Annotated in this window: 55 protein-coding genes and 2 pseudogenes (2 of these 57 running past the window's edge); 28 read left to right on the top strand and 29 right to left on the bottom strand. The window is 64.4% G+C overall.

What is annotated here, in order from left to right; genetic code table 11:
• The 3 genes in view from ACKVEX_RS13710 to ACKVEX_RS13700 are tightly spaced (at most 24 nt apart) and all read right to left on the bottom strand, a layout consistent with a single transcriptional unit that may run on beyond the window.
• A protein-coding gene (locus ACKVEX_RS13710; RefSeq protein WP_473216295.1) for a pilus assembly PilX family protein crosses the window boundary here: on the bottom strand, positions 1 to 453 show its start. It extends 690 nt beyond the left edge of the window; the window shows 453 of its 1,143 coding nt (coding positions 1-453); its start codon is at positions 451 to 453; the stop codon falls past the left edge of the window.
• A gap of 24 nt (positions 454 to 477) precedes the next feature.
• Complete coding sequence (locus ACKVEX_RS13705) at positions 478 to 1,236, bottom strand: PilW family protein (RefSeq protein ID WP_473216294.1); 759 nt, start codon at positions 1,234 to 1,236, stop codon at positions 478 to 480.
• A 23-nt stretch (positions 1,237 to 1,259) separates the two neighbouring features.
• A complete protein-coding gene (locus tag ACKVEX_RS13700; protein ID WP_473216293.1) occupies positions 1,260 to 1,769 on the bottom strand; it encodes a GspH/FimT family pseudopilin in 510 nt (169 codons plus the stop codon).
• 297 nt (positions 1,770 to 2,066) lie between these two features.
• Between ACKVEX_RS13700 and ACKVEX_RS13695 the strand changes: the two genes are divergently transcribed.
• The 3 genes from ACKVEX_RS13695 to ACKVEX_RS13685 all read left to right on the top strand — a co-directional run bounded on the left by ACKVEX_RS13695 (position 2,067) and on the right by ACKVEX_RS13685 (position 4,360).
• Entirely contained in the window at positions 2,067 to 3,077 is a 1,011-nt protein-coding gene (locus ACKVEX_RS13695) for a sensor histidine kinase (RefSeq protein WP_473216292.1), read from the top strand.
• Positions 3,078 to 3,246: 169 nt separating this feature from the next.
• The gene (locus ACKVEX_RS13690) at positions 3,247 to 3,681 is read left to right on the top strand and encodes a type IV pilin protein (protein ID WP_473216302.1); all 435 of its coding nucleotides are present in this window, start codon (positions 3,247 to 3,249) and stop codon (positions 3,679 to 3,681) included.
• Between the two features lie 73 nt (positions 3,682 to 3,754).
• On the top strand, positions 3,755 to 4,360 hold the full coding sequence (locus ACKVEX_RS13685; protein ID WP_473216291.1) for a retropepsin-like aspartic protease family protein: 606 nt from the start codon (positions 3,755 to 3,757) through the stop codon (positions 4,358 to 4,360).
• 265 nt (positions 4,361 to 4,625) lie between these two features.
• Here ACKVEX_RS13685 and ACKVEX_RS13680 read toward each other — a convergent pair whose 3' ends face one another.
• From ACKVEX_RS13680 to ACKVEX_RS13660, 5 genes are all read right to left on the bottom strand, one after another.
• Positions 4,626 to 5,036, bottom strand: coding sequence for a putative toxin-antitoxin system toxin component, PIN family (locus ACKVEX_RS13680; protein WP_473216290.1), 411 nt, complete (start codon positions 5,034 to 5,036; stop codon positions 4,626 to 4,628).
• A complete protein-coding gene (locus ACKVEX_RS13675) occupies positions 5,029 to 5,277 on the bottom strand; it encodes a type II toxin-antitoxin system Phd/YefM family antitoxin (protein WP_473216289.1) in 249 nt (82 codons plus the stop codon). Before ACKVEX_RS13675 ends, ACKVEX_RS13680 begins: the two co-directional genes overlap by 8 nt.
• A gap of 143 nt (positions 5,278 to 5,420) precedes the next feature.
• Positions 5,421 to 5,828 (bottom strand): type II toxin-antitoxin system tRNA(fMet)-specific endonuclease VapC, encoded by a 408-nt coding sequence (vapC, locus tag ACKVEX_RS13670; protein WP_473216288.1) that lies wholly within the window; start codon positions 5,826 to 5,828, stop codon positions 5,421 to 5,423.
• Positions 5,828 to 6,058 carry an antitoxin gene (locus ACKVEX_RS13665; protein WP_473216287.1) on the bottom strand — a complete coding sequence of 77 codons (231 nt, stop codon included), beginning with the start codon at positions 6,056 to 6,058 and terminating at the stop codon, positions 5,828 to 5,830. Before ACKVEX_RS13665 ends, vapC begins: the two co-directional genes overlap by 1 nt.
• A gap of 176 nt (positions 6,059 to 6,234) precedes the next feature.
• A complete protein-coding gene (locus ACKVEX_RS13660) occupies positions 6,235 to 6,816 on the bottom strand; it encodes a Uma2 family endonuclease (protein WP_473216286.1) in 582 nt (193 codons plus the stop codon).
• A gap of 191 nt (positions 6,817 to 7,007) precedes the next feature.
• Here ACKVEX_RS13660 and ACKVEX_RS13655 point away from each other — a divergent pair.
• Positions 7,008 to 7,181 (top strand): annotated as a pseudogene (locus ACKVEX_RS13655) (Uma2 family endonuclease); the annotation flags it as partial.
• Positions 7,182 to 7,286: 105 nt separating this feature from the next.
• Here ACKVEX_RS13655 and ACKVEX_RS13650 read toward each other — a convergent pair.
• A pseudogene (locus ACKVEX_RS13650) lies at positions 7,287 to 7,646 on the bottom strand (CHASE domain-containing protein); the annotation flags it as partial.
• A gap of 202 nt (positions 7,647 to 7,848) precedes the next feature.
• Here ACKVEX_RS13650 and ACKVEX_RS13645 point away from each other — a divergent pair.
• Positions 7,849 to 8,217 (top strand): hypothetical protein, encoded by a 369-nt coding sequence (locus ACKVEX_RS13645; protein WP_473216285.1) that lies wholly within the window; start codon positions 7,849 to 7,851, stop codon positions 8,215 to 8,217.
• Positions 8,218 to 8,235: 18 nt separating this feature from the next.
• Here the strand turns inward: ACKVEX_RS13645 and ACKVEX_RS13640 are convergent, their stop codons facing one another.
• Positions 8,236 to 10,449 carry a TonB-dependent receptor family protein gene (locus tag ACKVEX_RS13640; protein WP_473216284.1) on the bottom strand — a complete coding sequence of 738 codons (2,214 nt, stop codon included), beginning with the start codon at positions 10,447 to 10,449 and terminating at the stop codon, positions 8,236 to 8,238.
• Between the two features lie 387 nt (positions 10,450 to 10,836).
• Between ACKVEX_RS13640 and ACKVEX_RS13635 the strand changes: the two genes are divergently transcribed.
• From ACKVEX_RS13635 to ACKVEX_RS13605, 7 genes are all read left to right on the top strand, one after another.
• Positions 10,837 to 11,313, top strand: coding sequence for a 4Fe-4S dicluster domain-containing protein (locus ACKVEX_RS13635; RefSeq protein ID WP_473216283.1), 477 nt, complete (start codon positions 10,837 to 10,839; stop codon positions 11,311 to 11,313).
• Between the two features lie 12 nt (positions 11,314 to 11,325).
• Entirely contained in the window at positions 11,326 to 13,173 is a 1,848-nt protein-coding gene (locus ACKVEX_RS13630) for an aldehyde ferredoxin oxidoreductase family protein (protein WP_473216282.1), read from the top strand.
• A gap of 251 nt (positions 13,174 to 13,424) precedes the next feature.
• Positions 13,425 to 14,699: an NAD(P)/FAD-dependent oxidoreductase gene (locus ACKVEX_RS13625; protein WP_473216281.1), complete on the top strand. Its 1,275-nt coding sequence runs from the start codon at positions 13,425 to 13,427 to the stop codon at positions 14,697 to 14,699.
• 87 nt (positions 14,700 to 14,786) lie between these two features.
• Entirely contained in the window at positions 14,787 to 15,038 is a 252-nt protein-coding gene (locus ACKVEX_RS13620; RefSeq protein WP_473216280.1) for a MoaD/ThiS family protein, read from the top strand.
• Between the two features lie 2 nt (positions 15,039 to 15,040).
• Positions 15,041 to 15,352, top strand: a complete 312-nt coding sequence (locus tag ACKVEX_RS13615; RefSeq protein ID WP_473216279.1) for a hypothetical protein — start codon at positions 15,041 to 15,043, stop codon at positions 15,350 to 15,352.
• Positions 15,353 to 15,422: 70 nt separating this feature from the next.
• Entirely contained in the window at positions 15,423 to 16,127 is a 705-nt protein-coding gene (locus ACKVEX_RS13610; protein ID WP_473216278.1) for an ABC transporter permease, read from the top strand.
• Between the two features lie 11 nt (positions 16,128 to 16,138).
• On the top strand, positions 16,139 to 16,852 hold the full coding sequence (locus ACKVEX_RS13605) for an ABC transporter ATP-binding protein (protein WP_473216277.1): 714 nt from the start codon (positions 16,139 to 16,141) through the stop codon (positions 16,850 to 16,852).
• Here the strand turns inward: ACKVEX_RS13605 and moaC are convergent.
• Positions 16,849 to 17,340 carry a cyclic pyranopterin monophosphate synthase MoaC gene (gene moaC, locus ACKVEX_RS13600; protein ID WP_473216276.1) on the bottom strand — a complete coding sequence of 164 codons (492 nt, stop codon included), beginning with the start codon at positions 17,338 to 17,340 and terminating at the stop codon, positions 16,849 to 16,851. The genes ACKVEX_RS13605 and moaC overlap by 4 nt on opposite strands.
• A 78-nt stretch (positions 17,341 to 17,418) precedes the next feature.
• On the opposite strand from moaC, the gene ACKVEX_RS13595 reads away from it, so the two are divergent.
• On the top strand, positions 17,419 to 18,849 hold the full coding sequence (locus ACKVEX_RS13595; protein WP_473216275.1) for a beta-barrel assembly-enhancing protease: 1,431 nt from the start codon (positions 17,419 to 17,421) through the stop codon (positions 18,847 to 18,849).
• 66 nt (positions 18,850 to 18,915) lie between these two features.
• Positions 18,916 to 19,146, top strand: a complete 231-nt coding sequence (locus tag ACKVEX_RS13590) for a sulfurtransferase TusA family protein (protein WP_473216274.1) — start codon at positions 18,916 to 18,918, stop codon at positions 19,144 to 19,146.
• A gap of 101 nt (positions 19,147 to 19,247) precedes the next feature.
• On the opposite strand, the gene ACKVEX_RS13585 is transcribed toward ACKVEX_RS13590, so the two are convergent.
• Entirely contained in the window at positions 19,248 to 22,100 is a 2,853-nt protein-coding gene (locus tag ACKVEX_RS13585) for a valine--tRNA ligase (protein ID WP_473216273.1), read from the bottom strand.
• Between the two features lie 119 nt (positions 22,101 to 22,219).
• Between ACKVEX_RS13585 and ACKVEX_RS13580 the strand changes: the two genes are divergently transcribed.
• Positions 22,220 to 22,855, top strand: coding sequence for a lipopolysaccharide kinase InaA family protein (locus tag ACKVEX_RS13580; protein WP_473216272.1), 636 nt, complete (start codon positions 22,220 to 22,222; stop codon positions 22,853 to 22,855).
• A 40-nt stretch (positions 22,856 to 22,895) separates the two neighbouring features.
• Here the strand turns inward: ACKVEX_RS13580 and ACKVEX_RS13575 are convergent, their stop codons facing one another.
• The 3 genes from ACKVEX_RS13575 to ACKVEX_RS13565 are packed head-to-tail and all read right to left on the bottom strand — an operon-like array spanning position 22,896 to position 25,314.
• Positions 22,896 to 23,378: a hypothetical protein gene (locus ACKVEX_RS13575; RefSeq protein ID WP_473216271.1), complete on the bottom strand. Its 483-nt coding sequence runs from the start codon at positions 23,376 to 23,378 to the stop codon at positions 22,896 to 22,898.
• A complete protein-coding gene (locus tag ACKVEX_RS13570) occupies positions 23,375 to 23,812 on the bottom strand; it encodes a DNA polymerase III subunit chi (RefSeq protein WP_473216270.1) in 438 nt (145 codons plus the stop codon). The genes ACKVEX_RS13575 and ACKVEX_RS13570 overlap by 4 nt, the downstream gene beginning before the upstream one ends.
• Before the next feature lie 5 nt (positions 23,813 to 23,817).
• Positions 23,818 to 25,314 (bottom strand): leucyl aminopeptidase, encoded by a 1,497-nt coding sequence (locus ACKVEX_RS13565; RefSeq protein WP_473216269.1) that lies wholly within the window; start codon positions 25,312 to 25,314, stop codon positions 23,818 to 23,820.
• A gap of 113 nt (positions 25,315 to 25,427) precedes the next feature.
• Between ACKVEX_RS13565 and lptF the strand changes: the two genes are divergently transcribed.
• Both lptF and lptG read left to right on the top strand, forming a co-directional pair.
• A complete protein-coding gene (gene lptF, locus ACKVEX_RS13560) occupies positions 25,428 to 26,507 on the top strand; it encodes an LPS export ABC transporter permease LptF (RefSeq protein WP_473216268.1) in 1,080 nt (359 codons plus the stop codon).
• On the top strand, positions 26,504 to 27,583 hold the full coding sequence (gene lptG / locus ACKVEX_RS13555; RefSeq protein WP_473216267.1) for an LPS export ABC transporter permease LptG: 1,080 nt from the start codon (positions 26,504 to 26,506) through the stop codon (positions 27,581 to 27,583). Before lptF ends, lptG begins: the two co-directional genes overlap by 4 nt.
• A gap of 123 nt (positions 27,584 to 27,706) precedes the next feature.
• Here the strand turns inward: lptG and rplS are convergent, their stop codons facing one another.
• From rplS to rpsP, 4 genes are all read right to left on the bottom strand, one after another.
• Positions 27,707 to 28,093 carry a 50S ribosomal protein L19 gene (rplS, locus tag ACKVEX_RS13550; protein WP_473216266.1) on the bottom strand — a complete coding sequence of 129 codons (387 nt, stop codon included), beginning with the start codon at positions 28,091 to 28,093 and terminating at the stop codon, positions 27,707 to 27,709.
• 101 nt (positions 28,094 to 28,194) lie between these two features.
• On the bottom strand, positions 28,195 to 29,016 hold the full coding sequence (trmD, locus tag ACKVEX_RS13545; protein ID WP_473216265.1) for a tRNA (guanosine(37)-N1)-methyltransferase TrmD: 822 nt from the start codon (positions 29,014 to 29,016) through the stop codon (positions 28,195 to 28,197).
• Positions 29,013 to 29,519 carry a ribosome maturation factor RimM gene (gene rimM / locus ACKVEX_RS13540; RefSeq protein ID WP_473216264.1) on the bottom strand — a complete coding sequence of 169 codons (507 nt, stop codon included), beginning with the start codon at positions 29,517 to 29,519 and terminating at the stop codon, positions 29,013 to 29,015. Before rimM ends, trmD begins: the two co-directional genes overlap by 4 nt.
• A 43-nt stretch (positions 29,520 to 29,562) precedes the next feature.
• Complete coding sequence (gene rpsP / locus ACKVEX_RS13535) at positions 29,563 to 29,826, bottom strand: 30S ribosomal protein S16 (RefSeq protein WP_473216263.1); 264 nt, start codon at positions 29,824 to 29,826, stop codon at positions 29,563 to 29,565.
• 315 nt (positions 29,827 to 30,141) lie between these two features.
• Here rpsP and ACKVEX_RS13530 point away from each other — a divergent pair, with 315 nt between their 5' ends.
• Entirely contained in the window at positions 30,142 to 31,641 is a 1,500-nt protein-coding gene (locus ACKVEX_RS13530) for a hypothetical protein (protein WP_473216262.1), read from the top strand.
• Here the strand turns inward: ACKVEX_RS13530 and ACKVEX_RS13525 are convergent.
• A complete protein-coding gene (locus tag ACKVEX_RS13525) occupies positions 31,629 to 32,930 on the bottom strand; it encodes a YihY family inner membrane protein (protein WP_473216261.1) in 1,302 nt (433 codons plus the stop codon). The two genes, ACKVEX_RS13530 and ACKVEX_RS13525, sit on opposite strands and share 13 nt — an antisense overlap.
• Positions 32,931 to 33,301: 371 nt before the next feature.
• Between ACKVEX_RS13525 and wrbA the strand changes: the two genes are divergently transcribed.
• Both wrbA and ACKVEX_RS13515 read left to right on the top strand, forming a co-directional pair.
• Positions 33,302 to 33,901, top strand: coding sequence for an NAD(P)H:quinone oxidoreductase (wrbA, locus tag ACKVEX_RS13520; protein ID WP_473216260.1), 600 nt, complete (start codon positions 33,302 to 33,304; stop codon positions 33,899 to 33,901).
• A complete protein-coding gene (locus ACKVEX_RS13515; RefSeq protein ID WP_473216259.1) occupies positions 33,898 to 34,248 on the top strand; it encodes a DUF2069 domain-containing protein in 351 nt (116 codons plus the stop codon). The genes wrbA and ACKVEX_RS13515 overlap by 4 nt, the downstream gene beginning before the upstream one ends.
• Before the next feature lie 84 nt (positions 34,249 to 34,332).
• On the opposite strand, the gene ACKVEX_RS13510 is transcribed toward ACKVEX_RS13515, so the two are convergent.
• Positions 34,333 to 35,868 carry a 2-isopropylmalate synthase gene (locus tag ACKVEX_RS13510; RefSeq protein ID WP_473216258.1) on the bottom strand — a complete coding sequence of 512 codons (1,536 nt, stop codon included), beginning with the start codon at positions 35,866 to 35,868 and terminating at the stop codon, positions 34,333 to 34,335.
• A 427-nt stretch (positions 35,869 to 36,295) separates the two neighbouring features.
• Here ACKVEX_RS13510 and ACKVEX_RS13505 point away from each other — a divergent pair, with 427 nt between their 5' ends.
• Positions 36,296 to 38,350: an LTA synthase family protein gene (locus ACKVEX_RS13505; RefSeq protein WP_473216257.1), complete on the top strand. Its 2,055-nt coding sequence runs from the start codon at positions 36,296 to 36,298 to the stop codon at positions 38,348 to 38,350.
• Positions 38,351 to 38,551: 201 nt separating this feature from the next.
• Here the strand turns inward: ACKVEX_RS13505 and ACKVEX_RS13500 are convergent, their stop codons facing one another.
• The 7 genes from ACKVEX_RS13500 to ACKVEX_RS13470 form a co-directional block, all read right to left on the bottom strand.
• Positions 38,552 to 39,238 (bottom strand): class I SAM-dependent methyltransferase, encoded by a 687-nt coding sequence (locus tag ACKVEX_RS13500; protein WP_473216256.1) that lies wholly within the window; start codon positions 39,236 to 39,238, stop codon positions 38,552 to 38,554.
• Between the two features lie 58 nt (positions 39,239 to 39,296).
• Positions 39,297 to 40,628: a sensor histidine kinase gene (locus ACKVEX_RS13495; RefSeq protein WP_473216255.1), complete on the bottom strand. Its 1,332-nt coding sequence runs from the start codon at positions 40,626 to 40,628 to the stop codon at positions 39,297 to 39,299.
• 98 nt (positions 40,629 to 40,726) lie between these two features.
• Positions 40,727 to 41,458 (bottom strand): response regulator transcription factor, encoded by a 732-nt coding sequence (locus ACKVEX_RS13490; protein WP_473216254.1) that lies wholly within the window; start codon positions 41,456 to 41,458, stop codon positions 40,727 to 40,729.
• A gap of 20 nt (positions 41,459 to 41,478) precedes the next feature.
• A complete protein-coding gene (gene pssA, locus ACKVEX_RS13485) occupies positions 41,479 to 42,249 on the bottom strand; it encodes a CDP-diacylglycerol--serine O-phosphatidyltransferase (RefSeq protein ID WP_473216253.1) in 771 nt (256 codons plus the stop codon).
• A gap of 259 nt (positions 42,250 to 42,508) precedes the next feature.
• Entirely contained in the window at positions 42,509 to 43,525 is a 1,017-nt protein-coding gene (gene ilvC, locus ACKVEX_RS13480; RefSeq protein ID WP_473216252.1) for a ketol-acid reductoisomerase, read from the bottom strand.
• A 63-nt stretch (positions 43,526 to 43,588) separates the two neighbouring features.
• Entirely contained in the window at positions 43,589 to 44,080 is a 492-nt protein-coding gene (ilvN, locus tag ACKVEX_RS13475) for an acetolactate synthase small subunit (RefSeq protein ID WP_473216251.1), read from the bottom strand.
• Positions 44,081 to 44,225: 145 nt separating this feature from the next.
• Complete coding sequence (locus tag ACKVEX_RS13470) at positions 44,226 to 45,935, bottom strand: acetolactate synthase 3 catalytic subunit (RefSeq protein WP_473216250.1); 1,710 nt, start codon at positions 45,933 to 45,935, stop codon at positions 44,226 to 44,228.
• Positions 45,936 to 46,111: 176 nt separating this feature from the next.
• Between ACKVEX_RS13470 and ACKVEX_RS13465 the strand changes: the two genes are divergently transcribed.
• From ACKVEX_RS13465 to pepN, 7 genes are all read left to right on the top strand, one after another.
• On the top strand, positions 46,112 to 46,609 hold the full coding sequence (locus ACKVEX_RS13465; RefSeq protein ID WP_473216249.1) for an RNA polymerase sigma factor: 498 nt from the start codon (positions 46,112 to 46,114) through the stop codon (positions 46,607 to 46,609).
• The gene (locus ACKVEX_RS13460; RefSeq protein ID WP_473216248.1) at positions 46,606 to 46,986 is read left to right on the top strand and encodes a DUF3619 family protein; all 381 of its coding nucleotides are present in this window, start codon (positions 46,606 to 46,608) and stop codon (positions 46,984 to 46,986) included. Before ACKVEX_RS13465 ends, ACKVEX_RS13460 begins: the two co-directional genes overlap by 4 nt.
• Positions 46,959 to 47,357, top strand: a complete 399-nt coding sequence (locus ACKVEX_RS13455) for a DUF3106 domain-containing protein (RefSeq protein ID WP_473216247.1) — start codon at positions 46,959 to 46,961, stop codon at positions 47,355 to 47,357. The genes ACKVEX_RS13460 and ACKVEX_RS13455 overlap by 28 nt, the downstream gene beginning before the upstream one ends.
• Positions 47,358 to 47,441: 84 nt before the next feature.
• Positions 47,442 to 47,909, top strand: a complete 468-nt coding sequence (locus ACKVEX_RS13450) for an RDD family protein (protein ID WP_473216246.1) — start codon at positions 47,442 to 47,444, stop codon at positions 47,907 to 47,909.
• Between the two features lie 142 nt (positions 47,910 to 48,051).
• On the top strand, positions 48,052 to 50,889 hold the full coding sequence (locus ACKVEX_RS13445; protein WP_473216245.1) for a cation-transporting P-type ATPase: 2,838 nt from the start codon (positions 48,052 to 48,054) through the stop codon (positions 50,887 to 50,889).
• 72 nt (positions 50,890 to 50,961) lie between these two features.
• On the top strand, positions 50,962 to 51,861 hold the full coding sequence (locus tag ACKVEX_RS13440) for a universal stress protein (RefSeq protein WP_473216244.1): 900 nt from the start codon (positions 50,962 to 50,964) through the stop codon (positions 51,859 to 51,861).
• A 16-nt stretch (positions 51,862 to 51,877) separates the two neighbouring features.
• Complete coding sequence (pepN, locus tag ACKVEX_RS13435) at positions 51,878 to 54,568, top strand: aminopeptidase N (RefSeq protein ID WP_473216301.1); 2,691 nt, start codon at positions 51,878 to 51,880, stop codon at positions 54,566 to 54,568.
• 115 nt (positions 54,569 to 54,683) lie between these two features.
• Here pepN and ACKVEX_RS13430 read toward each other — a convergent pair whose 3' ends face one another.
• Positions 54,684 to 55,092: the 3' portion of a CBS domain-containing protein gene (locus tag ACKVEX_RS13430; RefSeq protein ID WP_473216243.1), read on the bottom strand. Its footprint extends 47 nt past the window's final position; the window shows 409 of its 456 coding nt (coding positions 48-456); the start codon falls outside the window, past its right edge; its stop codon occupies positions 54,684 to 54,686.

Here is a 55,092-nt window from a genome sequence, read left to right as displayed (position 1 = left end):
GGGTGCGTTGGCGAATGCGTTGGCTCTGCCGACTTTTTGAACCATAGGCCGGCGTGCTGACTCGTCTTCACTCCAGCCGCAAGCGAAGATGACTGTGTCTGCGATTGAGGGTGGCTTCGTATAAAGCGGGTTGGCTGGGTCGTCGATTAGACCAGGGGTCGACGGACATGCGGTCGGGAGTGCATCCCCAGCGGGTATGAGTATGTAACTGTAAGGGCGTTTTGAATCAGTGGATTCGTATTGCCGCGGGTCTAGGCCGCTGGAGATGAGCTGATTCAGCGCCCTATCGAGTGCGGCGTTGGCATTCGCGAACGCTTCGCGCATGCGCACTTCATTGGCGGAAAGCCTGATGTCTGTGACGACCGACCGGGAGGTCCACAGCACCGTCAGCGTAACCGCTACCAGCAGAATCATCGTAACGATGAGCGTCGCCGAACCAGTTTGCTTATTCATAAGTTTCACCGTGCGTCGCGAGTTCTATTTTTGGACAAAGAGACGGTTGTTGCGTACGTTGAGCTGTTCCGACAAGGATGTCCGCTGGGTTGGGTCAGCGACATGATGGGCATCGATGCGGACTGAAACCTGCCGTATGTCTATGAGTTTGTCGTTGATGCTGACCTCGCCTTTGTCGATCGGGGTCTGACAAGCAGCAGACAAGGCATCCTCTGGTGACCATGGTGAGTCGTCGTGCTCGGCTGTTCCTTCGGCGATCAGGTGATAACAGAGGGAGCCGGCCGTACTCAACGCAAAATTCGAAAACTCAACGGCGTTGTCGTCGCTGATGACGAAGCTCTGGGGGGGCGTAGCCGTTGATGCAGCGGTCCAGTCTTCGTCACACCCTAAATTGGCGTTGCGCATCAGCAGTCGATTGCCTTCTTCCGGCGGCTCCTTGGCTTCGAGCTTGAAGCCGAAGAATTCGTCGTCATTCCGCGTACTGTTACCATTCCGGTCATATGTATAAATGATGCAGTCGGCTGTGAGGCTTAGCGCTCCGACACCTTCCATGAACGCTTCCTTCTCATCCGCAGTGCAATTGGCGCAATACCCGGCACGCCGGATGTCGTTCGACATGATCTCCAGCACTGCGCGGACCTCCTGGTTGAGGCGCGTCGCGCGGAGCGTGTCGGCACTACCGCGCACGACCGTGAGGTAGGCGCCCGTCACGCCGCTGATCACGATCAGCCCGACCGCCATCCCTACCAGCAGTTCTACCAGCGTCAAACCTGATTGTTTCATTTTCGTCATCCACCGTTTTGGGCTCATGTGCATGCCGGATAACTCCCAGGATTTCGACCGTCTCCAGGAAAGCAGATCGTCGTGCGGCCGAGAGCGTTTACCCGAACCTCCAGCCGCCAGTCACTCGCGGAAACACGAATGCCAGCGACCGTGGGTAGATGGAGGACGCCGCGCGGCGTGTACTTCAACTCCTGCAAGTTGCCGTCATTCGTGACCACTGCGACGGTCAGCCCGGTCAGGTCTGTGGTCGATATCGAGTTTGCAAGCGATGCGTTATCGACGATCTTTAGAAACACCGGTTCACTTTCGGTTGGTGATTGCAGTGCGACCGTGATCTGCGTTGATTGCTTGATTGCTTCGCTTCTAGCAAGTTGAACCAGGCTGTAGATGGTTTCACTCGCGCCGATCACGCGTCTGCGCTCCAGCGCGTCACGAAAACTTGGCGCTGCGATCGTCAGCAGGATCGCCAACACGACGAGCACGATCATCAGCTCGATCAGTGTGAACCCGCCTTGCCTGGTTCTGGTATGCATGCGATTCCTCGTATTGCCTGTTCAGTGCTGCGCTACCGCTCGTACGTGGGTGACGATGCGCCGTCCCCATTTGAGATATTGTGGGGGTCGGTGAGCGAAGTGCATGTGCAGTGATACCGCTGCTGAGTTAGAAAATCATGGTTCAAGTGAATCCTCGAGTCAGAGTTTCCATCAAGGGATTATGCAGGGCACTCGGCACGAGACGAACGGAGCCGCAGTTGCGATGGGCGGATTCGATGGTCGATTGACGGCGCGAGGGGGAAGGCATAATTGCGACGGATGATGCGGGGCCAGACGATGTTTCAGGACGATGAACACGGTATCCCGAATTTTCGAAACATGGGGGTGTTGCTCAGAATCCTCGTGCTTGCCGAGGGTGTTTACCTGATCACCCGTTTCGCTTATCGCGAGGGGGGGCTTTTCGACCTCGCGCTGGGTGGGCCGGGAGGCTTTCTTTTTGAACTGTCGCTGATCTGCGTGCTGGCGATGCTTTTTTTGTGCGGACCCGCTTTGCGGCGTCTGACGCACGTGACGGGGTTTTGGGCTGTGGTGACGATCGTCGCCTCGACGACGGTTATCGTTGGCGTACTGGTGGTTCGTTTCCTTCCCGAGGTGGCGCCGGATATTCATTACTGGCGGCGGGGTTTCGTCGCCGCACTGATGAGTGTCGGCATCCTGTGGTTTTTCGACTGGCGCCAGCGCGTTCGTTCGCCCGCATTGACCGATGCCCGCATCGCGGCGCTGCAGGCACGCATCCGGCCGCACTTTCTGTTCAACAGCCTGAACACCGCGATCTCCGCCGTGCGCCAGGATGCGCGGCTGGCCGAGAAAGTGCTGCTCGATCTGTCGGACCTCTTCCGCGTGGTGCTTTCCGAGCCTCGAAGCCTTGTTCCGCTGGGGGACGAGATCCGCGTGGCGCGATCCTACTTGGATATCGAGTACCTGCGCCTCGGTGGGCGGCTCAACGTGAATTGGAACGTGGCGAATGCACCCGAGAGTGCGATGGTGCCGGTGCTGCTGATCCAACCGCTGGTGGAAAACGCGGTCTGGCATGGCGTGGAGCCGCTGGAGCAGGGCGGTACGGTGACGGTGAGCGTGGAAACGAAAGGTAAGCTGCTACAGATTGAGGTGACCAATCCGGTGCCCGAGCACACGCACTCCAGGCCGGGTGGGCACCGTATGGCGCTCAACAACATCCGCGAGCGTCTCGCGCTGCATTTCGATGAGGAAGCAAGGCTGCGTGCGAGCGAAGAGGCGGGACTCTTTCGGGTTCAGGTCGAGATGCCGGTGCGGCTGGAGAACGACTGAGCGGGCTGGACAGGGCTGAGCCTGGCACCGTTGAGCAATGACCGATTGCCGTTTGTCGTGAAGGATCGTTGCCGCACGGCGATGTGTGATGCAATAACATCCAAAGTTATCGCTACGTCAGCGTGGTGAAGTGTGTGTCGGCTTGAGACGAGAGGAGTGCCTGGACGTGATGACAATCAATCGGAAGAAGGGTGGTTTCACGCTGATCGAGGTGATGATCGTTGTGGCGGTGATCGGGATATTGGCTGCGGTGGCTTATCCGAGTTATCAGGACTACATACGTAAGGCGAAGCGGGCGGATGGGCAGGATGCGTTGCTACGGGTGCAACTGGCGCAGGAAAAACATCGCGCGAATAATGTGGAATATGGTGACACGAGCGAAATTCAACATGGATTGCCTCCTGCAAGCGGTGGGGGTTTTACTTCGATTGACGGGCACTACACCGTTCTTGCGACCCCGGACGCGACCAATCCAGGGACGACGTATAGGGCTACGGCGACAGGATTGGGTACGCAAACGAAGGACACTGGTTGTACAGTAATCGAGATCAAGGTCGATCCGAGCGGTGTGAAGAGAACTCCACCTGCATGCTGGAATCGCTGAGCGCGTCGATTTCGATTGAGCCGATATGCGGGTGCGATGGCTTACTTTTGCGGGGCTGTTGGCCGCGTTGCAGATGGGTGGCAGCATTGCGGCAGATATCGCGCTCGCCGGTTTCCTTCGCGACAAGGCGCTCGTGATCATCGACGGCGGCCAACCGCGAAGCCTCTCCGTCGGTGAAACCTCGCCCGAGGGCGTCAAGGTGCTCGAGGTTACCCCCGGCTCAAACACCGCCCGCATCGAATACGAAGGCGAAACCCGTATGCTCCACTTCGGCCGCGCGCCCATCCGCACCGAACCCGCCGTCAGCACCACCCCCACGCTGATCCTCTTCGCCGACTCCACCGGCCATCACTTCACGCAAGGCTCCATCAACGGCACCACCCAGCGCTTCATCATCGACACCGGCGCCAGCATGGTCTCCATCGGCCGCAGCGACGCCGAGCGTGCCCGCATCGATTTCCACCGCGGCCGGAAGGCCCAGGTGCAGACCGCCAGCGGCCCAACCGACGTGTGGCTCGTGCGGTTGGACACCGTGAAGGTGGGTGACATCACGCTGCATGGCGTGGATGCATTGGTGTTCGAGAACGATCTGCCGTTTGCGTTGCTGGGGATGAGCTTTCTGAACCGGACGGACATGCAGCAGCAGGGGAATCGGCTGGTGTTGCGGAAGAGGTTTTAGGGTGGGGGGTTTCACCCATCCCCATCCTGTCCTTCCCCTTGAAGGGGAAGGGACCTGCTAAGGGGGGGAGGGACCTGCTGATGGGGGGGGCCTGCTGATGGGGGGAGGAACCTGCTGATGGGGGGAGGGCCCTGCTGATGGGGGAGGGACCTGCTGATATCAGCGGTGAGGCAGCTATGCTGCCATCGACTCGCGAGCGCGCACGTTATGCTCGATGTCGTCCTGTGTGGGCAAGGTGGCCCTGTTGTGCCGGTCAGTGACAGGGCTACGGCCATGACAGGAATGCGGATGGGGTGACGATTGGAACGCCGTGAAACGGGTGGAGTTCCAGGAGGTCGGCGTCGCCGGTGATGATCGCGTGTGCGTCGCCCGCAAGGGCGACATCGAGGAACATGTCGTCGCGCGGGTCGCGGCAGGCCTGGATTCGCCGCGTGATCACAACCCTTCGGGACACGCCGCCGAGCAGGGCGATGAACTGGCGGCGTTGTTCGCGCGTGATCCAGCGGTCGAACTTGTCGCGCCCGAGCACGGTCGCGAGTTCGGTCAGGGTGGCATCGGACACCAGCAACACGCCGCGCGCGAGTGCGTGGTCCAGGGCGCGGGCCGCGGTACCGCCGGGCGCCAGCAGCCGGCTGATCAGGATGTTGGTGTCGGCAACCCAGCGCGCTTCAGTCATTGGCCAGGAGTTCGGCCAGCTTGTTTTCCGTCAGACCGGCTTCGCGCGCGGACCCGCCGACGGCGTCGCAGAAGCGCTGAAACTCGGCAACGTTGAGACGCACCAGGCGCTCGTATTCCTGCATCGACATCACGACCGCCACGTCGCGCTTTTGCCGCTGAATGACGACCGGCTCGCGCGCGGCAGCTTCGATGACCCCCGCGAACCCCTGCTTGGCTTCACTCGCGGATATGGTTCGCATGGAAAGCTCCTTGTTTGTGCGTTATGTGCGAATTGTACAATTAAACCAATAATGAAACCTCGAATTCGCCCGGAAACACTTGATCGTCAGTACCAAGGCTGGCACGACCTTTGCGCGGCTCAACGTCAATATGCCCATCGCCCTCAGTCTGCCCAGTTTTTAACCTGCAGGCCCGGAACGCGGGTGAATTCCCGTTCATTGTTAGTGACTAGAATCCAGCCCTCGGCGCGGGCATGCGCAGCCAGCCAAAGGTCGTTGTTGCAGATGGGCAGGCCCTGCTTCTGGAGTACCGCCCGGATCTGCCCATAGTGCGCGCCTGCTGCATCGGGTAAGGCATACACCGGGATTGCCTGCTCCAGTCGGGTGATTGCTGCCAGCGAACGTTCGCGTGACTGACTCTTTTCGGCGCCGAAGCGCAGTTCACCCAGGGTGATGACCGACATGGCCAGGTCACTGCTGTTGTGCCGGGCAAAGCGCGCCCGGACGTGCGGCGGATTGTGCTTGGCGATATAGATGCAGATGTTGGTGTCGAGCAGGTAATGGGCGCCCATCAAAGGGCGTCCCGTTCCTGCGGCGGTGAATCCTCGCGCCCGCCCTCCATGAAATCGGGCGGCAGGCTGGCGAGCGCGTCGAAGATCGTTGCGGCGTTGACCGGCACTTCGCGCAACACGATTTCGTCGCCGCGACGAAAGATTTCCACCTGCTCGACATTCAGTCGGAATTCCTTGGGCAGACGAACCGCCTGGCTGTTGCCGGACTGAAACACGCGTGCGTAAGTCATTGAGGGCTCCGGTAATGTATATACAAAAAGTGTATACATCACTTGGCCCGCTCGCAAGTCTGGCCCCTAACCCGAAGTGCTCCACGGCAAGTTCATCGTGCTCGACGTGCTGGCGCCGCCCCTACCGGGGATTGGCGGGGCCGGGAAATAGTGAGATCGGGGCCAGACCCCGATTTCTAGGGTTCGGTGGCGCCGGCCGCGGGTACGGATTCGAACACGTCGGCCAGCGGCGCCTCGAAGTCGAGCGAGCGCAGCACCAGGCCGCGCTCGCCGTCGTGGGTGGCGAGTAGCCAGTCGTCGGTTTCGGTGCGGCGGAAGATCTCGACGGTGAGCCGGTCGGGATCGATGAGGGCGTATTCCTGCAGCGTGTCGAGGCGGCGATAGGCAGCGAACTTGGCGCCGCGGTCGAAGCCGGCGGTGCTGTCGGACAGGACCTCGATGATCACCTTGGGGCGGCTGAGGATGCGTTCGGCGGCGAGATCCGCGGCATCGCAGCTGACGAACACGTCCGGGTAGAACACCGCATCGGCGGCCGCCACCTCGAGTTGCATGTCGGACATGTACGCGCGGCACGGCGTGCCCCGGAGGTGGATCTTGAGCAACGCGAAGCAATTGCCGGTGGTGATCACATGTACCTGGCGGGCACCGGTCATCGCAAAGACCTCGCCCTGCCAGAACTGGTGTTTCTCAGGCTGGGTGCTCTCCCAGGCGAGGAAGTCGTCACGCGTCATCTGTGGTTGCGGTGCGGGAAGTGCCATGGCGTATGTCTCGTTACGTGAATGAGGCGGGGACGCTGCAGATCGTGATGTCAGCATAGCGAAGCGGGCTCGATCTTGAAAGCACGCGGTTCAGGGCAGACGGTCTTGGTACCGGGGCGGGTTGTCGGGCACCCGGTCCAGGAGCGGGCAAGGCTATCCTGTGAGGGATCGGATCGGGTCGGAGGTTCACGATGGGTTTGCCGTTGAGGGATGCCGAGCGTCACACCTATGCGGACTATTGCCGCTGGCCGGCGGAGGTGCGCTACGAGTTGATCGATGGCGTGGCCTATGCGATGGCGCCAGCGCCGTCGCCGCGGCATCAGGCAATCGCATTCGAGATTGCGCGCCAGATCGCCGATGCGCTGGAGGGCAAGTCGAAAAATGTGCGCGAACTCACCGGCCCCCGGGTGGTGGTAGAATGCGCCCATATCCATCGGCATGCTGACCTGGCCCCACATGATACGTGTACCGGTCCGGGGGTCCGTCCTGAACAGCGGCTCGCGTGCGATGAGCGCTTCGCCGCCCTGTACGAGGGGGTGAGGGCCGGCAAGCACCGGGTTGCCGGTGCGGGTGAGTTGCTCCACCGAGGCGGTGAAGGCCGGGTGGGTACTCAGATCCAGTCCGACTGCGGCTTCGTTGCCCTCGACTGGAAACACATGGCGTATGACGTGGTCTGGCGCATAGGTGAAGTTTTTCACCACATGCTTGCCCGATTCGAGCAATCGGGCCGCGAAAGTCGAGAATTCTTGCTGGTCCAGACCCGGGTGGGTGGTGACGAAGGCCGCCAGCCCGCTGGTCAGGTGCAGCTTGGCGTTGAGCACGCTCTCCATTCGAGCGCGCAGTTGCGCGGTTTCTTTCAGGACCTGGTTCTGCAGTTGGGTGCGGGCCTGGCGGCGGGGCCGGAGCATGTCTGGGGGGCTGGCCGTGAATTTTAGCAGGAAAGCTCTGCCGCGCTTGGCGGCAATCGGGCGGCGCGCGGCTCGCCGGAGCGGGTGTTGTCACTGTCGGGTGACTGGTAAACGATGAGATGATATGAATATGGACGAACAGGAACAGATTTCCCCGAGGCGGCGCCTTCAGGCCTTGCTGGCGATTCCGGACAGGGATCGTACCGACGCGGAGTGGGACGAGCTCAACGAGCTGGAGATCTCGCTTGCGCCGGTCAACCGGATCGGCGGGCCGGAGCCGGGCGCGCGCAAGATGTCGACGCCGGGCCGGGCGCGGCAGGCGCGACCGGGGCAGAAGCCGCAAGCCCGGTCGCCGCAGGGCGCAGCCGGGCAACAGGGCGAGGGCGGCGCGCAACCCGGGCAGTCGCCGGGCGGTACGCCTAAGAAGCCTTTTCGCCGCTCGCCCAGGCGCTCGCCCCGCAACACCGCGCCCAAGGGCAATCCGCCGGCCTGAGCCGCGCCCGGCGGATGATCAGAACGCATGGCTGGCGCTGATGCCCGCATACCAGCTGCGTTCCGGGCCGGGCTCGTAGAAACGCCCGTTGGCAGCCCCCACGATGACCGAGCCGATGTGCTTGCGGTCGAACGCGTTGTCCAGTCGCAGCAGTTGCCCGAACGTCCAGGCGCCGCGTTGCTGTTCGGCGGACAGGCGCAGATTGACGAGGGTGTGTGAGGGCGCAGGGCGGGCGTCGTTGAGGTCGTTGACGTAGACCTGGTCGCGGTACAGCGCCTCGGTGGCCAGGATCACGCCGCTTACCGGCTCCCACGCGAGTTCCGCGTAGGCGGTGAGTTCGGGCACGCCGGGGAGCGCGTTGCCCGATGGGATGCGGCCGCTGCGGGTCTCGAAGGCCTTGCTGTACTCCGCGTCCAGCCAGGTGAGCGCAGCTCGCAGGCGCAGGCTGTCGGTCAGCTCCGATTCGCTCGACAGCTCGATGCCACGACGGCGGGTCTCGGCGGCATTGATGTAACTGGTCCGCCCTCCGATCGACTCGGCGACCACGATTTCGTCGCGGGTCCGGATCAGGAACACGGCTGCATTGACCCGCGTCGCGTATCCGACGAAAGCCTTGATGCCGGCTTCGAACTGCTCGCTGCGCGAGGGTTCGAGATCGAAGTTGAAGCCGGTGCTCGGCGTGGCATACGACAATTCGTTCAGGGTCGGCGTCTCGAAGCCGGCGCCGGCGCTGGCATAGAGGTTCACTTCCGGACGCAAGGCGTACACCACGCCGATCGCCGGCGTGGTGCGGCGGTAGCTGACGCTGCCGCTGTCGTCGCCGTTTACGCCGACGATGTAGCGGTCGTCTACGTCGAAGTCGACATACGAATGGCGCAGGCCCAGCGACCACTGCCACCGTCCCCGGGCCCACACCGCCTGGATGTAGGGGTCGGTGCTGGTGACGGTGTCGATCTCGTCGCGGCGCAACTGGCCGCGCACGCCCACTTCGTTGGCATTGCCCGGCGGGCCGATGAAGTTCTGGTAGCCCTGGCGGTCGTCGCGCGAGCGGTCATGATCGATGCCGGCGGTGACGGTCAGATCCCCGCCGGCGAGGTCGCGGCGTACGGTCCAGCGGGCGGCGACGCCCGAGAAGTTGCGGTCGAAGTCGATGACGCCGCCCGCGTGCCGGGGTGAAGCCTGGGGAGCGGTCGGGATCGCCTGGTACTGCACCACGCTGCGCTTGCCGGCATAGGCGCTGAGGAACAGGGTGTCCGGTCCGATGTCGCGCTCGTAGATCGCGCCGCCCTGCAGATGGGCGATGCGCTTACGGGTGTTGAACAGGATGGCGACCGGTTCGACCGCGCGGGGATCACGCCGGTACGTGTCCCAGGTGACGCCGAGCGGGTCCTGCGTGTCCGGCTGGTCCAGGCTGCTCGCGACGAGGGTGAGCCGGCTGTCGCCGTCCGGCGCGAGCGTGAACTTCGCGAAACCCTGGTCCCGACGGGCCTCGCTGTGGTCGCGGTAGCCGTCGGTGTCGAAGCGCGAGGCGTCGAGCACATAGCCGACACCGTTGCTTTCGCCCTCGAAGCCGAGGCCGAACTTGGTGGTGCCCCATGCGCCGCCGAATGCGCGGGCGCTCGCGCGCGGCGGGCCCTCGCCGTCGCGCGAGAACAACTGGATGACGCCGCCGGCGTGATTGCCATAGACGGTGGAGAAGGGGCCGCGCATGACTTCGATGCGCGCGGCGGTGTCGAGATTGAAGGTCGCCGCCTGGCCCTGTCCGTCCGGGTTGGATGCCGGGATGCCGTCGGTGATGAGTTTCACGCCGCGCACGCCGAAGGCCGAGCGCGCACCGAAGCCACGGATGGAGATCTGCAGGTCCTGCGCGAAGTTCTGCCGGTTCTGGATCACCAGGCCGGGTACGCCCGACAGCGCCTCCGACGCATTCACGCCGAGATTGCCGCGCTGCACCTCGCGCATGTCGATCGAATCGATCGAAATCGGCAGGTCGAAACTGTCCGCTTCGACCGGCGTGCCGGTCACCACCACCGGGTTGAGCGGGGTGTCGCCGGTGCGCCCTTCGGTCGCCTGCTGTGCGAACGCGCCGCCGCCGTGGCACAGCGCCATGACGAACAATGCGTTCGCCGGCAGCGCGACACCGGCCATGCGATTGCTCGGATGCGGGCGGGCGATGGGATGGCGTGTGTCACGCGAGGCAGGGGTGCAGGCATGGCGGCTAGAGGCGCTCATGAGCTTCGTTCCTTTGCAGCGTCTTGGTGGGTTGAGGTCGCAGGCCGTCGCCATCGGGCGACACCGGATGATTGTGCCGGCCGCAGCGCGATGCCCGCATCGCTGCGCGCGCGATACGGCACTCGCGAAAATCATGATCCATCGCTGCGATGCTGCAGCCTGGAGCAGTTTGCGCCGATCCGTGGCAGGTGCTACGTTTTGAAACAGGTGCACGGGTTTGCTGAGCCATTCGGGGCGGCCGGGGCCAGGCCGCAACAAGCCTGACGGAAAACTGAGTAGAATCGTATCACCAGACCCTATGAAAGCGGGCTCATATGTTGGGCATGACAATTGCTCAGGGGTCGGCTGAGACGTTTTTATCCGAACAACAAACGGAGGAGCACATCGATGTGGAAATCACTTCACATTGACCCCGCCAAGTGCACCGGCTGTCTGCAATGCGAGATGGCCTGTTCGTACGAGCACACCGGAGTCATGAACCCCGCCAATTCGCTGATCAAGGTCTTCAACTTCGAACATGAAGGGCGCAAGGTCCCCTACACCTGTACCCAGTGTTCGGAGGCGTGGTGCCTGAATGCGTGTCCGGTGGATGCGATCCGGATCGACCGGAGCACCGGCGCCAAGCTCGTCTTCGACGACACCTGTGTCGGCTGCAAGGTGTGCACGATCGCGTGCCCGTTCGGCACGGTCAATTACAACCAGGCGACCGGCAAGGTCCAGAAGTGCGATCTGTGCGGCGGCGATCCCGCCTGTGCGAAGGCCTGTCCGACCGCCGCGATCACGTACATCGACGCGAACTGGACCGGATACGACCGCATGCAGGCCTGGGCCGCCAAGGCCAACACGCCTGCCAGCGCAGCTTGAGGAGAATCGGACATGGCATGGACTAGAAAGATTCTTCGGGTCAATCTCACCGAAGGCAGCTGCAAGGAAGAGCCGCTCAACATGGCGTGGGCGCACGAGTACCTCGGTTCGCGCGGGCTGGCGAGCAAGTACCTGATCTCCGAGATCGACCCCAAGGTCGATCCGCTGTCGCCGGACAACAAGATGATCATGTCGACCGGTCCGCTGACCGGCACCATGGCCTCCACCGGCGGCCGCTATACGATCGTCACCAAGGGTCCGCTGACCGGCGCGATCGCGTGTTCGAACTCGGGCGGTTTCTTCGGTGCCGAGATGAAGTTCGCCGGCTGGGACATGATCATCTTCGAGGGACGGTCGCCGAAGCCGGTTTACCTGTTCGTCGAAAACGAGAAGGCCGAGCTGCGCGACGCGTCGCACCTGTGGGGCAAGAGCTGCTGGGAAACCGAGGAGACGATCAAGGCGCAGCATCAGGATCCGCAGATCCGGATCTCGTCGATCGGGCGCGCCGGCGAAAACGGCGTGCTGTACGCATGCGTGGTGAACGATCTGCATCGTGCGGCGGGCCGTTCCGGCGTGGGCACGGTGATGGGGTCCAAGAACCTGAAGGCGGTCGCGATCCGCGGCACCCTCGGGGTCGGCAACGTCAAGGACTTTCCGGCGTTCATGAAGGCGACCAGCGAAGCCAAGAAGGTGTTGCACGACAATGCGGTGACCGGCCAGGGTCTGCCCACCTATGGCACCCAGGTGCTGATGAACGTGATCAACGAGATCGGCGCACTGCCGACCCGCAATCACCGTGACGTGCAGTTCGAGGATGCGTCCAAGATCTCGGCCGAGGCGATGCACGAGAAGCGCGAGTCCGACGGCAAGCCGCAGCTGGTCACCAACGCTGCGTGCTTCGGCTGCACCATCGCGTGCGGCCGGATCTCGGAAATCGACAAGGGCCATTTCACCGTCAAGAACAACCCGAAGTACTGGGGTGCGTCCGGTGGGCTGGAGTACGAGGCCGCATGGGCGCTCGGCGCGGCCAACGGGGTCGGCGACCTCGAAGCGCTGCAATATGCCAACCTGATCTGCAACGAGCAGGGCATGGACCCGATCTCCTTCGGTGCGACCGTCGGTGCGGCGATGGAGCTTTACGAGATGGGCATTCTGACCGCGGAGCAGATCGGCATCGAGTCGCCGTTCGGCTCGGCCGAGGCGCTGGCCAGGATGGTCGAGATGACCGCGCTGGGCGAAGGCTTCGGCAAGGAGCTCGGCTTGGGTTCGAAGCGGCTGTGCACCAAGTACGGCCACCCCGAGCTGTCGATGACCGTGAAGAGCCAGGAGTTCCCGGCCTACGATTCGCGCGGCATCCAGGGCATGGGCCTGGCCTATGCGACCTCCAACCGCGGCGCCTGCCACCTGCGCGGCTATACGGTGGCGTCCGAGGTGCTGGGCATCCCGGTCAAGACCGATCCGCTGGTGACCGACGGCAAGCCCGAGCTGGTCAAGGCCTTCCAGGACGCGACCGCGGTGTTCGACTCGGCTGGCATCTGCGTGTTCACGTCCTTTGCGTGGACGCTGGCCGACGTGCAGCCGCAGATCGAGGCGGCCTGCGAGGGCGACTGGAGCATGGAAAAGCTCAACGAGGTGGGCGAGCGCATCTGGAACATGGAGCGTCAGTTCAACAACGCGGCGGGCTTCACCCACAAGGACGACAACCTGCCGCCGCGCCTGACCAACGAGCCGGCCAAGACCGGTCCGGCCAAGGGCCTGGTCAATGGGCTGGACAAGATGTTGCCCGAGTACTACAAGGTCCGCGGCTGGACGCCGGAAGGGCAGCCGACCCCGGAAACCGTGGCAAGGCTCGGGCTCTGATCGTCTGAACCGGTGCGCCCCGGCCGGCTCCTGCGGCCGGGGCGCGTTCGCCTGTCAACCCTGCGATCAGGGAACCCGGCAGCCAGACACATGTGGTCAGCTCCGGCACCTCTTCCTCCCCCTTCAAGGGGGAGGTCAGGAGGGGGATGGGTTGAACGGCCTCCCCCTTGAAGGGGGAGGAAGAGGTGCCGTGAGACGCTCCGATCGACCTCGTGTCATGGATTGCCGGCTTGATAATTGAGGAAAACGCAATGAAACATGTGATTCTGGGCAATGGTCCGGCCGGTGTGGTGGCGGTCGAGACCCTGCGCAAGGCCGCGCCCAACGACGAGATCGTGATGGTGGGCAGCGAGGACGCGCCGCCCTATTCGCGCATGGCGATCCCGTATCTGCTCGAAGAGAACATCGACGAGTCGGGCACCTATCTGCGCAAGACGCCCGGGTATTTCGAGCAGCTGGGGGTGCGCGAACTGCGCGGACGGGCCGTGTCGGTGGATGTGGCGAACAACAAGATACTGTTCGCCGACGGACATTTCGAGGATTACGACCGGATGTTGATCGCGACCGGCTCCCATCCGGTGCGTCCGCCGATTCCGGGGATCGACCTGGCGCAGGTGCAGACCTGCTGGACGCTGGAGGATGCGCGCGCGATCGCGCGACTGGCCAGGCCGGGTGCACGGGTGCTGCAGCTGGGTGCGGGGTTCATCGGCTGCATCATCATGGAGTCGCTGACCGCGCGGGGCGTCGAGCTGACCGTGGTCGAGATGGGTGACCGCATGGTGCCGAGGATGATGACGCCCAAGGCCGGCGGCATGATCAAGCAGTGGGTCGAGAGCAAGGGTATTCGGGTCGTGACCTCGGCCGGGGTGGAACGCATCGACCCGGTGACGGGCGGAGATGCACCGTTGAAGGTGAAGCTCTCCAGCGGCGACACGCTCGATTGCGACCTGGTCATCGTGGCGGCCGGCGTGGCGCCCAACGTCGGTTTTCTGGAAGGGACGGCGGTTCAGGTGGCCAAGGGCGTGCTGGTCGACGATCGCATGCAGTCGACGGTGGCGGGCATCTATGCGGCCGGTGATGTCGCCGAAGCCCCCGACCTGTTCACCGGGGCGCATCTGGTGTCGGCGATCCAGCCCAACGCGGCCGACCAGGCGCGCATCGCGGCGCTGAACATGGCCGGGCGCGAAGCGCGCCTGAATGGCGTGCTGGCGATCAACGTGCTCGACACGGTGGGCCTGATCTCGTCGTCGTTCGGCCAGTGGTGGGGCGAGAAGCCGGAGCAGGGCGGCGCCGGCGTGGAGCATGTGGATGAAGCCGGCTATCGTTATCTGAGCCTGCAGTTCAAGGACGACGTGCTGATCGGCGCGACGTCGATCGGTCTGACCGCGCATGTCGGCGCGCTGCGCGGCTTGATCCAGGGGCGGGTGAAGCTCGGGCCGTGGCGTGATCGCCTGTTGAAGGCGCCGCTGCAGTTCGTCGATGCCTATGTCGCCCGCAGTCAGCAACCGATGGCGCTTGCGCGCTGAGTCGTATCCGGGACCGGAACCGTTTCCGGTCGGTTCCGGTCTGTCAGTCGTCATCCGTTCGTTTCAGTCCTTGGCCCGAATCCCTACATGAAGATCGCGTTCAAACTTTTTGCGTCGCTCACCGATTATCTTCCCGCCGAGCGCAAGGGCAATGTCGTCCGGCTCGACGTCGAGACCGGTACCACGGTCAATGACGTCATACGGGACTATCGCATACCGGAGATGAGCGCCCATCTGGTGCTGGTCAATGGCGTCTACATTCCGCCGGCGAAACGCGCCGCGCACGCGCTGAGAGACGGCGACGAACTGGCGATCTGGCCGCCGATCGCGGGCGGCTGAGCGTGACCGCCTTCATCAACGGACCGGTTCCGGAGCATTTCGAACGCGAGGTCGCGGCATCGCCGGCCGAGTTCGAGCGCGACCTCCGCAAGGCCTGGCCGGCCGGGGTCACGAGCGGGGAGGGTGGCGTGTTCCGGCTCGGCGAGGCTGCGCTCGCGCTGACGATCCGGGTCGAACCGAAGGGCGAGCGGCGGCTGGGTCTGCTCGCCTTGCCCCTGCTGCAGGTGCAGTACGATTTCGCCGGGGGCGACGAAGCGATGCGGCGCGCATTGCTGCTGCGGCTCGATCGGGCGATGCAGCGCGGCGGGGGCTGATTTTCGGTTTCGAGCATAGGCACGCCGCTTCATATGTCCGGCCGAAACCGATTCGGCTATCCTGCCGCCGATGCCCACCTTCTCGTCGACATTCGCCGAAGCCTTCATGCTGCTGTTCTCGTTCGACGACCGCGTCGCCGAGATCGTGGCTCTGTCCCTGAAGGTCAGCGGCACGGCGGTGGTGCTGGGCACGCTGATCGGTCTGCCGATCGGCGCCTGCCTTGCGATCGGACGTTTTCCGGGCAAGAACGGGATGATCGTCGTCATGAACGGGCTGATGGGCCTGCCGTCGGTGGTCGTCGGCGTGACCGTCTATCTGCTGCTGTCCCGTTCAGGTCCGTTCGGCGGTTTCGGTCTGCTGTACACGCCGAGCGCGATGGTGATCGCGCAGACGGTGCTGGTGGTTCCGCTGATGGCCGCGATCGCGCGGCAGGTGGTCGAGGACGCGTGGCAGCGCTACGCGGAGGAGCTGCAGGTGATGCGCTTCAGCTGGTGGCAGAGCGTGACCACCTTGCTGCACGACTGTCGGCATTCGCTGAGCGTCGCGGTGCTTGCCGGCCTCGGACGCGCGATGAGCGAGGTCGGCGCGGTGATGATCGTCGGCGGCAACATCGACCGGGCGACCCGGGTCATGACCACGGCGATCGCGCTCGAAACCAGCAAGGGCGATCTGCCGCTGGCGATCGCGCTCGGTGTCGTGCTGATCGTCGTGATCCTGATCCTCAATGCGGTCGCGTTCGGTATGCGGGCCTGGGCGATGCGCCGATACGGATGAGCGATCGCGACATGTTCCCCATCCGCATCCACGATCTGCGCTTTCAACCGAACGGGCGTGCCGTGCTCGACGGCGTGGATCTCGAACTCGGCGACGACGGCATCACGCTGGTACTCGGTCCGAACGGCGCTGGCAAGAGCGTGCTGCTGCGCATGCTGTGTGGCCTGATCGAGCCGACCGCGGGGTCGATCGACTGGGGCGACGGTGCGCGGCCGGAAGACGGGGTCATGATGGTCTTCCAGCATCCGATGCTGCTGCGCAGTTCGGTGCTGGACAACGTCGCGCTGGCGCTGAAACCGCAACGCGTGCCCGGTGCGGAGCGCCAGCGTCTTGCGCGTGCGGTGCTGGAGCGGGTCGGGCTGGCCCATCGCGCTGCGGACAGTGCGCGTCAGCTCTCGGGCGGGGAGCGGCAGCGCCTGGCGCTCGCGCGCGCGTGGCTCACCCGCCCGCGCCTGCTGTTGCTGGACGAACCCACGGCCAGCCTCGACCCGTCGGCGACGGTCGAAGTGGAGCGTATCATCAGGGAGATCCGCACCGACGGGACCCGTATCCTGATGGCGACCCACAACCTCGGTCAGGCGACGCGGCTCGGGGATGACGTGATCTTCATGAGCGCAGGCAAGGTGCGCGAGCACGCCCCGGTTCAGCGCTTCTTCTCGCGACCGGCGTCGGACGAGGCCCGGCTGTTCATCCAGGGCGAACTCCCCTGGCGGATGAATTTCTAGGCGGCCGTCCAGTGCCCGCTCTTGCCGCCCAGCTTTTCGCGCAGGCGGATGTCGTGAAGGGTCATGCCGCGATCGACGGCCTTGCACATGTCGTAGATGGTCAGCAGCGCGGTGCTGGTGGCGGTGAGGGCTTCCATCTCGACACCGGTGCGCCCGAGCGTTTCGGCGGTGACGGTGCAATGCACCGTGCTGGCGGCGGGGTCGAGGTCGAAGTCGACCGCGACGCGGGTCAGTGCGATCGGATGGCACAGCGGGATCAGGTCGCTGGTGCGCTTGGCGGCCTGGATGCCGGCGATGCGCGCGATGCCGAGCACGTCGCCTTTCTTCGCGGTGCCCGCGGCCACCATTTCGAAGGTGGCCGGCAGCATGCTGATGCTGCCCTGGGCGACCGCGACGCGGCGGGTCTCGTCCTTGGCGCCCACATCCACCATGTGGGCCTGTCCTTGTGTGTCGAAATGGGTCAGCATCGGGGTCAGCGTCTGGGTCATGATCGGGGGGCTGGTCCGGCCACGGGCCGAAACAATGTAGAGGGAACGGAATCGGTCGTCGCGCTATCATAGCACTCCATGATCAAGCGACTTTTCGTGCTGCTGCTGTGTGCCGCGCTGGCCTCGACCAGTGCCGCGATCGATCTGCCCGACCTGGGCGATGTCGCGACGTCCGATCTGTCCCCGCTCGCGGAACGGCAGATCGGTGAGCAGATCATGCAGCAGATCCGCTGGCGGGATCCGGACTATCTGGACGACCGGGAGATCGAGGGTTATATCAATCGGCTGGGGCGCAGGCTGGCCGCGGCGAGTGATCACTCCGAGGACGATTTCGAATTCTTCGTGATCCGGGATTCGACGCTGAATGCGTTCGCGTTGCCGGGCGGCTATATCGGCCTGCACTCCGGACTGATTCTGAATGCGGAAAGCGAATCCGAACTGGCGTCGGTGCTTGGACATGAGATGGCGCATGTCACGCAGCGCCACATCGCGCAGCTCTTTGGGCGCCAGGGTCAGTCGACGATGATCGTGCTGGCCTCGCTGTTGGTCGCCATTCTTGCGGCCCGGTCCGATTCGCAGTTCAGTCAGGCTGCCCTGGCGACCGGTCAGGCGGGCGCGATCCAGTCGCAGATCGGCTACACGCGCATGCTCGAGCGCGAGGCGGACCGGATCGGGCTGCAGATCCTGGACGGTGCCGGCATGGATGTGCGCGGCATGCCGAGCTTTTTCGAGCGACTGCAGCGTTCGACCCGCATCTACGAGAACAATGCCCCGAGCTATCTGCGCACGCACCCGCTGACCCAGGAGCGGATTTCCGACATGGGCAACCGGGTCGCGCAGATGCGTTATCGCCAGGTGCCCGACTCGTCCGACTTCAATTTCGTCCGCACCAAGCTGCGGGTCACGGCGGGGACGCCGGTGGATGTGCTGCGCGATTACGAGACCCGGATCGCCGCGGGCGAGCAGGATCAGTTCGTGCGTTACGGTCATGCGCGCGCGCTGCTGCGCGCGGGCAAGGTGCCGGAGGCGCTGAAGGCAGTCGAATCCTTGCGCCAGGACGCGCGCCCGTCTGCCTTCATCGACGGGCTCGCGGCCGAAACGATGCTGGCCGCGGGGGAAGCCGCCGGCGCGGCGAAGATGCTCGAAGTGTCGGTCAAGCGCGATCCGGAGCATGCATCGCTGCGCTACCTTCTGATCGAGGCGATGATTCAGAGCGGCCGCGTGCCCGAAGCCGCGACGCTGGCGCGCGACCATGCGGTGCGCGCGGCCAGGGATCCGCACTACTGGGCGCTGTCTTCCCGGGCGGAGCAGGCGCTCGGGCGGATGTCGGCCTATCACAGGGCGCAGGCCGAGGTCTATGTGCTTCGCGGCACGCTGCCCGCGGCGATCGAGCAGCTGGAACTCGCACGGCAGGCCGGCGACGGGGATTTCTATGAGCTGTCGGCGATCGATGCGCGCATGAGGGCGCTCAAGGCCGAGGAGGCCGAACGCCGGCGCGAGCAGCGTTGAACGGCTTTGGCAAATGACGATCTGCGCTTAGAATGCGACGCTCAACTCACCCTTGGATAGCGATACATGAACTTTGAAAAAGAAGTCGATGCCCGCGGGCTGAATTGCCCTCTCCCGATCCTGCGCGCGAAGAAGGCGCTTGCCGACATGCAGACGGGACAGACGCTTAGGGTGCTGGCGACCGATCCCGGCTCGGTGAAGGATTTTCAGGCGTTCGCGAAGCAGACCGGCAACGAACTGCTGTCTCAGGGCGAAGCCGCGGACAAGTCATTCGAGTTCTACCTGAAGCGCAAGTAACGTTTTTCGGTCGCCGCAAAAAGCATACGGGCCACCCTGCGGGGTGGCCCGAGCTCTTTGCGCGGCTTTCCCGGCAGGGCGGCACCCCGCGGGCGATGCCCTCAGCGTGCGGCCAGCCGCTCGAGCTGGGGCCTGAGCTGTTGCAGCGTCGAGGTGAAGCCGGCGAGGCGGTCCTGCTCCTGCTGCACGACTGCGGCCGGGGCACGTTCGACGAAGCTGGCGTTGGCGAGCTTGGCCTGGGCCTTGACGATCTCGCCTTCGACCCGCGCGATCTCCTTGGCCAGGCGTTCGCGCTCGGCGGCGATGTCGATCTCGACCCGCAGCATCAGCTTCGCATCGCCGACCATCGCGACCGGGGCCAGCTCGTCTTCGCCGATGGCTTTGACGATCTCGACCTCGGACAGTCGGGCCAGTCCGCACAGGTAGGGCACGAAGGCGCCAAGCCTGTCGGCATCGCCGGCGATGACCAGCGGCATCCGCTGGGCTGGCGAGATGTTCATCTCGCTGCGCAGGTTGCGGCAGGTGTGGATCATGGCCTTGAGCTCGGCGATGCGGACCTCGCTCGCCTCGTCGATGCGCCCGGGTTCGGCGACCGGGTAGGGTGCGCGCATGATGCTGTCGGTCGCGCGACGCCCCGCCAGCGGCGCGACGGTCTGCCATAGTTCCTCGGTGATGAACGGGATCAGCGGATGCGCGAGGCGCAGCACGGCCTCGAGCACGCGCAGCAGGGTTCGCCGGGTCGCCCGCTGGACCGCCGCGTCAGCCTGCTGCAACTGGGTCTTGGCCAGTTCGAGATACCAGTCGCAGTATTCGTCCCACACGAACTCGTATATCGCCTTGGATACGAGATCGAAACGGTAGTCGTCGAAATGCCGGGCGACGTCGGCTTCGGTGCGCTGCAGGCGCGACACGATCCAGCGGTCGGCGAACGAGAAGTCGAGATAGCCTCCCGGTACGCACTGGTCCGCACCGTGGTCGCCGAGCCCGCAGTCCTGGCCCTCGGTGTTCATCAGCACGAAGCGGGTCGCGTTCCACAGCTTGTTGCAGAAGTTGCGATAGCCCTCGCAGCGTGACAGATCGAACTTGATGTCGCGCCCGGGGGTGGCCAGCGACGAGAACGTGAAACGCAGCGCGTCGGTGCCGAAGGCCGGAATGCCCTGCGGAAACTCCTTGCGGGTCTTCTTCTCGATCTTGTGCGCGTCCTTGGGGTTCATCAGGCCGAAGGTGCGCTTCTTGACCAGTTCGTCCACCGAGATGCCGTCGATCAGGTCGATCGGGTCAAGCACGTTGCCCTTGGACTTGGACATCTTCTGGCCTTCCGCATCGCGGATCAGGCCATGCACGTAGACATGTCTGAACGGGATCTGGCCGGTGATGTGCTTGGTCATCATGACCATGCGGGCGACCCAGAAGAAGATGATGTCGAAGCCGGTGACCAGCACCGACGACGGCAGGTAGAGGTCCAGCGCGTCGTTCGACTTGTGCGGCCATTCCGGGGTCCAGTCTAGCGTCGAGAACGGCCACAGTGCCGACGAGTACCAGGTGTCGAGCACGTCGTCGTCACGGCGCAGACGGCCGCTGTAACCGTCGCGTGCGGCGAGCGCGGTGGCCTCGGCCTCGTCATGGGCGACCCAGACCCGCGTGTCACCCTCGTCGTCGGCGTACCACGCGGGAATCTGGTGGCCCCACCACAGCTGGCGCGAGATGCACCAGTCCTGGATGTTGTTCAACCACTGGTTGTAGGTGTTCACCCAGTTCTCGGGGTAGAAGCGGATCTCGCCCGAGGACACGCATTCGAGCGCCTTCTCGGTGATGCTCCGGCCATCGGCGCCGGGCTTGCTCATCGCGACGAACCACTGGTCGGTCAGCATCGGCTCGATGACGGTCCCGGTTCGGTCCCCGCGCGGCACCATCAGCTTGTGCGGCTTGATGCCGGCGAGCAGTCCGAGCGCTTCGAGGTCCTGCACGATGATTTCGCGGGCCTCGAAGCGGTCCAGGCCGCGGTACTTCTCGGGTGCGTCGTCGCTGACGTGTGCGTCCAGGCGCAGCATGCTGATCATTGGAAGGTCATGGCGCAGGCCGACCGCATAGTCGTTGAAGTCGTGCGCCGGCGTGACCTTGACGCAGCCGGTGCCGAACTCGCGGTCGACATATTCGTCCGCGATGATCGGGATTTCGCGGTCGCACAGCGGCAGGCGCACGGTCTTGCCGATCAGGTGGGCGAAACGTTCGTCCTCGGGGTGCACCATCACCGCGACGTCACCGAGCATGGTCTCGGGGCGGGTGGTCGCGACGGTCAGGCCCGGGAGTCCATCGATCGGACCGTCGCTAAACGGATAGAGCATGTGCCACAGGAAGCCGTCTTCCTCTTCCGAGATCACTTCCAGGTCGGACACCGCGGTGCCGAGCTTGGGGTCCCAGTTGACCAGGCGCTTGCCGCGGTAGATCAGGCCTTCGTTGTACAGGCGGACGAAGGTCTCGGTGACGATCTTGGACAGGCCCTCGTCCATCGTGAAGCGCTCGCGCTTCCAGTCGGGCGAGGTGCCCATACGGCGCATCTGGCCGGTGATGGTGCCGCCCGAGTAGGCCTTCCATTCCCACACCTTCTCGAGGAACTTGTCGCGTCCGAGCTGATGGCGGCTGATGCCCTTCGCGTCGAGCTGGCGTTCGACCACGATCTGAGTCGCGATGCCTGCGTGGTCGGTGCCGGGCTGCCACAGCGTGTTGAACCCGCGCATGCGGTGGTAGCGCGTCAGCGCATCCATGATGGTCTGGTTGAAGCCATGCCCCATGTGCAGCGTGCCGGTAACGTTAGGCGGCGGCAGCAGGATGCAGAAGGCCTCGTCCTTGGGCTTGGACTTGTCGAGGCCGGCGTCGAAACAGCCGCGGGATTCCCATTCGGGATACCAGCGCGATTCGATGTCGGCGGGTTCGAAGCTCTTGGCAAGTTCCATGGTGTGCGTGTCGTGGTGGCGGCAAAGGCGCAATTATAACGGATAGGACCGGGCGGCCGCGGCACGTTCGCAGCACTTTCGGGTTAGCATCACCGCTTGCGGCCTTGTTGGAATCGGGTATGAACGTAGCGGATTTTGCGTACTGGTGGAACGTGTCCGGCGACTGGGTGGAGGCGCCGAACGAGCGGCGCGATGGCTGGAGCGGCATGATGCGGGCGCTGGTGGATGGCGATACGTTCTATGTCAAGCGGCAGCGAAACCATCTGTGCCGTACCTGGGCCCACCCGTTCGGATGGCCGACCGCGAGTCGGGAGTGGCATTATCTCCAGCGCCTCGGCGAACTCGGTCTGGGAAGACCGGTGCCGGTCTTCCATGGCGTAAGAAAAACCCCGGAGGGCCTGGAAGCCGTGCTGGTGACACGGGAACTCAAGCACTATCGGGATCTGGCTTCGCAGCATGATCTCGATGCCGGGAAGCGACGTCGTCTGGCCGAGGCCGTCGCGGACACGCTCGCCATTCTGCATCGCGCACGATTGCAGCACAGCAGTCTCTATGACAAGCACGTGATGATCAGATGGGATGGGGACAGCCCCCTGGTCGCGCTGATCGACCTGGAAAAGATGCGCAGCAGGCTGACCCGCGCGGGGGCGAGCCGCCACGATCTGGAGCAGTTCAAGCGCAGGCAGAAGGTGTTCGACGAGGACGACTGGCAAGTCCTGCGCGCGCGCTACGATCGGCGCTTCGGCGGCGCCTGAGGCCGGGTCTGCCGGTGGTGATCGGACCAGGACGGGTGTCTCAGTCCTGTTTGCGTGCCGGGTCGAGACGTTCCGCGATCAGGGCGGACAGGGCCGGTACCAGGGTTGCGCGCATGTGGGCCAGCGATTCGGTACGCAGCCTGTCGGTCAGTTGGTCGAGTTCCCGCGTGATCAGCTGGGGGAGTTCGTTCGCGAACCAGGTCTCGAGTTCGCGCGCGAGCACGGTGTCGAGTTCTACCAGGTATTCGGCCAGCACCACCGGCGCGTCCCGCGCGGACCCGGGGGCGCGTGCGGTTGAGGCATCATCGCCCGGCAGCGGCGCGGACGGCAGTTCGAAATGGTCGATGATCTCGGTCAGGATCGGAAGATCGTCGTAGTCGTCTTCCCTGGCCGGAGAGTCCGCGCGCTTGTGCTTGCGCAACAGCGCATCGGCCTTCAGCAGCAGCGCATCCGCTTCTTCGAGATCGGCGTCCGGACCGGCATCCGGGCCCGGATTGCGCGAACGATCAGTCCCCGGTTTCATAAGCGCTCCCGGCTCACGGCGTCGAAGGCCTTGATGTCCAGCCCCAGTTGTTTGTAGCGCATCCAGCGCGCCCGCGCCGGCGTCCTGTCCGCCTCGTCCTGGCCGACGATCTCGACGACGCTCCGGAAGGCGTCCAGTTCAACTGGCACATCCGGTGCCAGGTTGAAAAGCAGGTCGTGATGGGCCCATTCGGGCGCATCGCCCGCGCATCCGATCAGCACCGGTGTCCGGGCCGCGAGCGCCGAACCGGTGTCGACATGCGGCACGAAGGCCAGTGGATCGAAACTCCACAACAGCTGGTCGAGTCGCCGGGCGGTGGCCGGGTCCGGGGTCCGTAACGCGACCTTGCGGCCGCCGGCGCAGGCGCGCGCGGTCAGTTCGCAGGCCAGCGCGAGCGGATCCTCGGCATTGTGGTAGAACTGGACCCGGGGCACGCCAGTCAGCCTCCCGCGTTGCTGCGACCCACCAGGAACTCGCTCAGCAGTGGGACCGGGCGACCGGTCGAACCCTTCGCTTCGCCGGACACCCAGGCGGTGCCGGCGATGTCCAGATGCGCCCACTTGTAGGCCTTGGCGAAGCGCGACAGGAAGCAGGCGGCGGTGATGGTGCCGCCGTGGCGTCCCCCGATGTTCGCAATGTCGGCGAAGTTGCTCTTGAGCAGTTCCTGATAGTCCTCCCACAGCGGCAACTGCCACACGCGGTCGCCCGAGGTCGTGCCGCAGTCGACCAGCTCGCGCGCGAGCGCGTCGTCGTTGGCGAGCAGGCCGCTCGGGATCTTGCCGAGCGCAATCACGCAGGCGCCGGTGAGCGTCGCGATATCGACGACGCAGGCGGGCTTGAAGCGTTCGGCGTAGGTCAGTGCGTCGCACAGGAGCAGGCGCCCCTCGGCGTCGGTGTTCAGGATCTCGATGGTCTGGCCGCTCATCGACTTCACCACGTCGCCCGGCTTGGTCGCCCCGCCGCCGGGCATGTTCTCGGTGGCCGGAATGATGCCGACCACGTTGAGCGGAAGCTGCATGGTCGCGAGCGCCTGAAACGTGCCAAGCACGCTTGCCGCACCGCACATGTCGTACTTCATCTCGTCCAGCTCGGCCGCAGGCTTGAGCGAGATGCCGCCGGTATCGAAGGTGACGCCCTTGCCGACCAGCACCACCGGCTTGTCGCGCGCCTTGCCGCCCTTGTACTGCATCACGATGAACTTGGGCGGCTGATGCGAGCCGCGCGCGACCGACAGCAGCGAATGCATGCCCAGCTTTTCCATGTCCTTGCGGTCGAGCACCTCCACCTTGAACTTGAAGCGCTTGCCGAGTTCGATTGCGGTCTCGGCCAGATGGGTCGGGGTGCACACGTTGCCGGGCAGATTGCCGAGCTCGCGCGCGAGCGCCATGCCCTCGGCGATGGCGCTGCCGCGCGCGACCGCTTCGCGCATCGCGTCGGACAACTTGTGTCGGGTCAGCAGCGTGACCTTGCCGGCGCCGCGGGCGCGCTCGCTCCTGCTCACCGCCTTGGTCGTTTCGAAGCGATAGGCACCGTCCCCGATCGCACGCGTGACCTGCAGCAGTGCCCACTCGAGCGTGCGTCCGGGCACCTCGACGTCGCCGAGGCAGACTGCTGCGTCGCCGGTGGGCCCGGCCGACAGGGCCTTGGCCACCGCGGCCAGGGCGTCGCACCATGCCTTGTCGCCGAACTCATCCTGCTTGCCCAGGCTGACGACGAGCACGCGCTCGCAGGCGCAACCGGCCAGGTCCGGGACCGTCATCGTTGCGCCGGCGCGCTCGTCGAGTTCGCCGCGGCCGAGCAGCGCGGCCAGTCTTCCACCCGAGGCCTTGTCCAGCGTGATTGCGGCGGCGTCCAACGGCCCGTTTGCGAAGGCCGAAACGATCAGTGTGCCTGTCTTCAGCTTTTCCGGGCTGCCGTGCTTTATGGTAAATTCCACTTGCTACTCCTTGACATTGTGCTGCTATGGATTGCGGCCGATTATGGCCCTTTCGTGCGCAGCCCGTCAAAATCCGCGCCTCATGACCCCTTTCTCTGGATGCTTCCCGCGCGATGATTTTCAGCCGCGCCATCAGGCGTGAGTTTCGACAGACCGCCGCGGGCGTGTTCGTTGCCTTGTTCGCGATCCTGATCAGCACGGTGCTGATCCGTTTGCTCGGACAGGCCGCAGGCGGGCGCGTTCCGGCAGATGCAGTTTTCGCGCTGATCGGTTTCGGCGCGTTGGCCAATCTGCCGGTGGTGCTGTCCCTGACCCTGTTCGTCGCGGTGCTGTTGTCGCTGTCGCGCTGCTACCGTGATTCCGAGATGGTGGTGTGGTTTTCATCGGGACTGCCGTTGACCGCGTTCATTCGCCCGGTGCTGCAGTTCGCGCTACCGCTGGTGCTGGTCATCGCGACGATGACCCTGGTGATCACGCCGTGGGCGAACATGAAGAGCGAGGCGTTCAGGGCCGAACTGGACATGCGCGACGACACCACCCGGGTCGCACCGGGCGTGTTTCGCGAATCGGCCCGTCAGCAGCGGGTGTTCTTCACCGAGACCGGCGCGGACGACGAGGGCAATCTGCGCAATGTCTTCGTCAGCTCGGAGGAGGGCGGACAACTCAGTGTCATTTCGTCGGCCCAGGGCTCGTTCAGGGTCGATGAACGGGGTGACCGGTTCGCCGTGCTCGAGGACGGTCGTCGCTATGACGGGGTACCCGGTACGCCCGAGTACCGGGTGGTCGAATTCAAGCGCTATTCGATCCTGATCGAGGAGCGTCGTGCGGCCTCGCTGACGGTTCGCGCCAAGTCCACGCCCACGGCGGTCCTGCTGACGGACAGAAGCAATCGGCACATGGGCGAGCTTGCCGGGCGCATCAGCCTGCCGGTCGCGGCGCTGCTGCTGGCGCTGATCGCGATTCCGCTGTCCTTCGTGAATCCGCGCGCCGGACGCAGCGGCAATCTGGTCTTCGCGCTGCTCGCGTATCTGGTCTATAGCAACGTGATCGGCGTCACCGAGGCCTGGGTGTCGCAGGGGCGCCTGCGCTTCGATCTGGCGGTGATCCTGCCGCACCTGGTGGTGCTCGGCCTGATGGCACTGATGTTCTACAAGCGTCTCGTCCTTTTGCCTTTCTGGAGGGTGCGCGGATGACCCGCGTGCTCGGGTTCTACCTCGCGCGCGAGATCGTGTTTGCCACGCTGTTGGTGCTGGTGGCCTTTCTCGGCCTGTTCGCGTTCTTCGACTTCATCAACGAACTCGATTCGATCGGGCGTGACGGTTACGAGGTTCGTCATGCGCTGGTCTATGTCGCGATGATCATGCCGGGCAGGGTGTATGAACTGATGCCGGTCGTGGTGTTGATCGGCACGCTTTATGCGCTCACGTCGCTGGCACGTCAGTCCGAGATCACCGTGATGCGGTCCTCGGGCATGTCGACTGCAAACCTGTTGTCCATGCTTGGCAGCATCGGCATGGTGTTCGTCGTGGTCACGTTCGTGTTCGGTGAGTATCTCGCGCCGCCGGCCGAGCGCGCTGCCCAGCAGTGGCGTCTGACCGCGACCGGCTCGGCGGTGTCGCAGCAACTGCGCTCTGGCCTGTGGATCAGGGATGGGGCGAGCTTCATCAACGTGCGCACGGTGCGGCCGGATCGCACGATGGAGAACATTCGCATCTTCGCATTCGATCGCGAACACCTGCTGGCATCGATCAGCGACGCCCGGCGCGGGGAGTACGACCCGTCGATCAGTACCTGGCGACTGACCGATGTGGTGCAGACACGGTTTCTGGACGATGCGACCGAGGTCGTGGCGCTGCCCGGGATCGACTGGCAATCCGAACTGTCGCCGGAAATCCTGAGCGTGCTGATCGTCGCGCCCGAGCGAATGGCGGTGGGAACGCTGTATGCATATATCAACCATCTGCGCGACAACCGTCAGGATGCCGGTCGCTTCGAGATCGCGTTATGGAAGAAGATCGTCTATCCGTTCGCGGTGCTGGTGATGATTGCGCTGGCGGTACCGTTCGCGCTCGGTCACGACCGGGTCGGCACCGCGAGCGTCAAGGTTTTCCTGGGCGTCATGCTGGGAGTCGGCTTTCACCTGCTCAACGGTCTGTTCTCCAGCCTGGGCGTCATCCATTCATGGTCCCCGGCACTGGCGGCGCTGACGCCGAGTCTGTTGTTCCTCGTTGCGGCCGCGGTGATGATGTTCATGGTGGAGCGACGCTGAGCGTCGGGGCAGGCGCACCTGATACCGGGTAAGGCGTTGTTGCCCGATCATCATGCGGATCCACAACGAAAGACGGGCCCCTTGCGGGGCCCGTGTGCATTGCAACCGGGTGGATCGTCGTATTTACGCGCTCTTGGCGGGTGCTGCCTTGTAGTTCAGCTTTTCCTTGATGCGCGCAGACTTGCCGGAGCGCTGACGCAGATAGTAGAGCTTGGCACGACGCACGTCGCCACGACGCTTGACCTCGATGCTGGCGATCAGCGGCGAATAGGTCTGGAACGTCCGCTCCACGCCTTCGCCGGAAGAAATCTTGCGCACGATGAACGCGGAGTTCAGGCCACGGTTGCGCTTCGCGATCACCACGCCTTCATAGGCCTGGAGGCGCTCGCGGTTGCCTTCCTTGACCTTGACCTGCACGATCACGGTGTCGCCGGGGCCGAAGGCGGGAAGGGTCCGGCCTTCGGTCAGGCGGGCCATTTCTTCCTGTTCGAGTTGCTGAATCAGGTTCATTTCACATCACTCCACTTCGATGGCACTTGGCCTTGCATGCAGAGCAGACGCATCTGGTGCATGCGGTTTATATCGAGCTGACCGGCGATGTTGCCCGGGGCTCATTTTGAGTCGGTTCGACACCCAGACGGCGCCGGACCGACATTTTCCAGTTCCTGCCTGTATTCATCAAGCAGCTTCTGTTCTTCCTTGCTCAAACCCCGCGCCGCCAGCAGCTCCGGCCGCCTGCGCCAGGTCAGACCGAGGGCCTGCTTGAGGCGCCAGCGCCTGATCTGGGCGTGATTGCCCGACAGCAGCACGCCCGGCACCCGCTCACCCCGGTACGTCTCCGGACGTGTGTAGTGCGGGCAATCGAGCAGCCCTTCGACGAAAGAGTCTTCGACCGCCGATTCTGCATCGTTCAGCGCGCCCGGCAAGTGCCGGATGATTGCATCGAGGAGCACCATCGCGGGCAATTCGCCGCCCGACAGCACGAAATCCCCGAGCGACAGTTCCTCATCCACACAGCGCCCGATCAGGCGCTGATCGACCCCTTCGTAGCGACCGCACAACAGGATCAGGCCCGGTCGCGCGCCCAGCTCCATCACCTTCGCGTGATCCAGCGGTCTGCCCTGCGGCGACAGATAGATCACATGGCCCGCCTGCCCGGTGAGCGCGGCCTGAGCCGTTCTCGCCTGTCCGATGGCCGCCTCCAGCGGTTCGGCCATCATCACCATGCCCGGACCGCCACCGTAGGGCCTGTCGTCCACCGTACGATGCGGATCGCCGACGAAGTCCCGCGGGTTGTGGAAACCGAGGCCGTACAGCCCGCGTTCCAGCGCCCTGCGTGTGATGCCGCTGTCAGTCAGCGCGACGAACATCTCCGGAAACAGCGTGACGACATCGAAGCGCCTCGCGACCGGCGCGTTGCCCACCGCGCTCACCAATCCTTCTGCCAGTCCACCCGAATGCGTCCTGCGGCCATATCGACGTCGAGTGCGTAGGCTGCGACGAACGGAATCAGGCGCTCGGTCTCGCCATCGACGACCCGAAGCACGTCGTGCGCGCCGGTCGACAGCAGTCCTGCCACCTCGCCGAGCGATTCACCGGCCTGGTTCTCGACCTTCAGCCCGATCAGGTCGGCCCAGTAGTACTCTCCGTCGGCCGTGGCCGGCATCGCGTCTCGCGGTGCGCCGACGAACCTTCCCTTCAGGGCCTCGGCGGTGGTGCGATCGGGCGCTGCCTCCAGCAGTGCGATGAGCCCGTTGCCATGCGTCCGACATTCGAGAAGTCGGTTCGGCTGCCAGGCATCGTCGGGTGCATCGGCATCGTCGGCGAGCCACCACTGCGGCATGTCGGCCCAGCTCAGCGGGTCGTCACCGAACGGATTGATCTTGATCCAGCCCTTGACCCCGAATGGGCCGACGATGCGCCCCAACACGATCATGACGGCGAACCCGGACCGGTGCCGCAACGCGGCGGACGATCGCTCAGACGGCCAGATCGGGCGTCGAAGCGGCGGCCTGCTTGACCAGGCGTGCGACGGTCGGCGACATCTGCGCACCGTTCTGCGTCCAGTAGGCCAGGCGCTCGGTGTTGATCACCAGCGACTGTTCCGCGCCGGAGGCAACCGGGTTGAAGAACCCGACACGCTCGATGAAACGGCCGTCGCGACGATTGCGCTTGTCGGCGGCGACGATGTTGAAAAAGGGGCGCTTTTTGGCGCCACCACGGGCAAGGCGAATGACGACCATGTGGGTGTCCTGATGAGTGAATGCGAAAAGCAAAGAAGTATATTGGATGCGGCTGCCCAGAGCAAGGACGCTGAACGACGGTGTTGGAGCCAGGCGCTCATGACGCGCGAGTGGTGGCGGTGCAGCGAGCGCGAACCGAAGCGTTCGGGTGAGGCTGAACGGTCGAGTTCCGGGGGGGCGGGTCAGGCCGATGAAGCCGGCTTCTGCGCGACGGTCGTTGGATCGAGTCGTGATGATGAAGTACCGAAATACGCTGCAACTGAATAGAATGCCCGGACACCCATCGACTCGGTCGCCACTTCGATGTCCGTTTCCTTGCCTGACGCCAACAAGATCGCCCGGACGCTCGACTGGCTGTCGCGCGAACCGCCCGACGACTGTGATGCGGACCTCGCCGCGCTGCGGCTGCATTTGGTCGAGCTGACCGATCCGTCGGACGCGCTCGCGACCTTGCCGGACGACGTGCTGTCGATGATCGCCTGCCGGGCACTGGACCTTGCCGACCGCTTCAAGCCGCGTCTGCTGGCGATGTCCCTTCCGCTGCCGGCGGAGCTGCATGACGGCATCGTCGAGTTGGTGGTCGCCTTGCTCGATGTGGTGGAGATGTGTCGAATCACGCCGGATGGCGATCCGTCCGGGGAGGGCGGGACGCCGTCGGAGCGGATCGATCTCGCGATGCGCCTGCTCGGCGAGGCCTGGCTGGTCGGCTCCATGGGGGGCATCGACATGCCGGCGCGCTTGTGGGGCAGTGCGAATCATCTGTTGTTCCGGGTCGGCGATGGTGCGCTGCCCGAAGTCGATGCGACCGGCACAGCGGCCGATGTCGTCGTCCAGTACAAGCGCATGGCGGCGATGGCGGTGCTGCAGCCGGAAACGCTGACCGCGCGCGAACTGAGCTGGCTGTTCGATTATCTCGATGGGGTGGCGACCGCCACTGAACTGTCCGCACGTCCGATCCAGCCGGTCAGTGGCGTGTTCTGGATCGACCTGTCCCATGCGGGGCCACCGGTCGCCCAGAGCCGGCTGGCGCCTCCGTTGGGCGATGCGCTGCTCTTTTTTCGTGCCCTCGGCCTGGCGCGACGGGCCGGCGAGCAGATCGACTGGCTGGAGAGCCGGATTGGCGAGGCCGAAATCGTCGGTCTTGAACGTGATGGCGACCTGCTCGATCCCGATTCGTCGGGTCTGCCGCTCGGTCTGACCCCGGTCGAGGTGGTGTCGATGTTGCGACGCATGCGCGACGGCTGGACCACGCCGGCGTCCCGGGTCCGGCCGCGACGGTCGAGGCTCTACAGCGTGCAGGTCTGCCAGGGCCTGCGCGAGATCTGGCGGATGCACCGCAGTGCGCGGGCACCCGGGCGTATCACCGAGTGGCGCGTGTATAACGAAGGTCCCGGTGGCTACGCGATCATCAGCGTCGGCGGTGTGGAGGGGGTTCTGAGCGCCGGGATGGCCCTTGCGCTCAGGCGCGGTCCGGCAGAGCCGTGGACCATCTGCATCGTCCGCTGGTTGCGCAATGACAGGTCGGACCAGGTGGAACTCGGTCTGCAGGTCGTGGCAGAGGGCTGCATATCGGTTTCGGTTGCATTCCGCGCCAGCGAACTGGGGGTGCCGGCGCCGGCATTGCTGTTGCCGCCGCATGCGGCACGCCGTGATCAGGCAATTCTGGCGCCGGCGGGCACCTACAATTCCAGGCGTTTCGTGCTGATTCGGGAAGGCGAGCGGCTCTATGTGGCGCAGGGCAGGGTATTGAGCCTGGACATGCAGACTGCGAAGGTCGAGCTGTTCCAGTACGAGATCGATCCTTACCCGATCTGATCGGGCAGCGTGCGTTCCCCATGGGGGGCGGCCCCGGCGGACAGCAACTGCTCCAGAGTCATGTCCGATGCATCGAGTCCCGCCCGGATGCGATCGGCCGCGATCGCGGATGCCGGATTGTTGCCGGCGGCCGACAGCCAGTGCCTGGGCGACAGCGCGAAGCGTTGCAGGATATCGCTGAGTTTCAGCTGCGACGGGTGTCTGGTCAGCACCCAGGATTCGCTCTCGGTACGCGTCACCCAGCTGGCGTCCTGCATTTCGCCGAGCAGCACCTCGGTCTGGTCCTGGCTGGTGCTGGCGTGTTCGTACAGTTCGTGGAACTGGGCGGTGTCGCCTTTGTCGAGCTTTTCGGTCATCAGCAGCAGCATGTTCAGGGCCGCCCAGGCACGGTCGCCCGGAAAGGCCCGAACGATGCGCTTGCGTTCGAAGAACTCCGGGAAGGTCGCTGCGAGGATCGCGCCGAGCAGCACGATCACCCATGAGGTGTAGAGCCACAGCAGGAAGATCGGCAGGGCGGCGAAGGCGCCATAGACGAGGGTATAGGTCGGCGTGAGCGCGATGAAATATCCGAACAGGCGCTGCAGCGACAGCAACACGTACGCGGCCGCGAAGCCGCCTATCAGCGCATGCCACGCCTTGACCGGATGATTGGGCACGGCGTAGTAGAGGAAGCTGAACAACGCGCCGAGCAGGCCGAGCGGCACCGTCCGGGTGGTCAATGTGCGGGTGTCGAGGGTCGTGCCGATCCATTCGACCGATGACGCCACCAGCTGGCCGGTCGCGAAGATGCTCCCGGCCACCGCGATCGGGCCGAGCGTCAGCGCGACCCAATAGACCATGATGCGCGTCAGCAACGGACGCGGATGCCTGACCCCCCAGATGTCGTTGAACACGCCATCGATGGTGTGCAGGAGCAGCAGTACGGTGACGATCAGCATCGCAGTGCCGATCAGGGTCAGGTTGGTCGCCTGTTCGGAGAACTGGAACGCATAGGTGGCGATCTGCCCCGCAGCCTCGGGCAGGATGTTGTTCTGCATGAACGCGGTCAGGGCTCCGCCCAGTTGCGAGAAGGCCGGAAAATTGCTGAACAGCGCGAGCGAGACGGTCAGCAAGGGCACGATCGCGAGCAGGGTCGTGATGGTCAGGCTCCCGGCCACTTCCGGGCAGCGCGTCGCGATGAAGCGCTTGACCAGCAGCAGCACGAAGTCGCGCAGCGCGACAAAGCGGTTCTCCGGATTGGCGATGTACGCGGCGAAGCGGCTGCGTCTGTTCGGTGGGCTGGCTTGCATGCCCGGGATTCTGAGGTCACCGAATCGGAAGCGCAAATGCTATGTGCGGGCCGGACGATCGCATGAACTCCGTGCGGCGCAGCGAGCCGGAGATGACCGTCGGCCTCTCGGCTCCGACGGCCACTCGCGCTGCCGCTGTAAGGCTCGCTTCGCTGCGATCCCTGAACTCGCGCTTCGCGCTCAAACAACAGGGATCGCGGCCGCTACGCTCGCCAACAGCGGCATGCGCTCGGGCCGAGTCGCCGCGAGGCCGACGGTCATCTCCGGCTCGCGGTCCAGCGGCTCACGCGACAGCTCTTCGCGCGGCTGCGCCCCGGGCGAGAGGGTGGGCCGCGTATAATGCCATTCCGGCATTTACGACATGGTTCCACATGAAGGAAATCCTGATTCTGTACTACAGCCATCGCGGCTCGGTGCGCGCGCTGGCAGAAGAGGTGGCGCGGGGCGTGCATCAGGTGCCCGGGGCGGCGGCGCGGGTGCGCACCGTGCCGCGGGTGTCGACCGTGTGCGAGGCGGTGGAGGACGACATTCCCGCGGCCGGGCCGCCCTATGCCGAGGTCCGGGACCTGGAGGAGTGCGTCGGCCTGGTCGTCGGGAGTCCGACCCGCTTCGGCAACATGGCGGCACCGATGAAGTATTTTCTGGACGGCCTGGCGGGGGCCTGGGTGAATGGCACGCTCATCGGCAAGCCGGCCGGCGTGTTTACGTCGACTTCGAGCCTGCATGGAGGCCAGGAATCCACGCTGCTGTCGATGATGCTGCCCTTGCTGCATCACGGTGCGCTGATCGTCGGGTTGCCATATACCGAGCCCGACCTGAACTCGACCCGTAGCGGCGGCACACCCTATGGTGCGAGCCATGTGGCGGGTGTAGACGGGAATCCGCGGCTCACCGACGAGGAGCGTCGGCTTGCGGTCGCGCTGGGCAAGCGGGTCGCCGAGACCGCACTACGACTGGCGGGATCGAAATGACGCCTCGTACCTTGGCGAATATCTCGAGCGTGCTGCTGATCGCGCTGATCGTGCTGTGCGTGGTGTGGGAAGGGTGGTTGGCGCCGCTGCGGCCGGGTGGTTCCTGGATGATCCTGAAGGCGCTGCCGCTGATGGCGGCCTTGTTCGGCGTGCTGCGCGGTCGTCGCTACACCTATCAGTGGCTGTCGATGCTGATCCTGCTCTATTTCACCGAAGGCGTCGTCCGGGCATTCGACCCCGGCCTGACCGGTGCGCTGGCCCTCATCGAAGCGGTGCTGGCCACTGCGTTGTTCGTCTGTGCGTTGCTGTTCTCGCGCATGACCGCGCCGTCGCGCCAAAAGGCCTGATCGGGTCGCAAGTGCAGCCACAAAAAGACCCGGGTGAGTGGTCTCCGCCCGGGTCTTCGCATGATCAGGCGCTTCCGAGGCCGGTCAGACTTGCGGGTTCAGGCGTTCCAGATTGCCGTGGAGCTTGTTCAGCGCATTGATGTAGGCCTTTGCGGAGGCGACGATGATGTCGGTGTCCGCACCCTGACCGTTGACGATGCGGCCGTCCTTGGCCAGACGGACCGTCACCTCGCCCTGGGCGTCGGTGCCGGTGGTGATCGCATTGACCGAATACAGCATCAGTTCGGTGCCGCTCGTCGCGACCGATTCGATCGCCTTGAAGGCGGCATCGACCGGGCCCGAGCCTTGCGCGCTGACGCGCGTCTCCTTGCCGCCGGCCAGCAGTGTGAGTTGCGCTTCCGGCCTCTCGCCCGTCTCGGAATGGAAGCGTGACGAAATCAGCCGGTAATGTTCCTCTTCGGGTGTCACGATCTCGTCGCTCATCATCGCATGCAGGTCTTCGTCGAAGATCTCGTGCTTCTTGTCGGCCAGCTCCTTGAAATGCGCGAACGCGTGGTTCAGATGATCTTCCGATTCGACGACGATACCGAGTTCCTGAAGACGGCTGCGAAACGCGTTGCGTCCGGAATGCTTGCCGAGCACCAGCTTGTTCGCGCCCCAGCCGACGTCCTCGGCCCGCATGATCTCGTAGGTTTCACGATGCTTGAGCACGCCGTCCTGATGGATGCCGGACTCGTGGGAGAACGCGTTGGCGCCGACGATGGCCTTGTTGGGCTGAACCGGGAAGCCGGTCACACCGGACACGAGCTTGGAGGCCGGCACGATCTGCGTGGTGTCGATGCGCGTGTCGCACTGGAACACGTCACGCCGGGTGCGCACGGCCATCACGATCTCCTCGAGCGCCGCATTGCCGGCGCGTTCGCCCAGGCCGTTGATCGTGCATTCGACCTGGCGTGCGCCGCTGAGCACCGCGGCCAGCGAGTTTGCCACCGCGAGACCGAGGTCGTTGTGGCAATGGACCGACCAGACCACCTGGTCCGAGTTGGGTACGCGCTCGATCAACTGACGAATGGTGCCGGCGAACTGGTCAGGGACGTTGTAGCCGACCGTGTCGGGCACGTTGATCGTGGTCGCGCCGGCCTTGATCACTGCCTCGAAGATGCGGCACAGGAAGTCAAGTTCGGAGCGACCGGCATCTTCGGCCGAGAACTCGATGTCGTCGGTGTATTCCCTGGCCCAGCCGATCGCCTTGACCGCCTGCTCGACGACCTGGTCCGGCGTCATGCGCAGCTTTTTCTCCATGTGGATCGGGCTGGTCGCGATGAAGGTGTGGATGCGTCCGAGGGCTGCGGGCCGGATCGCTTCACCCGCGCGCCGGACGTCGTTTTCGTTGGCGCGCGCGAGCCCGCAGACGGTCGATTCCTTGATGCCGTCGGCGATTGCGCGTACCGACTCGAAATCACCATTGGAGGCGGCGGGGAAGCCCGCCTCGATCACGTCGACCCGCATGCGCTCGAGCTGGCGGGCGATGCGCAGCTTCTCGTCGCGCGTCATCGAGGCGCCGGGGCTTTGCTCGCCGTCGCGCAAGGTGGTATCGAAAATGATCAAGTGGTCTTTCATCGCTGTCTCCTGCTGGGGTTTCGGATCGGGGGCGTGGGTGTGTGCTGCGGATACATGTATGCCACCGGCGGCCGGCGCAGGTGGCATGAACGAACTAGGGAGGTGTGTGTGTTTTTAGCGCGCGGGGCGCAGCAGCGGGCCGAGGGGCAGCAGGCTCGCCGGGAGGAGGAACGTAACGAGGGGGTTGTTGCGTTCGAAGATCATGTTCGGACTATAAACCGGCATTTCGTGCAAATGCAAGGCGAAATCTGATTGGATCGCGCTATCTGCGCGATTGCGAACCCGTAGCGGCGAAACGTAACGGTCTGAAAGGGGGCTCAGCACGCGACGGATCGGCGGCCTCTTCACCTGCTGTTCACGTTGAATGCGCTATAAGGCTGCACGCGATACGCGGCGTTTATTGGAAATTGGACAGCATATGGTTCAGGTGAAGATCGATTCAGCGGGTGATTCGTCCGCGGCGGGGCGAGGGCTTGGTCGCATCCGGCGGGGCCTGGCGCGTTTGGGACCCTATGCGCCCGTCGCATACCTCTACCTGATCGGCTTGTTATTGCTGTCGCTGTCCCGGATCGGACTGGTCCTGTGGCAGTCCGAACGTGTGCTTGCCGCTGGCGTGTGGACGGACATCCTGCTCCAGGGCGTGCGGGTGGACCTGATTCAACTGGGACTGCTGGCTGTGCCGCTGTTGCTGGTGTTGCCTCTGCTCGGAAATCGCTTCGGCTGGCGTGCATGGCGGATGTTCAGCTTTCTGTGGGTGGTTGCGGCCATCGTGCTGCTGGCCTTCCTCGAGGTGGCCACCCCGGGTTTCATCCTGGAATACGATACCCGTCCCGATCGCCTGTTCATCGAGTACCTGAAGTATCCGGACGAAGTGGCGACGATGCTATGGACCGGGTTTCGCTGGCATGTCGTGGCCGGCGTGCTGCTTACGGTCGCGGTGGCGGCACTGGTGGTGCGTACGCTGCGCCCGTGGCTGGTCCAGCCGTCGGCCTGGTCTGTCGTTCGCGTGCTGCTCGTATGGCCACTCGTGGTGGTGCTGGTCGCACTGGGGGTGCGGTCTTCGCTGGATCACCGGCCGGCCAACCCGGCGATGTTCGCGATCACCACCGATGGACTGGTCAATGCGCTCATCCTCAACTCGACCTGGTCGGTTGCGCATGCAATCTACGGACTCAAGAACGAGAACCGCTCGAGCGAGATCTACGGACGGCTGACCGATGCCGAGATCATGCGGGAGGTCCAGACGGTGCGTGCGACGCATGCGGACCTGCGCGAAACGGCGGGGTCGCCGCAACTGCCTACGTTGACCCATCAGGCGCCGGATCAGGGCGGGGCGCGTCGGCTCAACCTGGTGATCATTCTGGAGGAGAGCCTCGGGGCGACCTTCGTCGAATCGCTCGGTGGCGTGGGTGTCACGCCGGAACTCGAAAAGCTGAAGCATCAGGGCTGGTGGTTCGAGCGCCTGTTCGCGACCGGCACCCGCTCGGTACGCGGAATCGAGGCGGTGCTGAGCGGATTCCCTCCCACCCCGGCGCAGAGCGTGGTCAAACTGTCGCTCGCACAGAAAGGGTTCTTCACGCTGGCCAGCCTGCTCGGTACGCAGGGATACTTCAGCGAGTTCATCTACGGCGGGGAGTCGCATTTCGACAACATGCGCGGTTTCTTTCTGGGCAACGGCTTCGCTTCGGTGATCGATCAGAACGACTACAAGGATCCGAAGTTCAAGGGAAACTGGGGTGTATCGGACGAGGATCTGTTCGACATGACGCATGCGCGACTCGAGGCGCGCCATGCCGCGGAACAGCCGTCCTTCACCTTCGTGTTCACATCGTCCAACCATTCGCCGTTCGAGTTTCCCGACGGGCGCATCGAGTTGCATGACCCGGATAAGGCGACCGAGAACAATGCGGTCAAATATGCCGATTACGCGCTTGGACGTTTCTTCGAGCGGGCGCGCGCGAGCGCCTACTGGCAGGACACCGTATTTCTGGTCGTCGCTGACCATGACATCCGCGTCCGGGGAGACAGCCTCGTGCCGGTGGAGCGCTTTCATATCCCGGGCCTGATTCTGGGGGCCGGCATCGAGGCGAGACGCATCGGGACGGTCGCCAGCCAGATCGACCTGGCACCGACACTGCTGTCGCTGATCGGCGTGGAGGCGGACCATCCGATGATCGGCCGTGATCTGACCCGCGAGCCGGAAGGGCTGCCCGGCCGGGCGATGATGCAGTATCAGGATCACTACGCGTGGATGGAAGGGGACGAGGTCGTCGTGCTGAGGCCCGAAAAAGCGCCCACGCATGCGCGCTACGACTTCGAGCGCAAGCGACTGGAGACGGCTGAGGCGCCGGTGGCCGAAGCCGGGATCGAGCAGCGCGCGCTGGCCCATGTGCTGCTCCCGGCGTGGCTGTATCGCGAGCAGCGGTATCGCTTGCCGGATACGGCACAGCGGATCACCGCGGTGCCCGCCGATGTGCGCTGACGCGACGACGGCGACGTGCTGATCGCCCGGCGCGCCGGAGTCGGATGGTGCAATCCGTAAGCGGTGCGAAACGCCGCGTGGCCTCGACGGTCTGTCGTCCAACGGGGACGAGAAACACATACGCCGCCCATCGGGCGGCGTCGTTCATGCGGCGGCCGGTTCAGGAGTGCAGACCGGTACGCGCCGGGACTGAATCGGGTTTCAGCGATCCGTGCGACGCAGCACATAGGTGCGCCACATCGCGTAAAGCGGAATGAAATCGATGCGTGCCCGAATGTCGAAACCGCTGTCGCGAAACTCCTGTTCGACCTGAGCGGCCGGCAGCACGAAGCGATTCTGATAGCCCTTGTGCGCGCGACGGGCCCGGTCACGCTCGAGACGTCTGCGTTTGAATGCCTTGTAGTTGCCGTCTACCCACAGCGACAGAATCAGGCTGTCGCGCGTCACGCGGTGGAATTCCGACAGCATGGCCAGGCGGTGCCCGGCTTCGCCGATGTGGTGCATCAGGCGCATGCTGAAAACGCAATCCACCGATTGATCGGACAGATCGATGTCGAAGGCGGACGTCTGCAGCGTGCGCACGCGCGTGTCGATCAGTGACGGATGCGCGGCACGTGCGACCTCGAGCATGCCTGCCGAGTTGTCGGCCGCAATGATGACCCTGTTGGGCTGCTCGGCCAGCAACGGCCAGAAGCGCCCGGCTCCGCACGGAAGATCGAGCACCAGGGTCGGATCACCCGCGATGTGCAGAGCCTTGCGGCCGATCTGCACGTCACGCATGTGCGACAGGCGCCGCGCCAAGCCGTCGCGATGCTTGGCGAAGTAGGCCTGTGCATGGGTCTGGTCGTATTTGTCGGAGAACGGAAGCTGAACGGGAGCGTTGGGCATGGTGGGCTCATTGAAATCGATGAGCCCCGAAGGTATGTGAGTATGGGTGATGCCCGTGTCAGCGCAAGGTCAACGGAACGTGAAGATCGCGCTCGCCGGCCGCTTTGCCCAGTTCGACGCGAAAGGTGCAGCCTGTGTCGGGGCCGGATTCGAGTCGGAGCTGCCAGCCCTGACTCTCGCAGACGCGCTGGACCAGCGACAGGCCGATGCCGATGCCGTCGCCACGCTGACGGTCGCCTCGCACGAAGGGCTTGAACATGTCTTCCCGCGCTGCCGACGGGATGCCGACGCCGGAGTCGATGACGCTGAAGGTGCTGCACCCGAGCACCACGCGGACGAAACCCCGATCGGTGTAGTGCAGCGCGTTGCGCACCAGATTGGCCATCACCGCGCGCAGGGGCGCGGCGGCAAAGCGGCTGTCGTCTTCCGCATCGAGGACCAGCTCGAAGTCGAGTCCCCGCGCATCGGCCTCGTCACGCCAGGACGGATACAGCTCATTTGCCAGCGCGGTCAGTGTCGTTTCGGAATCGGACGCCGGGTGGCCACCTGGGCGGTCGTGCGTGTCGCGGGCGAGCCGGAGCAGGGTGTCCACCACACCCCTCATTTCTTCACAGGCCTTGGCGATACGCTCCAGCTGGCGCCGACCGGGATCCGATGGCCCGGATCGCGCGAGCAGCAGTTCGCAGGAGCTGGCGATCACCATCAACGGCGTGCGCAGTTCATGGCTGACATCGCTGGTGAACAGGCGCTCGCGTTCCAGGCTCGCGAGCAGGCGACCGAGCGTCGCGTCGAAGGCTGCTGCGAGCTTGCCGACCTCGTCGTCTGCGTAATCGGGGGCGAGTCGCGGCGCCAGCGGCAGCAGTTGCTCGCGGTTCTGGACCTGTCCGGACAGGCGCACCACCGGGGCGATCACCCTGCGTGCGAGCAGGCGACCCAGCAACCACGCGAACAGGACGCAGATCAGGAAGCCGGCGAACACGATCATCTGCAGCATGTTCTCGCGCCGTTCGAAATCGCGCTGATCGAGAACCAGCACGTAGCGTGCGTCGTCGGTGTGGTCGCGCACCAATATGTGCAATGCGAAGTCTCCACGTTCGTATTCGTGAAAACCCGGTCCGAGCTCTTGCAGGTGAGGCGGCAGATGTTTCGTCTGACCGGCCGCGACGCGATGCAGTTCGAGATCCGGGCCGAGGTTGAGGACGCGATCTGCATCCGTATCGCGCTCCGACAGGATGAAGTCCAGCTGCCGATTCATCGAGTCCGACATCAGACGAAGCTCGACATAGTCGACCGCGAGTTTGACCGTCGCCGAGAAGAGTCCTGCCACTGCGATCGTCATCAGTACGAATGCGAGGACGATGCGGTGCGTGAGCCGGTAGCGCGAGCTCATGTCAGCACCCGATCGACCCGCGGCAGGGTGTCACCGGACTGTGCCGATCGCGCACGCCCGCAACGTCGGCAGGATTGTGCAGCCATCCGAACCCAGGCTCACGGCTCGCGCTGCCCATCGGGCACCGGGTTCGTGCGCCGGGACGCGTGAGCGAGAGCCGGGTCCGCCGCGAGCCGATAGCCTACGCCACGTACCGTGTGCAGGAGAGGCTGGGAGAATCCCTTGTCGATCTGTTGGCGCAGCGCGTGGATATGGCTTCGCAGACTGTCGCTGTCGGGCGGGTCCTCGCCCCACAGTTCGTGCTCGAGCGCTTCCCGGCGAACGACCGCAGGGCTCTTCTGCATCAGGATGGCGAGGAGCTTCAGCCCGATCGGACTCACGTTGATCGTCCGCCCGGTACGCCTGATCTCGAGCGTGTCCAGGTCGTAGCTCAGGTCGCCCACCGCCAGCATGCGTTTGCCGCCGCCGCGGCTGCGCTTCAGGATCGCCTCGATCCGCGCCGCCAGTTCGGACATTGCGAACGGTTTGGTCAGATAGTCATCGGCGCCGGCGCCGAACCCGTCGAGCCGGTCATCGAGCGCATCACGTGCGGTCAGCATGATCACCGGGATCGTACTGCGCTCGCCCTCGCGCAGCTTTCTGCACAGCGTGAAACCGTCCATGCCGGGTAGCATCACGTCGAGCACGATCAGGTCGTAATCGCCGGTGGCCGCAAGATGCAGGCCGCTCAGGCCGTCTCGTGCGCAATCGACCGTGTAGCCCTTGAGCTCCAGATAGTCGGTGAGATTGGTGAGGATGTCGCGGTTGTCCTCGATGACGAGCAGACGCATGCCTTCGCCGTATCGCTGGTTCAGGTCTCGCCTTCGGTGCCGGACGACGGCGGCGGGCCTTGAGGTGGCCCGGAACGCCTGCGTCTCAACCAGCGCCAGACGAGAATGACGTAGCCTGACAGAGCATAGGCCAGGAACAGCGCGAACAGAACGCCCGGTGGATAACTCGATACGAGCGCAAAGGCGAGCACGACTGCGATCACGACGAAGAAGGGCACGCTCTTGCGCAGATTGATGTCCTTGCCGCTCCAGAACAGCACGTTGCTGACCATGGACAGTCCGGCAAAGATGGTCAGGAACAATGCGAGCCAGCTGACCTCCTCGCCGGTGATGCCGTTATCGATGACGACCCACACCATGCCTCCCACCAGGGCCGCGGCGGCCGGACTGGGCAGTCCCTGGAAGAAGCGTTTGTCCACCGTCGCGATGTTGGTGTTGAAGCGGGCCAGTCGCAATGCCGCGCCGGCGCAGAAGATGAAGGCCGCCACCCAGCCGAGCTTACCGAGATCCTTGAGGGCCCATTCGTACATCACCAGTGCCGGGGCCACGCCGAAGGACACCATGTCGGACAGCGAATCGTACTCGGCGCCGAACTCGCTCTGCGTGTTGGTCAGGCGGGCGACGCGCCCGTCGAGTCCGTCGAGCACCATCGCAACGAAGATCGCGACCGCGGCGTATTCGAAACGGCCGTGCATGGCCTGCACGATGGCGTAGAAACCGGCGAACAGCGCCGCGGTGGTGAACAGGTTGGGAAGAATGTAGATGCCCCGATGGCGCTTCTCCGGGGACATCGGGGCAGGCATCCTTCGGTCTACACGTTCTTTACTCATGCCGGGATTCTACCGCATGCGCAGCGGCGTATTCGTCCGCCGCGGTGGATCTCGCGGCCCAGGCGATTGCGCACCGCATGTCCAGGCCTGGAAGCGGTGCGAGCCACGGATACGGTGCAAGCCTGGTTCAGGCGCCGCCTGGCGTCTTGCTGCGCTCCCACCCGGTGTGCGAACACCTCTGTGGGAGCGGCACGAGGCGCGAACGGGGCGCCGAGCGAGCTCAGTTCTTGGACTGATCGACCAGCTTGTTCTTGCTGATCCAGGGCATCATGTCGCGCAGCTTGGCACCGACGATCTCGATGTCGTGGGCCGCGTTCAGACGACGGCGCGCGGTCATGGACGGGTAGTTGGTCCTGCCTTCCTGGATGAACTGCTTCGCGTATTCACCGCTCTGGATGCGCTTCAGGGCGACCCGCATCGCGTCGCGGCAGCTTTCGTTGATCACTTCCGGGCCGGTCACGTACTCGCCGTACTCGGCATTGTTCGAGATCGAGTAGTTCATGTTGGCGATGCCGCCCTCGTACATCAGGTCGACGATCAGCTTCAACTCGTGCAGGCATTCGAAGTAGGCCATTTCCGGCGCGTAGCCGGCTTCGGTCAGGGTCTCGAAGCCCATCTTGACCAGTTCGACCGCGCCGCCGCACAACACGGCCTGCTCGCCGAAAAGGTCGGTCTCGGTCTCCTCACGGAAGTTGGTCTCGATCACGCCGCCCTTGGTGCCACCGTTGGCCGCGGCATAGGACAGCGCGATGTCGCGTGCCTTGCCGGACTTGTCCTGATGGACCGCGATCAGGGTCGGCACGCCGCCACCCTTCAGGTATTCGGAGCGGACGGTATGGCCCGGACCCTTGGGGGCGATCATGATCACGTCGAGGTCGTCGCGTGGCACGACCTGGTTGTAATGCACGTTGAACCCGTGGGCAAAGGCCAGCACTGCGCCGTTCTTGATGTTGGGCTCGACCTCTTGCTTATACACCTGCGGGATGTTCTCGTCCGGCAACAGGATCATGACGACGTCCGCGCCCTTGACTGCCTTGCCGATCTCTTCGACCTTGAGGCCGGCGCTCTTGGCCTTGTTCCAGGACGAGCCGTCCTTGCGCAGGCCAACAGTGACCTTGACGCCGGATTCGTTCAGGTTCTGAGCGTGGGCGTGGCCCTGCGAGCCGTAGCCGACGATGGTGACCGTCTTGCCCTTGATCAGGGACAGATCGGCGTCCTTGTCGTAATAGACTTTCATGTGTGTCCTCGTTTGGATGGAGTGGTTATTGGCTAGGGTCGCCCGTCGGATCGAAGGCTACCGCTAGATCTTCAGAACCCGGTCGCCCCGGCCGACGCCGCAGACACCGGAACGAACGGTTTCAAGAATGAGCTCGGTGCCGATCGCGCCGATGAAGGCGTCGAGCTTGGCCTGGTTGCCGGTGAGTTCGATGACATAGGAAGCGTCGGTGACATCGATGATCCGCGCACGGAAGATTTCGGTCATGCGCTTCATCTCCTCGCGATCCTTGCCGGTCGCACGGACCTTGACCAGCATCAGCTCGCGTTCGATGTGGGCCGATTCGGAGATGTCGACCACCTTGATCACTTCGACCAGCTTGTTCAGTTGCTTCGAGATCTGTTCGATGATGTCGTCCGAGCCGATGGTGACGATGCTCATGCGCGACATCGAGGTATCCTCGGTCGGCGCCACCGTCAACGACTCGATATTGTAACCGCGTGCGGAAAACAGGCCGGACACGCGTGACAGCGCACCTGACTCGTTCTCGATCAGCAAGGAAATGACGTGTCTCATGGCGTACTCGTACAGGGTTTGTTGCGGACCGCGGTTCCTGCATGAGCGGATTGCCGAAGGCCGGCAACCGCCGCGACGGGCGGCGATGAGCGCCCGCCGCAGGCCGCGACAAGCGTCATGCCGCGGCCTGCAGAAGAAAGCGGGGTTAGAGGTCCTCGGCCGACAGGATCATTTCGGTCAGACCCTTGCCACCCTGGACCATCGGATACACGTTCTCGGTCTGGTCGACCTGAAAGTCCAGGAACACCAGATCGTTCTTGCGGGCGAATGCTTCGCGCAACGCACCTTCTACATCGCCCGGCCTTTCGATCTTCAGCCCGACATGGCCGTAGGATTCGGCCAGCTTGGCGAAGTCGGGCAGGGAGTCCATGTAGGACTCCGAGTAGCGGGCGCCGTGGAAGATCTGCTGCCACTGCCGCACCATGCCGAGATAGCGGTTGTTCAGGTTGCAGATCTTGATCGGCAGACGGAACTGCTTGCAGGTCGACAGTTCCTGTATGCACATCTGGATCGACGCCTCGCCCGTGATGCACGCGACCTGAGAGCCCGGGTGCGCGAGCTGCGCGCCCATCGCATAGGGCAGGCCGACACCCATGGTTCCGAGACCGCCCGAGTTCAGCCAGCGACGCGGCTTGTCGAAACGGTAGTACTGGGCCGCCCACATCTGGTGCTGTCCCACGTCGGAGGTCACGAAGGCGTCGCCACCGGTGACTTCCCACAGCTTCTGCACGACGTACTGCGGCTTGATGATCTCGTCCGAGTTCTTGTACTGCATGCAGTCGCGACGACGCCATTCCTCGACCTGCTTCCACCAGGTGCCCAGTGAATCTGGATCCGGGCGGGTGGCGGCGGCTTCGATCTGCCGAATCATCTCCTCGAGCACGTCGCGCACGTTGCCGACGATGGGGACATCGACCTTGACGCGCTTGGAAATCGACGACGGGTCGATGTCGATGTGAATGATCTTGCGCGGTTCCTCGGCGAAATGTGCCGGGTTGCCGATCACGCGATCATCGAATCGCGCGCCGATCGCGAGCAGCACGTCGCAGAAATGCATCGACATGTTGGCTTCGTAGGTGCCATGCATGCCCGGCATGCCGAGATATTGACGGTCGCTCGCCGGATAGGCACCGAGGCCCATCAGCGTGTTCGTGATCGGGAAGCCGAGCAGGCGGGTCAGGCGGGTCAGTTGTTCGGACGCGTCCGACAGGATCACGCCACCACCGGTGTAGATCATCGGGCGACGCGCTTCCAGCAGCAATTGCACCGCCTTGCGGATCTGCCCCTGGTGACCCTTGATCACCGGGTTGTACGAGCGCATCTGCACCGATTGCGGGTAGTCGAACTCGCATTTGTGCATCGACACGTCCTTGGGGATGTCGACCAGCACCGGGCCGGGGCGGCCGGTCCGGGCGAGATGGAAGGCCTTCTTCATCGTCGACGCGATGTCCTTCACGTCGCGCACCAGGAAGTTGTGTTTCACGCACGGACGTGTGATGCCGACGGTGTCGACCTCCTGGAACGCATCCTGACCGATCGCGGCGGTGGGCACCTGACCAGAGATGATGACCATCGGGATCGAGTCGCAGTACGCGGTGGCGATACCGGTGACCGCGTTGGTCGCGCCCGGGCCGGATGTCACCAGGGCGACGCCGACCGTTTCGGTCGAGCGCGCGAAACCGTCGGCCGCATGCACCGCCGCCTGCTCGTGCCGAACCAGCACATGACGAACCTGTTCCTGGTTGAAGAGCGCGTCGTAGATGAACAGCACGGCACCACCCGGATAGCCGAACACGTATTCAACCTTTTCTTCCTGCAGGCACCTGACTACAATTTCGGCTCCGCTCAGCACCATTGCGTACTCGCTCTCATACAGATTGCAAACGACGAACGTTACCGCTCGCACGCCGTTTGGTCAAGGCTGACCCTGCCAGCGGGGATCTGACATTTGAAGGACAACAGTAACTGGCCTCCAGAGGGGAACTCTCCGCTTTTCTCGAGGGCATCGAAAAGCGCGCATTCAGGCAGGCGATGTTTTCGCTGAGAAACGAGGATGCCGCGCTGGATGCGGTGCAGGACGCGATGATCAAGTTGTCGGTCAGTTACGGCGCGCGTCCTGCGGCGGAGTTTCCGATGCTTTTTCACCGCATTCTGCGCAATGTCGTCACCGATTCGCTGCGCAGGCAGAAGGTGCGGAACAAGTGGGTCAGTCTTTTTTCCAGCCTCGTTCGCGACCATGACGACGGCGACGACCCGCTCGACGCGTGGACTTCCGAGTCCTCTGCCGAGCAGTCGCCGACGCCGGAGACACTGCACGAGCAGTCGAGACTGCTCGGTCTGATCGAGCATGAGATCGGGCGCCTGCCCGCCCGTCAACGGGAGGCCTTCCTGATGCGTTACTGGGAGGAAATGGACATCGCCGAGACCGCTGCGGCGATGGGCTGTTCGGAGGGCAGCGTCAAGACGCATTGCTCGCGGGCGACACAGACGCTGGCCGCCGCGCTCAGGGCGAAGGGGATTTCACTATGAATGAGATGGCATTCGGACTGAAGGTTGCGGAGCACCTGTCGGCGTCGACCCGGCAGCTCGATGAAGACATCCTCCGGCGCCTGTATTCGGCTCGCGCGCGTGCACTCGAGTTGCAGTGCCCGAAGGGACTGGTGGCGCGATTGACCGGCAATGGCCTGGGTTTGCGGCTGCGTCAGGCACTTTTTCCGCAGCTTCGGTCGGTGGCGCTGGCGATGGCCCTGGTCGGCGTGTTCATCATCGGCGATCACTGGGCGACGCTGTCCAGGGTCGAGGCGGTGCAGCAGGTCGACGCCGCGTTGTTGATCGACGATCTGCCGATCGAGGCTTATCTGGATCCGGAATTCAGGGTATGGCTGGCGCGCGGTTCAAGTTCCTGATTCTGATGCTATGCATGATCGTGGCCGGCTCGGTGCAGTTCGCACGGGCAGATGACAGCTGGGCGCGGCTCGGCGAAGCCCAGCGCAGCCTGCTCGCGCCACTGGCCAACGATTGGCCAGGGATGAGTGAAGCGCAACGCCAGCAGTGGATCGGAGCCGTCGAAGGTTTCGAGCGGCTTACGCCCGAGGAGCAGGCCCGGATCCGCACGAGGCTTCGTGAATGGGCGGAGCTCAGTCCGGAGCAGCGCCAGCGGGCGCGCGACCAGTACCGCGCGTTGCGCAACATTCCGTCCGATCAGCGAGAGCGTCTTCAACAGGAGTGGCAGCGCTATCGATCCTTGCCGCCGGAGCAACGTCGCCCCGAACGCTGATGGCCGGGTGGTTATCGGACTTGCGCCTTCCGGCCCGGACCGCCTATCCTCCGCGCTTTTCAACCTACAAGGCAGCGTCTGCGCATGAAGAACCCCAAGGCGGTTGAAGCGCTGCGCCCGGTCGTCGAACTCGCGGGATTCCGGCGGCGCCTTGCGAGCCTGCTGTACGAGTCATTGCTCACGCTCGGCATTCTTGCGCCGACCTTCATGCTCCCTCACGTGGTCATCGGTCTGTATGCCAGTTTCACCCCGCCCGGGTGGATGTTGTGGCTGCATCTGTTCGGTGTGCTGGGCGCCTATTTCGTGTGGTACTGGACGCGCCACGGGCATACGCTGGCGATGCAGACATGGCGCCTGAGACTGGTGCGTGCGGACGACGGGCGTGTGCTCGGCCCGGGGCTGGCGCTGCTGCGCTTCGTGCTCGCATGGCCGTCGGTGCTGTGCCTGGGTGCCGGTCTGCTCTGGGCCTTCGTCGATCGGGACCGCCAGTTCCTGCATGATCGACTCGCCGGCACCCGCATCGTGCTGATGCCCAAACCCGTCAAGGGCTGAGTCACGCGCGGTCAAGCGCCGCGGTGCGGGCGGGATCGATCGGGCGCCCTGATCGGAGCCATCCGGATGCTGCATTGCAGCGCCATCCGCAATGCCATCGGTTACCATGGGTGTGTCCAGTCAGCTAATCGGATCGATCAGCATGAATACATCCCGTCCCCAGCAGTCCGACAATCGGTTCCATGCGCGTGCCGCCGACGACGTGCTCGAGGCGCTCGAGGTCACCCGCGCGAAGGGCCTTTCGGCCGATGAGGCGGCCACGCGGCTGCACGAGCATGGTCGCAACGAATTGCCGGCTCCGAAGCGGCGCAGCGCGTTGCAGCGCTTTCTGCTGCAGTTCCACAACGTGCTGATCTATGTGCTGGTCGCCGCGGGCGTGGTCACGCTCGTGCTCGGACACTGGATCGACAGCGGCGTCATCTTCGGGGTGGTCGTCATCAACGCGATCATCGGCTTCATCCAGGAAGGCAAGGCCGAGCAGGCGCTCGATGCGATACGCAACATGCTGTCGCTCAACGCCCAGGTCCTGCGCGAAGGGCATCGCAGGGAGATGCGCGCCGAGGAACTGGTGCCCGGTGACATCGTGTTCCTGGCGTCCGGGGACAAGGTGCCCGCAGACATGCGTCTGCTCGAAATCAGAAGCCTGCGGGTGGAGGAGGCCGCGCTGACCGGTGAATCCGTTCCGGTCGAGAAGGCAGTCGATGCGGTCGACGAGGACGCGGCGGTCGGCGACCGAAGCTGCATGGCTTATTCGGGCACGCTGGTCGCCTATGGGCAGGCCGTCGGCGTCGTGGTCGCGACCGGGGCGCGGACCGAGATCGGCCGCATCAGTGCGATGCTCAATGCGGTCGAGGAGATCACGACGCCGCTGCTGCGCCAACTGGGCGTGTTCGGGCGCTGGCTGACGGTCGCTATCCTCGGCGTGGCGAGCGTGTCCTTCGCGTTCGGCATCCTGTTCAGAAACTACACGATGGACGAGATGTTTCTCGCTGCGGTGGGGCTGGCAGTGGCCGCGATTCCGGAGGGACTGCCCGCCATCATGACGATCACGCTCGCGATCGGCGTGCAGCGGATGGCGCGGCGCAACGCGATCATCCGGCGCCTGCCTTCGGTCGAGGCGCTGGGATCGGTCACCGTGATCTGCTCGGACAAGACCGGAACGCTGACCCGCAACGAGATGACCGCACAACGCGTCATCACCGGCGCCGGTCGTTTCTCGGTGTCGGGCGTGGGCTATGCACCACACGGCGCGTTCGAGCACAGCGGTGTGTCGGCCGGGGCTGACGATGGCCGGGCTCTCATCGAGGCGCTGTTCGGCAGCGACCTGCTGGCAAAAACACAGGACGGCCCCGATGCAGCCACCGCGCAAACCGGGGAGATCGATGTGGAGCAGGTGCCCGTGCTGCTCGAGACCGTGCGCGCTGTGCTGCTGTGCAATGACGCGAGCGTGAGCCGCCAGGGCGAGGCGTGGCAGTTGCGCGGCGATCCGACCGAGGGGGCGCTGGTCACCGTCGCGATGAAGGCCGGGCTCGATCCGGCGTTCGAGGCCGAAGCCTTGCCGCGCACCGACGTCATACCGTTCGAGTCGGAGCACCGTTTCATGGCGACGCTGCATCACGACCACGACGGGCGCGGTCGGATCTATCTCAAGGGAGCGCCCGAACGCATCCTCGATCTGTGTTCGGCGCAGTGGGCGGCGGACGGTGATCAGGCGCTCGACGAGGCACGATGGCAGACTGCGATGGACGAAACCGCAGCCGACGGCATGCGCCTGCTGGCCGTTGCGGTGCGCGACGACGCCGCCGATCTGAAGTCGCTGGCCTTCGGCGACGTCGAGCAGGGCGGCTTCAGCCTGCTCGCGGTGTTCGGGCTGTCGGACCCACCGCGGGAGGAGGCGATCGAAGCGGTCGCGCATTGTCAGTCCGCCGGCATCCGGGTCAAGATGATCACCGGCGACCACGCGGCCACCGCAACCGCGATCGGCGTGCAACTCGGCCTCGGCGCGAAGATCAGGGCGGTGACCGGCGCCGAGATCGAGAAAATGGACGACACGCAGCTCGCGGAGTTGGTGGCGGACACGGACATCTTCGCGCGGGCCAGTCCCGAGCACAAGCTGCGCCTGGTGACCGCGATGCAGGCGCGTGGCGAGGTCGTCGCGATGACCGGCGACGGCGTCAATGATGCCCCCGCGCTGAAGCGCGCCGATGTCGGCGTCGCGATGGGAAACAAGGGTACCGAGGCCGCCAAGGAGGCATCGGAGATGGTGCTGGCCGACGACAACTTCGCATCGATCGCGGCCGCGGTCGAGGAAGGACGCACGGTGTACGACAACCTGAAGAAGGCGATCGCGTTCATCCTGCCGACGAACATCGGCCAGGCCGCGATCGTGTTGGTCGCGATCCTGTTCGGTATGACGATGCCGATCACGCCCGCGCAGATCCTGTGGGTGAACATGATCACCGCGGTGACGCTCGCGCTCGCGCTCGCGTTCGAGAAGCCGGAGCGCAACATCATGCAGCGGCCCCCGCGGGCGCCGTCCGAACCGTTGCTGAGCCGCTTTCTGATGTGGCGGGTGATCTTCGTCGGGCTGTTGCTGGTGGCCGGCGCTATCGGCCTGTTCCTGTGGGAGCTGGATCGCGGTGCGAGCCTGGAAGTGGCCAGGACCGCGGCCGTCAATGCAGTGCTGATCGGGGAGGTGTTCTATTTGTTCAACGTCCGCAGCTTCACCGAGCCGGTGCTCAATCGCGAGGGACTGACCGGCAATCCATATGTACTGGGCGCGATCGGGTTGCTGCTGGTCGCGCAGGGGCTGTTCACATATGTTCCGGTGATGCAGGCGCTGTTCGGCACCGCCGCGCTGGACCCTGTTTCCTGGCTGTACATCTTCGGCTTCGGTATGATCGTGTTGATGGTGGTGGAAGCGGAGAAGGCCGTGGTCAAGCGTCTCGGCCTCGGCCCCGGCATACGCTCACGTGCATGATCCGGCGGATTGCCGCCGGGGCCGGCCGGGCAACAAACAATGCGCTCCGCTCAGGGGCGCCAAGGAGGCGACATGAACCGAATTCACAGCATACTTGCGGCAACGGACCTGTCCGACGTTGCGGGCAAGGCAATCGAGCGGGCGGCGCTGCTCGCAGCCGAGTTCGGCGCGCATCTGGCGCTGACCAACATCATCAGTCGCGGCACTTTGAATGCGTTGCACGACCTGATGGCGCCGGACAGCAGCGATGATCTCGAGAACAGGCTGGTCAGCGAGGCGCTGGCCCGCATGCAGAAACTCGCGGAAGACATCAAGGCGCAGCATGCGGTTCAGGCCGAGGTCAGTGTTTCGGCCGGTTCGGTGCTCCGTCAGATCAACCGTCAGGCCGACTCGATCGATGCCAGCCTGCTGGTGATGGGCGCACATGGTGGGGGTTTCGTGCGGGATCTGCTGCTCGGCTCGACCACCGATCGGGTGCTCCGCAAGACCGAGCGTCCGATGCTGGTGGTCAGAGTTCAGCCGAGCGGGCGCTACCGTCGCGTGCTGGTACCGGTCGATTTCTCGGAACGCTCGAGTGCGGCGCTCTCGCTCGCCCGAGAGATCGCCCCTGGCGCACAGATCGTGTTGCTGCATTCGTTCGAGGTGCCTTACGAGGGGCAACTCAGGATGGCCGGTGTCGCGGAGAAGACGGTCGAGGACCTGCGCCGTGCGGCCAAGCAGGACGCGATCAAACGCCTGGACGCACTGGCCGAGGCCGCAGGCGTGCCCAAGGAGAACGTCCACCGGGTGCTGGTGCATGGCCAGCCCGCGAGTGCGATCGTGGAGCAGGCAGCCTCGCACGACTGCGACCTGATCACGATGGGCAAGCAGGGCCTGCGCATGGTCGAGGAACTCGTGCTCGGCAGCGTGACCCGCCAGGTGCTCGAGCATGCACATTGCGACGTGCTCGTCGCAGACCGCCATAAACGCTGAACCCTGACTCTTGATGATGACAACCGAGACAAGCCATACCGTTCGCCGCAGTGATTACGCACCGCTTCCATGGCGGGTCGATCGCGTCGATCTGCATTTCCGCCTGGATGCGAAGGCGACCGTGGTGACCAGCCGTCTGCAGTGCAGCCGCGACCCCGAAGTGGTGGCGGGGCCGCTGGTGCTCGATGGCGATTCGCTCGAACTCGTCAGCGTCCGCATCGACGGGGCGGAGCCGGCCAATGGCGTGGTTTCGGTCGAAGGTGACGTGATGAGGCTTGCGCTGGCCGGAGAACGGGCCGAGCTGGAGATCGTCACGCGGATCGATCCCTCTGCGAACACGGCTTTGTCCGGCCTGTACCGTTCCCAGGGCGGATACTTCACGCAGTGCGAGGCCGAGGGCTTTCGCCGCATCACGTGGTTCGCGGATCGACCGGATGTGATGGCGCGATTCACCGTGACGCTGGAGGCCGATCGCGCCGAGTGTCCGGTGCTGCTGTCCAACGGCAATCTGGTCGATCAGGGCGAACTCGACGGCGGACGCCATTTTGCGCGCTGGGAGGATCCGTTCCCGAAGCCGTCGTACCTGTTTGCACTGGTCGCCGCGGATCTGGTGGCACTCGAGCGGCGAGTCGAGACTGCGTCGGGCCGCGAGGTTCTGCTGCAGGTCTGGGTCGAGGAGGGCAATCTCGACCGCACGCAGCATGCGATGGATTCCCTGGTCCATGCGATGCGTTGGGATGAGGAGACCTTCGGCCTGGAACTCGATCTCGATCGCTTCATGATCGTCGCCGTCGGCGACTTCAACATGGGTGCGATGGAGAACAAGGGCCTGAACATCTTCAATTCGAAGTACGTGCTGGCACGACCCGACACCGCCACCGATGCCGACTTCGAACATATCGAAAGCGTGGTGGCGCATGAGTACTTCCACAACTGGACCGGCAATCGGGTCACCTGTCGGGACTGGTTTCAGCTCACGCTCAAGGAAGGACTGACGGTTTTTCGCGATCAGCAGTTCTCGGCCGATATGCTGGCTGCTGCGGCCGGGGCGTCCGGTGCGGCGTCGGCCCGTGCGGTCAAACGCATCGACGACGTGCGGGTGTTGCGCACTGCGCAGTTTGCCGAGGATGCCGGACCGATGGCGCACCCGATCCGGCCCGAGAGCTACCAGGAGATCAACAACTTCTACACCGCAACGGTGTACGAGAAGGGCGCCGAAGTCATCCGCATGCTGCATACGCTGCTGGGGCGGGAGGGTTTTCGCAACGGTATGGACCTGTACTTCAGCTACCACGACGGCCAGGCGGTCACCTGCGACGATTTTGTCCAGTGCATGGCCGAGGCCAACGGTTACGAGCTCGACCCGTTCATGCGCTGGTACAGCCAGGCCGGGACGCCGGTGCTCAGGGCGGCGGGCAAGTGGCTAGGGGGGGCCGGCATGTACGTGCTGACCTTGTCCCAGGTCTTGCCCGCGACGCCGGGGCAAAGCGACAAACTCCCGCAGGTGATCCCGGTCGCCCTCGGCCTGATCGGGCCCGATGGTCAGGATCTGCCGCTTCAGCTCGAAGGTGAGGAGCATGCTGGCGCCACCACCCGGGTGTTGACGCTGGACGATTTCGAGCGGACCTATCACTTCGTCGGGCTGCCGTCCGAACCGGTGCCTTCGCTGTTGCGTGGCTTTTCCGCCCCGGTGGTGCTGGAGTTGCAGGAGAGCGACGAACGGCTTGCATTCCGCATGGCGCACGATTCGGACGCCTTCAACCGCTGGGATGCGGGTCAGCGCTACGCCGAGCGCGTGCTGATGACGCTGGCGTCGGACCGGATTCAGGGCAAGCCCCTGGTCGTGCCGGTGCCTTTCATCGATGCCTTGGGCAGTCTGCTTAACGACGATGGGCTCGATCCGGCCTTCCGCGCCCAGGCGCTGGCGATGCCGGGCGAAACCTATCTGCTCGAGCGCATGCGACCGGCCGATCCGGCGGCCTTGCGCGCTGCGCTGATGGTCGTGCTGAAGACGGTGGGCGAGCGTCTGAGCGAGGACTGGCTGGCATGCTACCGTTCGATGGAGGTCAATGGGGCCTATCGCTACCATCCGGCCGATGCAGGCCGTCGGGCACTGCGGAATCTGGCCTTGAGATATCTGGTGGCGGCGGGGGTGGAAGAGGGGCTGGACAAGGCGGAAACCCAGTTCGAATACGCGGGCAGCATGACCGAGTGCTTCGGTGCGCTCGCCGCGCTGGTAATCGGGGGGGCGCCCAGGCGCGGCGATGCGCTGGAGGTCTTTCATTCGCGTTTCCGCGACGACCCGCTGATCATGGACAAGTGGTTCGCCCTGCAGGCCATGGCCTGGCGCTGGCAACCTGATGACCCTCCGGTGCTCGAACGGGTACGCGAGCTGATCGAGCATGAAGCCTTCTCCCGCACCAATCCGAACAAGGTCTATGCGTTGCTGGGGAGCTTCTTCAAATCGAATCCGGCCGAATTCCATGCGGTCGATGGCAGCGGCTACGTATTCTGGGCCGATCGTGTCATCGAACTCGATGGCGGAAACCCGCAGGTGGCGTCGCGAATGGCCCGCACGCTGGAGAACTGGCGCCACTTCACCCCGGGCCTGCAGACGCTGATCCGCGCTCAGATCGAGCGCGTGAAGGCGCATCGCGGTCTGTCCCCGGATGTGTCCGAGATCGTCACCAAGGCCTTGGCCGACTGATTGCGCGTAGCGGCAGAACTGCGCCGCTTGTCGCTTGCACTGCACGCCGCGTAAACGCGGCGCTGCATGTTCTGTAGCCCCCGAGGCGGCTTACTGGACGCGCAAGGATGCGGGTTCAGGTCGCGATGTCGCCGGCGATATAGTTGGCGAGGTGCTGGATGGTCGCCTCCTGTTCCTGGATGACGGCCTTGACCACGTCACCGATGGTCACGATGCCTGCCAGATTGGCGTCGGCATCCAGGACCGGCAGGTGCCTGAAGCGCTTGTTGGTCATCGTGTTCATGACCGAAATGATCTGATCGGAAGGCTTGATCGTCTGAACGTTGGTGGTCATCATTTCGCCGACCTTGACGTCGCGCGAACTGAGGCCCTTCAGCACGATCTTTCTCGCGTAGTCGCGCTCGGTGAAGATGCCGACCAGTTTTCCGGTGTCGGTGACCAGCACCGCGCCGATGTCGTGCAGGGCCATCATGGCCAGAGCATCGAAGACGCTGGTGTCGGGGGTGACCGAATAGGTCACGCTG

Source organism: Denitraticella aggregata (assembly GCF_048158365.1).
Lineage (GTDB): Bacteria > Pseudomonadota > Gammaproteobacteria > Burkholderiales > Rhodocyclaceae > Azoarcus_F.
The sequence above is the reverse complement of the archived record's forward strand: the minus strand, read 5'-3'. Positions and strand labels throughout refer to the sequence as shown.

What these genes read in the sequence shown, in the direction of transcription:
- ACKVEX_RS13605 (WP_473216277.1), top strand. Translation starts at nt 16,139, where the DNA reads ATGTTCCCCATCCGCATCCACGATCTGCGCTTTCAACCGAACGGGCGT.
- ACKVEX_RS13635 (WP_473216283.1), top strand. Translation starts at nt 10,837, where the DNA reads ATGTGGAAATCACTTCACATTGACCCCGCCAAGTGCACCGGCTGTCTG.
- ACKVEX_RS13575 (WP_473216271.1), bottom strand. Translation starts at nt 23,378, where the DNA reads ATGAAACCGGGGACTGATCGTTCGCGCAATCCGGGCCCGGATGCCGGT.
- ACKVEX_RS13630 (WP_473216282.1), top strand. Translation starts at nt 11,326, where the DNA reads ATGGCATGGACTAGAAAGATTCTTCGGGTCAATCTCACCGAAGGCAGC.
- ACKVEX_RS13640 (WP_473216284.1), bottom strand. Translation starts at nt 10,449, where the DNA reads ATGAGCGCCTCTAGCCGCCATGCCTGCACCCCTGCCTCGCGTGACACA.
- ACKVEX_RS13450 (WP_473216246.1), top strand. Translation starts at nt 47,442, where the DNA reads ATGAAGAACCCCAAGGCGGTTGAAGCGCTGCGCCCGGTCGTCGAACTC.
- rimM (WP_473216264.1), bottom strand. Translation starts at nt 29,519, where the DNA reads ATGATCGTGTTGGGGCGCATCGTCGGCCCATTCGGGGTCAAGGGCTGG.
- ACKVEX_RS13465 (WP_473216249.1), top strand. Translation starts at nt 46,112, where the DNA reads ATGTTTTCGCTGAGAAACGAGGATGCCGCGCTGGATGCGGTGCAGGAC.
- rplS (WP_473216266.1), bottom strand. Translation starts at nt 28,093, where the DNA reads ATGAACCTGATTCAGCAACTCGAACAGGAAGAAATGGCCCGCCTGACC.
- ACKVEX_RS13695 (WP_473216292.1), top strand. Translation starts at nt 2,067, where the DNA reads ATGTTTCAGGACGATGAACACGGTATCCCGAATTTTCGAAACATGGGG.
- ACKVEX_RS13460 (WP_473216248.1), top strand. Translation starts at nt 46,606, where the DNA reads ATGAATGAGATGGCATTCGGACTGAAGGTTGCGGAGCACCTGTCGGCG.
- ACKVEX_RS13445 (WP_473216245.1), top strand. Translation starts at nt 48,052, where the DNA reads ATGAATACATCCCGTCCCCAGCAGTCCGACAATCGGTTCCATGCGCGT.
- ACKVEX_RS13495 (WP_473216255.1), bottom strand. Translation starts at nt 40,628, where the DNA reads ATGAGCTCGCGCTACCGGCTCACGCACCGCATCGTCCTCGCATTCGTA.
- ACKVEX_RS13625 (WP_473216281.1), top strand. Translation starts at nt 13,425, where the DNA reads ATGAAACATGTGATTCTGGGCAATGGTCCGGCCGGTGTGGTGGCGGTC.
- ACKVEX_RS13610 (WP_473216278.1), top strand. Translation starts at nt 15,423, where the DNA reads ATGCCCACCTTCTCGTCGACATTCGCCGAAGCCTTCATGCTGCTGTTC.
- ACKVEX_RS13440 (WP_473216244.1), top strand. Translation starts at nt 50,962, where the DNA reads ATGAACCGAATTCACAGCATACTTGCGGCAACGGACCTGTCCGACGTT.
- ilvN (WP_473216251.1), bottom strand. Translation starts at nt 44,080, where the DNA reads ATGAGACACGTCATTTCCTTGCTGATCGAGAACGAGTCAGGTGCGCTG.
- ACKVEX_RS13515 (WP_473216259.1), top strand. Translation starts at nt 33,898, where the DNA reads ATGACGCCTCGTACCTTGGCGAATATCTCGAGCGTGCTGCTGATCGCG.
- ACKVEX_RS13680 (WP_473216290.1), bottom strand. Translation starts at nt 5,036, where the DNA reads ATGACTGAAGCGCGCTGGGTTGCCGACACCAACATCCTGATCAGCCGG.
- ACKVEX_RS13685 (WP_473216291.1), top strand. Translation starts at nt 3,755, where the DNA reads ATGGGTGGCAGCATTGCGGCAGATATCGCGCTCGCCGGTTTCCTTCGC.
- ACKVEX_RS13510 (WP_473216258.1), bottom strand. Translation starts at nt 35,868, where the DNA reads ATGAAAGACCACTTGATCATTTTCGATACCACCTTGCGCGACGGCGAG.
- ACKVEX_RS13525 (WP_473216261.1), bottom strand. Translation starts at nt 32,930, where the DNA reads ATGCAAGCCAGCCCACCGAACAGACGCAGCCGCTTCGCCGCGTACATC.
- ACKVEX_RS13595 (WP_473216275.1), top strand. Translation starts at nt 17,419, where the DNA reads ATGATCAAGCGACTTTTCGTGCTGCTGCTGTGTGCCGCGCTGGCCTCG.
- ACKVEX_RS13675 (WP_473216289.1), bottom strand. Translation starts at nt 5,277, where the DNA reads ATGCGAACCATATCCGCGAGTGAAGCCAAGCAGGGGTTCGCGGGGGTC.
- ACKVEX_RS13500 (WP_473216256.1), bottom strand. Translation starts at nt 39,238, where the DNA reads ATGCCCAACGCTCCCGTTCAGCTTCCGTTCTCCGACAAATACGACCAG.
- ACKVEX_RS13470 (WP_473216250.1), bottom strand. Translation starts at nt 45,935, where the DNA reads ATGGTGCTGAGCGGAGCCGAAATTGTAGTCAGGTGCCTGCAGGAAGAA.
- pepN (WP_473216301.1), top strand. Translation starts at nt 51,878, where the DNA reads ATGACAACCGAGACAAGCCATACCGTTCGCCGCAGTGATTACGCACCG.
- ACKVEX_RS13690 (WP_473216302.1), top strand. Translation starts at nt 3,247, where the DNA reads ATGACAATCAATCGGAAGAAGGGTGGTTTCACGCTGATCGAGGTGATG.
- lptF (WP_473216268.1), top strand. Translation starts at nt 25,428, where the DNA reads ATGATTTTCAGCCGCGCCATCAGGCGTGAGTTTCGACAGACCGCCGCG.
- ACKVEX_RS13590 (WP_473216274.1), top strand. Translation starts at nt 18,916, where the DNA reads ATGAACTTTGAAAAAGAAGTCGATGCCCGCGGGCTGAATTGCCCTCTC.
- ACKVEX_RS13665 (WP_473216287.1), bottom strand. Translation starts at nt 6,058, where the DNA reads ATGACTTACGCACGCGTGTTTCAGTCCGGCAACAGCCAGGCGGTTCGT.
- vapC (WP_473216288.1), bottom strand. Translation starts at nt 5,828, where the DNA reads ATGGGCGCCCATTACCTGCTCGACACCAACATCTGCATCTATATCGCC.
- ACKVEX_RS13490 (WP_473216254.1), bottom strand. Translation starts at nt 41,458, where the DNA reads ATGCGTCTGCTCGTCATCGAGGACAACCGCGACATCCTCACCAATCTC.
- moaC (WP_473216276.1), bottom strand. Translation starts at nt 17,340, where the DNA reads ATGACCCAGACGCTGACCCCGATGCTGACCCATTTCGACACACAAGGA.
- ACKVEX_RS13705 (WP_473216294.1), bottom strand. Translation starts at nt 1,236, where the DNA reads ATGAAACAATCAGGTTTGACGCTGGTAGAACTGCTGGTAGGGATGGCG.
- lptG (WP_473216267.1), top strand. Translation starts at nt 26,504, where the DNA reads ATGACCCGCGTGCTCGGGTTCTACCTCGCGCGCGAGATCGTGTTTGCC.
- ACKVEX_RS13455 (WP_473216247.1), top strand. Translation starts at nt 46,959, where the DNA reads ATGGCTGGCGCGCGGTTCAAGTTCCTGATTCTGATGCTATGCATGATC.
- ACKVEX_RS13580 (WP_473216272.1), top strand. Translation starts at nt 22,220, where the DNA reads ATGAACGTAGCGGATTTTGCGTACTGGTGGAACGTGTCCGGCGACTGG.
- ACKVEX_RS13645 (WP_473216285.1), top strand. Translation starts at nt 7,849, where the DNA reads ATGAATATGGACGAACAGGAACAGATTTCCCCGAGGCGGCGCCTTCAG.
- ACKVEX_RS13620 (WP_473216280.1), top strand. Translation starts at nt 14,787, where the DNA reads ATGAAGATCGCGTTCAAACTTTTTGCGTCGCTCACCGATTATCTTCCC.
- ACKVEX_RS13585 (WP_473216273.1), bottom strand. Translation starts at nt 22,100, where the DNA reads ATGGAACTTGCCAAGAGCTTCGAACCCGCCGACATCGAATCGCGCTGG.
- wrbA (WP_473216260.1), top strand. Translation starts at nt 33,302, where the DNA reads ATGAAGGAAATCCTGATTCTGTACTACAGCCATCGCGGCTCGGTGCGC.
- pssA (WP_473216253.1), bottom strand. Translation starts at nt 42,249, where the DNA reads ATGTCCCCGGAGAAGCGCCATCGGGGCATCTACATTCTTCCCAACCTG.
- ACKVEX_RS13660 (WP_473216286.1), bottom strand. Translation starts at nt 6,816, where the DNA reads ATGGCACTTCCCGCACCGCAACCACAGATGACGCGTGACGACTTCCTC.
- ilvC (WP_473216252.1), bottom strand. Translation starts at nt 43,525, where the DNA reads ATGAAAGTCTATTACGACAAGGACGCCGATCTGTCCCTGATCAAGGGC.
- rpsP (WP_473216263.1), bottom strand. Translation starts at nt 29,826, where the DNA reads ATGGTCGTCATTCGCCTTGCCCGTGGTGGCGCCAAAAAGCGCCCCTTT.
- ACKVEX_RS13700 (WP_473216293.1), bottom strand. Translation starts at nt 1,769, where the DNA reads ATGCATACCAGAACCAGGCAAGGCGGGTTCACACTGATCGAGCTGATG.